The organism is Paraburkholderia tagetis, from assembly GCF_022213065.1.
GTDB classification, from domain to species: domain Bacteria; phylum Pseudomonadota; class Gammaproteobacteria; order Burkholderiales; family Burkholderiaceae; genus Paraburkholderia; species Paraburkholderia tagetis.
This window is the reverse complement of the sequence record NZ_JAKLJA010000003.1, coordinates 1-57,311: the sequence shown is the minus strand read 5'-3', so window position 1 is coordinate 57,311 and position 57,311 is coordinate 1. Positions and strand designations below refer to the sequence as shown.

The 57,311-nt window shown below is 64.5% G+C and carries 50 protein-coding genes, 1 tRNA gene and 3 pseudogenes (1 of these 54 running past the window's edge); 21 read left to right on the top strand and 33 right to left on the bottom strand.

The window, feature by feature from the left end:
• From L5014_RS05420 to L5014_RS05350, 15 genes are all read right to left on the bottom strand, one after another.
• A protein-coding gene (locus tag L5014_RS05420) for an acyl-CoA dehydrogenase C-terminal domain-containing protein (protein WP_238462563.1) crosses the window boundary here: on the bottom strand, positions 1–859 show its 5' portion. Its footprint begins 929 nt before the window's first position; the window shows 859 of its 1,788 coding nt (coding positions 1–859); it begins with the start codon at positions 857–859; its stop codon lies beyond the left edge, outside the window.
• Positions 860–928: 69 nt separating this feature from the next.
• Positions 929–1,528, bottom strand: a complete 600-nt coding sequence (locus tag L5014_RS05415; RefSeq protein ID WP_028206015.1) for a TetR/AcrR family transcriptional regulator — start codon at positions 1,526–1,528, stop codon at positions 929–931.
• 286 nt (positions 1,529–1,814) lie between these two features.
• The gene (locus tag L5014_RS05410; RefSeq protein ID WP_238462858.1) at positions 1,815–3,161 is read right to left on the bottom strand and encodes a phospholipase D-like domain-containing protein; all 1,347 of its coding nucleotides are present in this window, start codon (positions 3,159–3,161) and stop codon (positions 1,815–1,817) included.
• Positions 3,162–3,349: 188 nt separating this feature from the next.
• Complete coding sequence (gene nudB / locus L5014_RS05405) at positions 3,350–3,835, bottom strand: dihydroneopterin triphosphate diphosphatase (RefSeq protein WP_238462562.1); 486 nt, start codon at positions 3,833–3,835, stop codon at positions 3,350–3,352.
• A gap of 223 nt (positions 3,836–4,058) precedes the next feature.
• Positions 4,059–5,864 carry an aspartate--tRNA ligase gene (gene aspS, locus L5014_RS05400; protein WP_238462561.1) on the bottom strand — a complete coding sequence of 602 codons (1,806 nt, stop codon included), beginning with the start codon at positions 5,862–5,864 and terminating at the stop codon, positions 4,059–4,061.
• Positions 5,865–5,926: 62 nt separating this feature from the next.
• Entirely contained in the window at positions 5,927–6,559 is a 633-nt protein-coding gene (locus tag L5014_RS05395; protein WP_238462560.1) for a DUF502 domain-containing protein, read from the bottom strand.
• Positions 6,560–6,634: 75 nt separating this feature from the next.
• Positions 6,635–6,991, bottom strand: coding sequence for an FmdB family zinc ribbon protein (locus tag L5014_RS05390; protein WP_238462559.1), 357 nt, complete (start codon positions 6,989–6,991; stop codon positions 6,635–6,637).
• 213 nt (positions 6,992–7,204) lie between these two features.
• Positions 7,205–7,864: a methyltransferase domain-containing protein gene (locus L5014_RS05385; RefSeq protein WP_238462558.1), complete on the bottom strand. Its 660-nt coding sequence runs from the start codon at positions 7,862–7,864 to the stop codon at positions 7,205–7,207.
• Between the two features lie 81 nt (positions 7,865–7,945).
• Complete coding sequence (gene ubiB, locus L5014_RS05380) at positions 7,946–9,523, bottom strand: ubiquinone biosynthesis regulatory protein kinase UbiB (protein WP_238462557.1); 1,578 nt, start codon at positions 9,521–9,523, stop codon at positions 7,946–7,948.
• Positions 9,524–9,526: 3 nt separating this feature from the next.
• Positions 9,527–10,198, bottom strand: coding sequence for a ubiquinone biosynthesis accessory factor UbiJ (locus L5014_RS05375; protein ID WP_238462857.1), 672 nt, complete (start codon positions 10,196–10,198; stop codon positions 9,527–9,529).
• Between the two features lie 187 nt (positions 10,199–10,385).
• The gene (locus L5014_RS05370; protein ID WP_238462556.1) at positions 10,386–11,399 is read right to left on the bottom strand and encodes a Tim44 domain-containing protein; all 1,014 of its coding nucleotides are present in this window, start codon (positions 11,397–11,399) and stop codon (positions 10,386–10,388) included.
• Between the two features lie 36 nt (positions 11,400–11,435).
• Positions 11,436–12,167, bottom strand: a complete 732-nt coding sequence (gene ubiE / locus L5014_RS05365) for a bifunctional demethylmenaquinone methyltransferase/2-methoxy-6-polyprenyl-1,4-benzoquinol methylase UbiE (RefSeq protein ID WP_238462555.1) — start codon at positions 12,165–12,167, stop codon at positions 11,436–11,438.
• A gap of 101 nt (positions 12,168–12,268) precedes the next feature.
• Complete coding sequence (locus tag L5014_RS05360) at positions 12,269–12,682, bottom strand: gamma-butyrobetaine hydroxylase family protein (protein ID WP_238462554.1); 414 nt, start codon at positions 12,680–12,682, stop codon at positions 12,269–12,271.
• A gap of 72 nt (positions 12,683–12,754) precedes the next feature.
• Positions 12,755–13,186 carry an HIT family protein gene (locus tag L5014_RS05355; RefSeq protein ID WP_238462553.1) on the bottom strand — a complete coding sequence of 144 codons (432 nt, stop codon included), beginning with the start codon at positions 13,184–13,186 and terminating at the stop codon, positions 12,755–12,757.
• 42 nt (positions 13,187–13,228) lie between these two features.
• Entirely contained in the window at positions 13,229–17,296 is a 4,068-nt protein-coding gene (locus tag L5014_RS05350; RefSeq protein ID WP_238462552.1) for a DUF3683 domain-containing protein, read from the bottom strand.
• A 586-nt stretch (positions 17,297–17,882) separates the two neighbouring features.
• On the opposite strand from L5014_RS05350, the gene ilvA reads away from it, so the two are divergent.
• The 3 genes and pseudogenes from ilvA (at position 17,883) to queF (ending at position 21,262) form a co-directional block, all read left to right on the top strand.
• Complete coding sequence (ilvA, locus tag L5014_RS05345; RefSeq protein ID WP_238462551.1) at positions 17,883–19,409, top strand: threonine ammonia-lyase, biosynthetic; 1,527 nt, start codon at positions 17,883–17,885, stop codon at positions 19,407–19,409.
• Positions 19,410–19,421: 12 nt separating this feature from the next.
• Positions 19,422–20,327 (top strand): annotated as a pseudogene (locus L5014_RS05340) (5'-nucleotidase); the annotation flags it as partial.
• Between the two features lie 110 nt (positions 20,328–20,437).
• Positions 20,438–21,262, top strand: coding sequence for an NADPH-dependent 7-cyano-7-deazaguanine reductase QueF (gene queF, locus L5014_RS05335; protein WP_238462550.1), 825 nt, complete (start codon positions 20,438–20,440; stop codon positions 21,260–21,262).
• A gap of 91 nt (positions 21,263–21,353) precedes the next feature.
• On the opposite strand, the gene mtgA is transcribed toward queF, so the two are convergent.
• The 5 genes from mtgA to mpl form a co-directional block, all read right to left on the bottom strand.
• The gene (gene mtgA / locus L5014_RS05330; protein WP_238462549.1) at positions 21,354–22,160 is read right to left on the bottom strand and encodes a monofunctional biosynthetic peptidoglycan transglycosylase; all 807 of its coding nucleotides are present in this window, start codon (positions 22,158–22,160) and stop codon (positions 21,354–21,356) included.
• 60 nt (positions 22,161–22,220) lie between these two features.
• Positions 22,221–23,141 carry a shikimate dehydrogenase gene (gene aroE / locus L5014_RS05325; protein WP_238462548.1) on the bottom strand — a complete coding sequence of 307 codons (921 nt, stop codon included), beginning with the start codon at positions 23,139–23,141 and terminating at the stop codon, positions 22,221–22,223.
• Positions 23,138–25,303, bottom strand: a complete 2,166-nt coding sequence (locus L5014_RS05320; RefSeq protein WP_238462547.1) for a ribonuclease catalytic domain-containing protein — start codon at positions 25,301–25,303, stop codon at positions 23,138–23,140. The genes aroE and L5014_RS05320 overlap by 4 nt, the downstream gene beginning before the upstream one ends.
• Before the next feature lie 106 nt (positions 25,304–25,409).
• Positions 25,410–26,000: a YqiA/YcfP family alpha/beta fold hydrolase gene (locus tag L5014_RS05315; protein WP_238462546.1), complete on the bottom strand. Its 591-nt coding sequence runs from the start codon at positions 25,998–26,000 to the stop codon at positions 25,410–25,412.
• Positions 25,997–27,388 (bottom strand): UDP-N-acetylmuramate:L-alanyl-gamma-D-glutamyl-meso-diaminopimelate ligase, encoded by a 1,392-nt coding sequence (gene mpl / locus L5014_RS05310; protein ID WP_238462545.1) that lies wholly within the window; start codon positions 27,386–27,388, stop codon positions 25,997–25,999. The genes L5014_RS05315 and mpl overlap by 4 nt, the downstream gene beginning before the upstream one ends.
• Positions 27,389–27,664: 276 nt before the next feature.
• Here mpl and L5014_RS05305 point away from each other — a divergent pair, with 276 nt between their 5' ends.
• From L5014_RS05305 to L5014_RS05260, 10 genes are all read left to right on the top strand, one after another.
• Entirely contained in the window at positions 27,665–28,309 is a 645-nt protein-coding gene (locus L5014_RS05305) for a UDP-N-acetylmuramate--alanine ligase (protein WP_238462544.1), read from the top strand.
• 30 nt (positions 28,310–28,339) lie between these two features.
• Positions 28,340–28,885, top strand: a complete 546-nt coding sequence (locus L5014_RS05300) for a TlpA family protein disulfide reductase (RefSeq protein WP_420800019.1) — start codon at positions 28,340–28,342, stop codon at positions 28,883–28,885.
• Between the two features lie 205 nt (positions 28,886–29,090).
• Positions 29,091–29,543 (top strand): type II 3-dehydroquinate dehydratase, encoded by a 453-nt coding sequence (gene aroQ / locus L5014_RS05295; protein ID WP_238462542.1) that lies wholly within the window; start codon positions 29,091–29,093, stop codon positions 29,541–29,543.
• A 103-nt stretch (positions 29,544–29,646) separates the two neighbouring features.
• The gene (gene accB / locus L5014_RS05290) at positions 29,647–30,114 is read left to right on the top strand and encodes an acetyl-CoA carboxylase biotin carboxyl carrier protein (RefSeq protein ID WP_238462541.1); all 468 of its coding nucleotides are present in this window, start codon (positions 29,647–29,649) and stop codon (positions 30,112–30,114) included.
• A 22-nt stretch (positions 30,115–30,136) separates the two neighbouring features.
• Positions 30,137–31,504: an acetyl-CoA carboxylase biotin carboxylase subunit gene (gene accC, locus L5014_RS05285; protein ID WP_238462540.1), complete on the top strand. Its 1,368-nt coding sequence runs from the start codon at positions 30,137–30,139 to the stop codon at positions 31,502–31,504.
• 3 nt (positions 31,505–31,507) lie between these two features.
• Complete coding sequence (prmA, locus tag L5014_RS05280) at positions 31,508–32,404, top strand: 50S ribosomal protein L11 methyltransferase (RefSeq protein WP_238462539.1); 897 nt, start codon at positions 31,508–31,510, stop codon at positions 32,402–32,404.
• Between the two features lie 122 nt (positions 32,405–32,526).
• The gene (locus L5014_RS05275; protein ID WP_238462538.1) at positions 32,527–33,723 is read left to right on the top strand and encodes a DUF3426 domain-containing protein; all 1,197 of its coding nucleotides are present in this window, start codon (positions 32,527–32,529) and stop codon (positions 33,721–33,723) included.
• Positions 33,724–33,823: 100 nt separating this feature from the next.
• Positions 33,824–34,324, top strand: coding sequence for a thiol peroxidase (tpx, locus tag L5014_RS05270; RefSeq protein WP_238462537.1), 501 nt, complete (start codon positions 33,824–33,826; stop codon positions 34,322–34,324).
• A 106-nt stretch (positions 34,325–34,430) separates the two neighbouring features.
• A complete protein-coding gene (locus tag L5014_RS05265; protein WP_238462536.1) occupies positions 34,431–35,372 on the top strand; it encodes a carbohydrate kinase family protein in 942 nt (313 codons plus the stop codon).
• Between the two features lie 52 nt (positions 35,373–35,424).
• A complete protein-coding gene (locus tag L5014_RS05260) occupies positions 35,425–35,901 on the top strand; it encodes an outer membrane lipoprotein (RefSeq protein WP_238462535.1) in 477 nt (158 codons plus the stop codon).
• Positions 35,902–36,212: 311 nt separating this feature from the next.
• On the opposite strand, the gene L5014_RS05255 is transcribed toward L5014_RS05260, so the two are convergent.
• The 7 genes from L5014_RS05255 to L5014_RS05225 all read right to left on the bottom strand — a co-directional run bounded on the left by L5014_RS05255 (position 36,213) and on the right by L5014_RS05225 (position 44,665).
• The gene (locus tag L5014_RS05255; RefSeq protein WP_238462534.1) at positions 36,213–36,842 is read right to left on the bottom strand and encodes a histone H1-like DNA-binding protein; all 630 of its coding nucleotides are present in this window, start codon (positions 36,840–36,842) and stop codon (positions 36,213–36,215) included.
• A gap of 28 nt (positions 36,843–36,870) precedes the next feature.
• The gene (locus tag L5014_RS05250) at positions 36,871–37,197 is read right to left on the bottom strand and encodes a hypothetical protein (protein WP_238462533.1); all 327 of its coding nucleotides are present in this window, start codon (positions 37,195–37,197) and stop codon (positions 36,871–36,873) included.
• A 93-nt stretch (positions 37,198–37,290) separates the two neighbouring features.
• Positions 37,291–38,529, bottom strand: a complete 1,239-nt coding sequence (locus tag L5014_RS05245) for a ribonucleotide-diphosphate reductase subunit beta (protein WP_238462532.1) — start codon at positions 38,527–38,529, stop codon at positions 37,291–37,293.
• 540 nt (positions 38,530–39,069) lie between these two features.
• Complete coding sequence (locus L5014_RS05240) at positions 39,070–42,063, bottom strand: ribonucleoside-diphosphate reductase subunit alpha (protein WP_238462531.1); 2,994 nt, start codon at positions 42,061–42,063, stop codon at positions 39,070–39,072.
• A 534-nt stretch (positions 42,064–42,597) separates the two neighbouring features.
• Positions 42,598–43,227 carry a 1,6-anhydro-N-acetylmuramyl-L-alanine amidase AmpD gene (ampD, locus tag L5014_RS05235; RefSeq protein WP_238462530.1) on the bottom strand — a complete coding sequence of 210 codons (630 nt, stop codon included), beginning with the start codon at positions 43,225–43,227 and terminating at the stop codon, positions 42,598–42,600.
• Complete coding sequence (locus L5014_RS05230) at positions 43,224–43,625, bottom strand: PP0621 family protein (protein ID WP_238462529.1); 402 nt, start codon at positions 43,623–43,625, stop codon at positions 43,224–43,226. Before L5014_RS05230 ends, ampD begins: the two co-directional genes overlap by 4 nt.
• Positions 43,626–43,675: 50 nt before the next feature.
• The gene (locus L5014_RS05225) at positions 43,676–44,665 is read right to left on the bottom strand and encodes a cytochrome C assembly family protein (RefSeq protein WP_238462528.1); all 990 of its coding nucleotides are present in this window, start codon (positions 44,663–44,665) and stop codon (positions 43,676–43,678) included.
• A gap of 105 nt (positions 44,666–44,770) precedes the next feature.
• Between L5014_RS05225 and ffh the strand changes: the two genes are divergently transcribed.
• A complete protein-coding gene (gene ffh, locus L5014_RS05220; protein ID WP_238462527.1) occupies positions 44,771–46,138 on the top strand; it encodes a signal recognition particle protein in 1,368 nt (455 codons plus the stop codon).
• 35 nt (positions 46,139–46,173) lie between these two features.
• Positions 46,174–46,725, top strand: a complete 552-nt coding sequence (locus L5014_RS05215; protein ID WP_238462856.1) for a hypoxanthine-guanine phosphoribosyltransferase — start codon at positions 46,174–46,176, stop codon at positions 46,723–46,725.
• Between the two features lie 154 nt (positions 46,726–46,879).
• On the opposite strand, the gene L5014_RS05210 is transcribed toward L5014_RS05215, so the two are convergent.
• Together L5014_RS05210 and L5014_RS05205 are read right to left on the bottom strand one after the other, a co-directional pair.
• A complete protein-coding gene (locus L5014_RS05210; RefSeq protein ID WP_238462526.1) occupies positions 46,880–47,479 on the bottom strand; it encodes a MarC family protein in 600 nt (199 codons plus the stop codon).
• Between the two features lie 49 nt (positions 47,480–47,528).
• Positions 47,529–49,265, bottom strand: coding sequence for a proline--tRNA ligase (locus tag L5014_RS05205; RefSeq protein ID WP_238462525.1), 1,737 nt, complete (start codon positions 49,263–49,265; stop codon positions 47,529–47,531).
• 240 nt (positions 49,266–49,505) lie between these two features.
• Between L5014_RS05205 and L5014_RS05200 the strand changes: the two are divergent.
• Both L5014_RS05200 and L5014_RS05195 read left to right on the top strand, forming a co-directional pair.
• Positions 49,506–50,072: pseudogene (locus tag L5014_RS05200) on the top strand (RNA pyrophosphohydrolase); the annotation flags it as partial.
• A gap of 256 nt (positions 50,073–50,328) precedes the next feature.
• A complete protein-coding gene (locus L5014_RS05195) occupies positions 50,329–50,892 on the top strand; it encodes a CNP1-like family protein (RefSeq protein ID WP_238462524.1) in 564 nt (187 codons plus the stop codon).
• Positions 50,893–51,038: 146 nt separating this feature from the next.
• Here the strand turns inward: L5014_RS05195 and proB are convergent, their stop codons facing one another.
• From proB to rplU, 4 genes are all read right to left on the bottom strand, one after another.
• Entirely contained in the window at positions 51,039–52,157 is a 1,119-nt protein-coding gene (gene proB / locus L5014_RS05190) for a glutamate 5-kinase (RefSeq protein WP_238462523.1), read from the bottom strand.
• A gap of 85 nt (positions 52,158–52,242) precedes the next feature.
• Positions 52,243–53,358 carry an Obg family GTPase CgtA gene (gene cgtA, locus L5014_RS05185; protein WP_238462522.1) on the bottom strand — a complete coding sequence of 372 codons (1,116 nt, stop codon included), beginning with the start codon at positions 53,356–53,358 and terminating at the stop codon, positions 52,243–52,245.
• Between the two features lie 153 nt (positions 53,359–53,511).
• Complete coding sequence (rpmA, locus tag L5014_RS05180; protein ID WP_028220126.1) at positions 53,512–53,775, bottom strand: 50S ribosomal protein L27; 264 nt, start codon at positions 53,773–53,775, stop codon at positions 53,512–53,514.
• A 26-nt stretch (positions 53,776–53,801) separates the two neighbouring features.
• Positions 53,802–54,113 carry a 50S ribosomal protein L21 gene (rplU, locus tag L5014_RS05175; RefSeq protein ID WP_111484783.1) on the bottom strand — a complete coding sequence of 104 codons (312 nt, stop codon included), beginning with the start codon at positions 54,111–54,113 and terminating at the stop codon, positions 53,802–53,804.
• 298 nt (positions 54,114–54,411) lie between these two features.
• Between rplU and L5014_RS05170 the strand changes: the two genes are divergently transcribed.
• The 4 genes and pseudogenes from L5014_RS05170 to L5014_RS05155 all read left to right on the top strand — a co-directional run.
• Positions 54,412–55,404, top strand: coding sequence for a polyprenyl synthetase family protein (locus L5014_RS05170; RefSeq protein ID WP_238462521.1), 993 nt, complete (start codon positions 54,412–54,414; stop codon positions 55,402–55,404).
• Positions 55,405–55,441: 37 nt separating this feature from the next.
• Positions 55,442–55,518: transfer RNA gene (locus L5014_RS05165), tRNA-Pro, on the top strand.
• 215 nt (positions 55,519–55,733) lie between these two features.
• Entirely contained in the window at positions 55,734–57,059 is a 1,326-nt protein-coding gene (locus tag L5014_RS05160) for an HlyC/CorC family transporter (protein WP_238462520.1), read from the top strand.
• A gap of 125 nt (positions 57,060–57,184) precedes the next feature.
• A pseudogene (locus L5014_RS05155) lies at positions 57,185–57,311 on the top strand (IS110 family transposase); the annotation flags it as partial.

The following is a 57,311-nucleotide window of genomic DNA, read 5'->3' as shown; positions in this document are numbered from 1 at the left end:
TCAAGCCCTTGTTCGGCTCACCCACCAGCCAGCCCTTCGCGCCGTCGAGATTCATCACGCAGGTCGCGTTGCCGTGAATGCCCATCTTGTGCTCGATCGAGCCGCACTTGATGCCATTACGTGCGCCCGGCTCGCCCGCTTCGGTCGGCACGAACTTCGGCACGACGAAGAGCGAAATGCCCTTGGTTCCCGGAGGCGCGTCGGCCAGGCGTGCGAGCACAAGGTGGACGATGTTCTCGGCCATGTCGTGCTCACCGCTCGAGATGAAGATCTTCGTGCCGGTGATCGCGTACGAGCCGTCGCCCAGCGGTTCGGCTTTGGTGCGCAGGATGCCGAGGTCGGTGCCGCAGTGCGGCTCGGTCAGGCACATCGTGCCGGTCCAGATGCCTTCCACGAGCTTCGGCAGATAGGTCTTCTGCAACTCGGGCGTGCCGTGCGCGTGCAGGCACTCATAGGCGCCGTGCGAAAGACCCGGATACATGGTCCACGCCTGGTTTGCCGAGTTGAGCATCTCGTAGAGCGCGTTGTTCACGAACGCGGGCAGGCCCTGGCCGCCGTATTGGGGATCGCAGCCGAGCGCCGGCCAGCCGGCCTCGACATATTGCTTGTACGCTTCCTTGAAGCCCGTCGGCGTGGTCACGACGCCGTCACCGGTGTAGGTGCAGCCTTCGCGGTCGCCGACCTGGTTCAGCGGAAACAGCACCTCCGAGCAGAACTTGCCGGCTTCTTCGAGCACCTGGTTGATGGTGTCGGCATCGAGGTCGGCGTGCTTCGGCATCTGCTTGACTTCGCCTTCCACGTTCAGCAGTTCGTGCAGGACGAATTGCATGTCGCGCAGCGGCGCGGTGTACTGTCCCATGTCTTCTCTCCCAAGTTTGAGCTTCGGACCTTTCGCGCGCCGCCGCGACATCGATGTTGCGCTCGGGTGCTACTGGGTCTCGCTCTGATACGAAACAATCAATTTCTCGAACGCGGCCCACGTATGCTCGACCGCGTCCGGCAGGTGCAGGAAGCGGCCGTCATGATGCAGGCCGAGCGTCACGCTATACAGTTCGAAGAGCATCAGCGCGGGATCGGTCTCCTTGCGCAAATGGCCTTCTTCAATTGCCTGCGAAATGGCCCTCAAGAGCGCCGCGCGCCACATCGACACGCTCGCGACCAAGGTCTCGCGCACCTGGCTGTCCGCGCGGTCGTCGTACTCGACGGCCCCGCTGATGTAGATGCAGCCGGTCGTGACTTCGTGAATGCGCTTCTCGAACCAGCGCGACAGCATCGCACGCAGACGCGGCAAACCACGTGGTTCTCGCAGGCTCGGAAAGAAGACTTCTTCCTCGAATCTGCGGTGGTACTCGCGCACCACCTCGACCTGCAGGTCTTCGCGCGACCCGAAGTGCGCGAAGACGCCACTCTTGCTCATCTGCATGCGCTCGGCGAGCAGGCCGATGGTGAGTCCTTCCAGTCCATCGCGACCTGCCAGGTCGAGTGCTGCATCCAGAATGGCGGCTCGTGTCTGTTCGCCTTTTCGCATAGCTTTATTTACCGTAACGATGAAGCCGAGATGCTCGCATCCGTTCTTGGCGTCCGACTTTGGCATCTGACGTCGACAACCGCTGCGCACATCTGGGCCGGAATGAAATCGAACGGCCGTACTATTATTGAAGACGACCGCTCGCGAAAACAAGAACTTTATTAGAAACCGATTTCTAGCCGGCACTCTAATTCTCGGGCATCGGACGCCACGCACAAGCGAACATTTCTCGATTGCAAGCGTGACGATTCGTATGGCAGGCGCGCATGCCCGGGCAATGGCGGACCTAGTCGTAACCGCCCACGGTGAGGAGTTTCATGGTCGCGCGATAGAACGACCACGCCAGCCAGTTCAGCGCGCGCACGTGCCAGGGCCGCGCCTCGTAGCGGGCCCGGTCGATCTGCGGGGAGCCCTCGAACGCGCCAAGGATGGCGTCGCGCAGTTGCAGGATTTCCGGATGCCGCACGAGCAGCACGTTGGCCTCGTTGTTGAGCACGAGGGAGAGCGCATCGAGATTCGAAGAGCCGACGGTCGCCCAGCTCGAATCGACCACGGCGACCTTGCCGTGCAGCATGGTTCTCTCGTACTCGGCGATCTGCACGCCGGCGCTCAGCAACTGGTGGTAGAGGAACGGCACGCCGTAATCGAGCACCACGAACTCTTTTCGTCCGATCAAAAGCTTGACGGCCACGTCGCGCTCCGCCGCTTCGAGGAGTGCGCGGCGCAGCCGCCGGCCCGGCATGAAGTACGGGTTGGCGAGCAGCACTTCCTTGCGCGCCTCGCCAATGGCGTCGAGATAAGCCTTCTCGATCGCGCGCCGGTTCACGACGTTGTCGCGCGCGACGAACGCCACGCAGGGCACATGCGCCGCGCGCGGGTCGCGCACGCTCGCGCGCAGGCGCTCGCGCAAGCGCGCAAACAGACGCCCCGCAGGCCCCGAGCGCACGGTGGGTGCGAGCGCGCGCAACGCGTCGTCGACGATCTGGGTGGAGCGCGCGATCGTGTGCCCGGTCGGATGCGGCGCCATATAGCCCGCGCTCGCAGGCACACCGGGCGAAAATGTGCCCGGCGGCAGCGGCGGCTGATGGCCGAGCCGGATGCGCCGCCATTGCTGCTCGAACGCCACGCGCACGTCCACCACCACGGGCCCGTGCAGCCCGACGGCGAAATCCCAGCGCGGATACGGCAGCGTCCTGCCGTCCTGCTTGAGGTCGTCGACCACGTTGATGCCGCCGCACGACGCGTACTGGTCGTCGATCACGGCCAGCTTGCGATGCGTGCGCGAAAAGCCGAAGCGCCCGAAGATATGCGGGTTGTAGACGCGATGCTCGATGCCGGCGGCGGGCCAGGTATCGAAGAGCGCGAGATGGGGCGAGCCGATGCCATCGGTGATCACACGCACGCGCACGCCGCGCCGCGCCGCGCGCACGAGCGCCTCGGAGAGCGCCCGGCCGAGGTCGTCGTCGCAGAAGATATAGGTTTCGAGGACGACATCGCGCGTGGCGGCGTCGATGGACTCGATCATGGCCCCGAAGAGGTCCGCGCCCGAGCAGAACAGGCGCACCGCGTTGCCGCTCGTGAAGCGGTAGCGCGAACGATAGCGCCGGCCCAGCAGCGCATCGCGCAGGCGCATGACGTGCTGCGAGTCGGTGCCGGCGGTGCTGCTGTCGGTGCTGCTCCCGGCGCTGTTTTCGGCGCTGTTTTCGGCATGATTGCCTGCACGATTCCCGGCACCGCTGCCCGTGCTGTCGTCTGCACCGCTGCCGCGATCGTTGCCGCGATCGGTGCCGCGGTCGGTGCCAGATTCCGTGCCGGTGTCGCTCACGTGTGTGCTCCACGAAGCTTTTCGAGCCGCCCGGGCAGTTGCAGGATCGCCTCGCGGTTCGACCACGAGAAGCACTGCGCCGCCGCCTCTTCATAAGGCAGCCATCGATACGCGACATGCTCGCGCGGCGCGAGCGTGACGACCGTGCCCTCGGGCACCTCCAGACTGAACCAGTGCTCGGTATTGCGCGTAACGCCCGGCGCATAGCGGTGCCGCCACACTGGGTAAATTTCGTACTCGATCTCGTGCTGCCAGTCGCGCAGCGCACGCTCGGGTACGCCCGGCGCCCCGACGACGATGCCCGTTTCCTCGCCCACCTCGCGCACGGCCGTCTCGGCAAACGGCTCGTCGAGACTGTCCTTCGAACCCGTCACCGACTGCCAGAACCCCGGCCGGTCGGCGCGCTCGATGATCAGGACTTCGAGCCGCGGCGTATGAATGACGACGAGTACGGATTGAGGAATCTTCGGCGGCTTCTGCATGGCGATTAAGCGCGATGGTGCGTCTTGGGGATGCGCCGCGCGACGCGTGGACCAACACGTAAAAAAACGCGCGGCGCTTTAGCTTTAGTAATGAATTTAACGCAAAAAGCAAAAAAGGCGCACGATGCGCCTTTTCTGTGTTGCGTTGCGTGACACAAGAGCCGGCCCGCGGCTCATGCGTACACTGCGGCGCCCCGCCTTATTGCACCGCTTATTGCCTCGCTTACTGCGCCGTCTTCTGCTCGGGCTGACGCAGACGGATATGCAGTTCGCGAAGCTGGCGCTCGTCCACTTCGCTCGGCGCCTGCGTGAGCAGACACTGGGCGCGCTGCGTCTTCGGGAACGCGATCACGTCGCGGATCGAGTCGGCGCCGGCCATCATTGTGACGATGCGGTCCAGACCGAACGCGATACCGCCATGCGGAGGCGCACCGTACTGCAGCGCGTCGAGCAGGAAGCCGAACTTCGCACGCGCTTCTTCCGCACCGATCTTGAGCGCGCGGAACACCTTGCTCTGCACGTCTTCCTGATAGATACGCACCGAGCCGCCGCCGATTTCCCAGCCGTTCAGCACCATGTCGTAAGCCTTCGCGAGGCAGCGGCCCGGATCCGTTTCGAGGTATTCCAGGTGCTCGTCCTTCGGGCTCGTGAACGGGTGGTGCGCGGCCACGTAGCGGTTTTCTTCCTCGTCGTATTCGAACATCGGGAAGTCGATGACCCACAGCGGCTTCCAGCCCTTCTCGACGAGGCCGTTGGCCTTGCCGAACTCCGAATGGCCGATCTTCAGGCGCAGCGCGCCGAGGCTGTCGTTCACGACCTTCGCGCGGTCGGCCGCGAAGAAGATGATGTCGCCGTCTTGTGCGCCGGTGCGCTCGATGATCGCGGCGATCGCGGCGTCGTGCAGGTTCTTGACGATCGGGCTTTGCAGACCGTCACGGCCCTTCGCGGCTTCGTTGACCTTGATCCACGCGAGACCCTTCGCGCCGTAGATGCGCACGAATTCCGTGTAGCCGTCGATGTCGCCGCGCGAAAGCTCGGCGCCCTTCGGCACGCGCAGCGCCGCGACGCGGCCGTCCTTCGTGTTGGCCGGTGCGCTGAACACCTTGAAGTCGACGTCCTTCATGGCGTCGGTCAATTCGGTGAATTCGAGCTTCACGCGCAGGTCCGGCTTGTCCGAGCCGAAGCGGCTCATGGCTTCCGAGTACGGCATGATCGGGAACTTCGCGTCGAGTTCGACGCCGATCGTTTCCTTGAACACGTGACGCGCCATGTCTTCGAACAGGTCGCGGATTTCCTGCTCGCCGAGGAACGACGTTTCGCAGTCGATCTGCGTGAATTCGGGCTGACGGTCGGCGCGCAGGTCTTCGTCACGGAAGCACTTGACGATCTGGTAGTAGCGATCGAAGTTCGCCACCATCAGGAGCTGCTTGAAGAGCTGCGGCGACTGCGGCAGCGCGAAGAACTGGCCCGCGTTCACGCGCGACGGCACGAGATAGTCGCGCGCACCTTCCGGCGTGCTCTTCGTGAGCATTGGCGTTTCGATGTCGATGAAGCCGAGCGAGTCGAGATACTTGCGCACGGCCATCGTCACGCGGTAGCGCAGGCGCAGGTTGTGCTGCATCTGCGGACGGCGCAGGTCGAGCACGCGATGCGTAAGGCGCGTGGTTTCCGAGAGGTTGTCGTCGTCGAGCTGGAACGGCGGCGTGACCGACGCGTTCAGAACCACGAGTTCGTGGCACAGCACTTCGATCTTGCCGCTCGTGAGGTTGGCGTTGACCGTGCCTTCCGGACGGTTGCGCACGAGACCCTTGACCTGGACACAGAATTCGTTGCGCACGCCTTCGGCGGTCTTGAACATCTCGGCACGGTCGGGGTCGCAGACGACCTGGACGAGGCCCTCGCGATCGCGCAGATCGATGAAAATGACGCCGCCGTGGTCGCGGCGACGCTGCACCCATCCGCACAGCGAAACAGTTTGGCCCAGCAGCTGTTCGGTCACCAGACCGCAGTATTCAGATCTCATCGACATGATGTTCGTCTTTCGTTGTGCATGAATGAACGGAGGCGCCGTATGCGGCGCGGCGTCCGGTATTAAAGCGGGGGATCGATGGGGCGGCGAGCATTCGCGACCGGCGCGACGACGCCCATCGAAACAATATACTTGAGCGCGGCGTCGACGGTCATGTCGAGCTCGATCACCTCGCTCTTCGGCACCATCAGGAAAAAACCCGAAGTGGGATTGGGCGTGGTCGGCACGTAAACGCTCACGTGCTCATCTTGCAGATGGTTCACCACGTCGCCGCCCGGAATGCCGGTGAGGAACGCGATGGTCCAGGAGCCCTTGCGCGGGTACTCGATCAGGAGCGCCTTGCGAAAAGCATTGCCATTGCTGGAAAGCAGTGTATCGGAAACCTGCTGGATGCTTCCATACAGCGGACCGATGATCGGGATGCGGCGCACCAGCGCATTCCACCATTCGACCAGCTTCTGGCCGATGAAATTATGCGTGAGCAGCCCCACCACGAAGATGAACGCCAGCGTGAGCACCGCGCCGAGACCCGGCAGATGGAACGGCGGCCGCCACGACTCCGGCAGCAGCAGCAGCGTCTGGTCCATCGTGCCGATGACGAGATTCAGCACCCACAACGTGATGGCCAACGGCACCAGCACGAGAAGGCCGGTCAGGAATACCGATTTGAAAGTCGCTTTCTTGATCGTCGTCATGTACACGCCATCCGGGCCGCGCGCGACGCGCGGCGCTTGGCGCGGCCGGGCTCCGGAGAGCCGGGCCGCAAGGTTTCAGGAGGAGCCAGCGGTGCTGGGCGCCGAGCTAGCGGGAGCGGCGGCGGACGCCGCTGGCGCGGCTGCGCTCGTGCCCTCGCCCGCCGGCTTGCCGCCCTCGGACGACGATGCGCCCTCGGCGGACTTCGCGCCGGTTGCAGCAGCGCCCGTGCCAGCGGATTTGCCGCCGTTGCCGCCGCGGAAATCGGTGACGTACCAGCCCGAGCCCTTCAGCTGGAAGCCGGCCGCAGTGACCTGCTTGCGAAATGTGTCCGCGCCGCAGCTCGGGCACTGCGTCAGGGGCGCATCGCTGATCTTTTGCAGGACGTCCTTGTCGAAGCCGCACGACTCGCAGCGATAAGCGTAGATCGGCATGATCTCTTTCCTGATGAAACGGGTGAAATTCTGATAAAAGCTTGCAAAGCCTTGAATTATAGCCGGAAACGCGCCCCTGGCCCGGTAATTGCCGGTCAGGGGCGCAGAATGCGGCTCGGGCTTAGTTGGGGGCGGCTTGCGCCCGATCAAGTGCGCGTCTGTGCGCGTCTGTGTTTTCACGCGCGCGGCGCGGCGCGGCGGCGTTATCCGGCGTTATCCGGCGTTGTGCGGCGCGGCCGGTGTGCCGTTGCGCTGCCACGTGAGCCAGCGCTCGCGGCCGACGAACACCGGGAGCGAGCCTTCCACGGGTTGGTCGTCGAGCAGCGTGAAATACGGCATAAGGAGCGCGTCGAGCTCGCCGCGCGCGATGCCGAAAGGCGGTCCCTTGGGCGTGTCGCCGATAAAGAAGAAACCCGCCAGCAACGCACCAGGCGCGAGCAGCGCCGCCATGCGCTGCGCGTAGCGCGGCCGGTGCGCCTTGGGCAGCGCGCACAGAAACGCGCGCTCGAAGATCCAGTCCGGCGCAAAAGGCGGCGTGTACGTATAGAAGTCCGCTTCCTCGACCACATCGGCAAAGTTGCCAAGCGCCGCGCGCGCGCTCGCCACCGCCGACGGCGCGAAATCGATCGCGCGCACCGCACGGCCGCGCTCGGCCAGCCAGCGCGCTTCCCAGGCGTTGCCGCAACCGGGAATCAACACGGCGGCAGCGGGGTGTGCGACAGCGAAGGCTTCGAAGGCCGGCTGCACGCCAGCCTGGTCCCACGGCGTGAAGCCGCGCTCGAAACGCTCGTCCCAGAACTCGCGCGCGCCAGGGTCGCGCGTCTCGAATTCGGGCACCTCGCCCGACTGGCCTGGAAAGGTCGGCTCGCTCATCGTTTCACTCCTTGTCTGCTGTGCTTTCGGCCTGCTTTACGCCTGGCGGCCCACCTCAACCGCCTCACCGTATCCGCCGCCTCAGCCACCATAGGCCAACGCCAGCCACATATGCGCGGCGACCATGCCCACCCCCACCGCCACGCCGAACACTACGAGACCTTGCAGCAGGCGGTTGGTGCGGCGCTGCTCGGCAAGAATCTGGCGAATGGTGTCGTCGTTGGCGAGGTGCGTGGGGTCCTGGCGATGCAGCAGCATCTGGTGCACGAGACGCGGCAACTGCGGCAGCGTCTTGCTCCACTGCGGCACCTCGATCTTGAAACGCTCATACCAGCCGCGCAGGCCGATCTGCTCGGTCATCCAGCGCTCCAGATACGGCTTGGCGGTTTTCCAGAGATCCAGTTCCGGATCGAGCGAGCGCCCGAGGCCCTCGACATTGAGCATGGTCTTCTGCAGCAGCACGAGCTGCGGCTGAATCTCCACGTTAAAGCGCCGCGAGGTCTGGAAGAGGCGCAGCAGCACCTGGCCGAGCGAAATATCCTTGAGCGCGCGGTCGAAATAGGGTTCGCAAACAGCGCGGATGGCGCTCTCGAGCTCCTCGACGCGCGTAGTGGGCGGCACCCACCCCGACTCGATGTGCAGCGTGGCGACGCGGTGATAGTCGCGCTTGAAGAACGCGAGAAAGTTCTGCGCGAGATAGTTCTTGTCGAAATCCGAGAGCGCCCCGACGATGCCGAAATCGAGCGCGATATAGCGCCCGAAATGCGCGGGGTCGAGGCTCACCTGGATGTTGCCGGGGTGCATGTCGGCGTGGAAGAAACCGTCGCGAAACACCTGCGTGAAGAAAATTTCCACGCCTTCGCGCGCGAGCTTCGGAATGTCGACGCCCGCCGCGCGCAACTTGTCGACCTGGCTGATCGGCACGCCCACCATGCGCTCCATCACGAGCACGTTGGGGGTGCTGAACTCCCAGTACATCTCCGGCACGAGCAGCAAATCGAGTCCCACGAAGTTGCGGCGCAACTGACTGCCATTGGCGGCCTCGCGCATGAGGTCGAGCTCGTCGTGCAGGTACTTGTCGAATTCGGCCACCACCTCGCGCGGCTTGAGGCGCTTGCCGTCGGCCCACAGGCGCTCGGCCCATACGGCGAGATCGCGCAGCAGCAGCAGGTCTGAATCGATCACGGGCCGCATGTTCGGGCGCAGCACCTTCACCGCCACCGCCTTGCCCGCGTGCTGGCCGGACTTCACCTTCGCGAAGTGCACCTGTGCGATTGAGGCGCTCGCCACGGGCACCCGCTCGAACTCGTCGAACAGCACGTCAACGGGCGCGCCCAGCGATTTTTCGATGATGTCGATCGCCACCTGCGATTCGAACGGCGGCACCTGGTCCTGCAGCTTCGCGAGCTCGTTTGCGATGTCGAGCGGCAGCAGGTCGCGGCGCGTGGAGAGCACCTGGCCGAACTTCACGAAAATGGGCCCGAGGCTTTCGAGCGCCAGGCGCAGCCGCACGCCGGGCGGTTGATCGAACTTGCGGCCGATGGTAGTGATACGCAGCAACAGCCTGACGCGCCGGTCATTGATCCGGCTCAACATCATTTCGTCGAGACCGAAGCGGATGACTGTAAAAAAGATCTTCAGGAAACGCAGAAAACGCATGTCTTAGTGGCCTGTTGTCTGGCTCGGGCCGCGCGGTGCGGCGCCCGACGGCACCGCCTGGGTACCGTGCGGTACGCCACGCGCTTGTGATTTTTGTTCAATGCGCTCGATGCGCTTCTCCACGCGCGCCAGTGCGTCGCGCGCGCGTGACAGCTCCGCGTTGAAGCCGTCGAGTTCGGCGCGCCGCACGAGCTGCGGATTTTCGTCGAGCAGATATTCGGTGACGGAGCCGAGCACGTTGCGCCCCGTGCGCAGCGCCTGCTCATGCACGGCGCGCGCAAGCGTCGCGACGCGCGAAGCCGGCGCGTCGCCGATCAGCTTCGCAAGATCCTCTTCGGGCTCCCAACGCAGGTGTTCCGCCAGCTTGCCGATGATCTGCGCGAATTCCGCGTCGCCCTCGATCTTCACGTGCTTCATGACGGTGGACTGGCCGCCCTGCACATACGAAGAAAGCGCGCCGGCCGGCAGCGAGAGCGCGACGTCGGCGCACCGCGCGTCGTGCTCGTCGACCGCGGCAAGGTAGCCATCGGGCTCCACGAGCAGCGTGAGCACGACCGGCGGACACGACAGCTGCGCCGTCTTGCCGGCATAAGGAGCGAGGCGGTCGCGAGCCCACGATTCGCGGGCGAGCAGGTGATTGACGGCGGCGGCGAAGGGCTTGGCGGCGAGAGTCATCGGCGTGGAATAAAGAAACCCGCGCAAGCTCCAGCTCGCGCGGGTTCCTATTGTAGCGTTCGCGCCGTCCGATCGCGCCGCGCAGCGGCCTTGTTCAAATGGCCTGGGCCATCCGACTAACGTGTGCAAGCGCGTGCAGCCGGGCGGCGCAGGATCAACGCCGCATCAATGCCGGCTCATTGGCGTATCAATGAGCCTCGACCTGCTGGATGCCGGCCAGCAGCCAGCCCTCGCCCGACGTGCGCGACTTCGAGAGATTCCAGATCTCGACGAACGGCGCGGCGGTAGCGCCTGCCTCTTCGCGGATCAGACCGGAGAAGCGCACGCTTGCGAGATATTCGTTGCCACGCTCTTCCACCGCGAGCACGTCGGCGTTGAGCTGAACGACGTCGGTCTGATTGGGCTGCGTGCCGCGAGCCGAAAGGTCCACACGGATCTCGGCGAACATTTCGGGCGTGGTGAACTCGCGAATGTCCTCGACGTTGCCCACGTCCCACGCGGCCTGCAGGCGCACGAAATAGACCTTTGCGTTGCGCAGGAACGCCTCGGTGTCGAAGCCGGCCGGAACGGCCGGCGCCGTGTCGATCTGCGGCGTGGTGAGCGGATTGGCTTCAGGCGCGAGGTATTGGCCCGTGGGCGGCGCCGTATAGCGCGGCTCCGGCTGCTGGTAACCGCCCGTCTGGTTCATGCCGCCCGAAGGCGGCAAACCTGCGCTACCCGTTTGATATGCGGGCTGCGGCCCACGACGACGATTGGTGAACTTGCGGATCAGCCAGATCGCGACGAACGCGAGCAGCGCGATCACAATCGCATTCGCCATCATGCTGGCAAACGCCCCGCCGAGACCGAAGTGCGACAGCAGGGCCGCGATGCCGAGGCCAGCGGCGAGGCCTGCGATGGGCCCGAGCCAACGGTTGCGCGCCGGAGCGGGCGTGGGCGCCGGCGTGCCAGGCGCGCGCTGGGCGCCGGCCTGCTGCGCGGGATTTGTTGGGCTGGGTTGGGCCGGCGGCGGCGTGGTGCTGCGCTGCGAGGCCACCGACGACTGCTGGCCGAAACTGCGGCCGCCACCCATGCGGCGCGCCTCGGCGTCGAGTGATGCGACACTGCCCGCGACGATCACGCCAATCACGGCCAAGGTTCCGATCCGCCTGGCCCACGATACTGAAAGCTTTTTGGAAGCAATGGTTCGGGACTCAGACATGGCGGAATTTCCTTTAAAGACAGAGAGTTGGGAACACTAATACTTTGTGCCGACGTGTAAGGCTACCACGCCAGCTGACAAATTGTAATATTTGACGGCATCGAGGCCGGCTTGTTCCATCATCGTCTTCAATGTTTCCTGATCCGGATGCATGCGGATCGATTCGGCGAGATACCGGTAGCTTTCAGCATCTTGTGCAAAACGCGCGCCCAGCCACGGCAGCACCTTGAACGAGTACACGTCGTAAGCTTTCTTGAGCGGATCCCAGACCTTGGAGAATTCGAGCACGAGCAGGCGCCCGCCCGGCTTGAGCACGCGGCGCATCTCGGCAAGCGCGGCGTCCTTGTGCGTCATGTTGCGCAGGCCGAAAGCCACCGTCACCACGTCGAAGTAGTTGTCCGGAAAGGGAATTTTCTCCGCGTCGCAGAGCAGCGCGGGCGTGATCACGCCACGGTCGATGAGCCGGTCGCGGCCCACGCGCAGCATCGACTCGTTGATGTCGGTGTGCCAGACCTGGCCGGTCGGGCCAGCCTTCTTCGCGAACGCCATCGAGAGATCGCCCGTGCCGCCCGCGATATCGAGCACTCTCGCGCCCGGCCGCACATTGGCCTCTCCGATCGTGAACGCCTTCCAGGCGCGATGCAGCCCGCCCGACATCAAGTCGTTCATCAGGTCGTAGTTCGAGGCGACCGAATGGAACACGCCGGCCACCTTCTTCGCCTTGTCCTGTTCGTCGACTGTTTCGTAGCCGAAGTGGGTTTTGCTCATCGCGCTCGTCCTTTCGCGGGTCTGACCGGATCGTGTCCAGGTCTTATTGGATGAAGTGCGGCGCGTGGGCGCCGCGGCGGGCAGGATCGTAACAGGAAGCGTCAGTGGCAGTGGCCGTGCGCAGCAGGCGCTGGCGCCATGGGGGTGTCGCGCTCGACGCCCGCGGCCTCGAGCTTCGCGAAATACTCCGCCCAGAGTGCGTCCTGGCGCGTCGCCAGTTCGTAGAGCTGGTCCCAGGAGTAGATGCCGGTATTGTGGCCATCGGAGAAGGTGGGCTGCAGCGCGTAGTTGCCGACGGCCTCGAGCGCCGTGATCGTCACTTCGCGCTTGCCCGTTTGCAGCGTTTCCTGGCCGGGTCCGTGGCCGCGCGCTTCCGCCGATGGCGTATAGACGCGCATCAACTCGAACGGAACGCGGTAACTCTCGCCATTCCCGTACTGGAGTTCGAGCACGCGCGACAGCGCATGCACCACGATGCCAGTCGGCACCGGCGTATCGGAATTCAGTCCACTCATGATTATTTCTGTCCCTCCCTCTGTGTCGCCAGCACGAACAGGCATTGCACCCGCACGCGCATTGCGGCCTGCTCAGGCGAGCGCCTGCTCGATTTCCTGACGCACCGCGTCGCGCAAGAGCGTGGCCTGTGCGCGGCGCTGCCCGAGCATGGCCTCCGAGACCGTGCGCTGGCGCGGCGACCACACCGACATTGGAAAATGCGCGTCGTTCGTGAAGCGCGGAATGATGTGCCAATGCACGTGCGGCACCTGGTTGCCGAGGCTCGCGAGATTCACCTTCGATGGCTGCATCACGCGGCGCAGCGCACGCTCGACCGCGTAGACCGCGCGCATCAGATGTTCCCGGTCTTCGGCGCCCAGATCCGAGAACTCGGCGACATGCGTATTCCAGATGACCCGGCAAAAGCCGGGATACTCGGCCTCGGCGCTCGCGAGCACGACACGCATACGCTCGTCTTGCCACAGCACATCGCCGCCTTCCTCATTGCAGAATACGCATCCCATCGTCGTCCTCGAACCCGTGTTACGGAAAAATTTGCGCTGCCATTAAACCAGCACGCGCTCGATTCCGCCATTGTTGGCCTTCTGAACGTAGTCCGCCATCCAGTTTTCGCCAAGCACGTGTCGGGCGATTTCCACCACGATGTAGTCGGCTTCGATGTTGGCGTCCTCGTTGTACCGCGACAGACCCTGGAGGCACGACGGGCAGCTCGTCAGAATCTTCACATCCTGCGTGCTGCCCTGCCCGCCCGCTTCCTGCTGCGTGGCCGGCTGCACGCCGTTCTCACCGCTTACACCACTCGCGACGATTGGAATGCCGCGCAATTTCGCGGCGCCCTTGCGGATTTCCTCTTCCTTGCGGAAACGCACCTGCGTCGAAACGTCCGGACGCGTCACCGCGAGCGTGCCCGATTCGCCGCAGCAGCGCTCGTTCTTCTCGATTTTGTACCCGTCCTTTTCGGAACCCATGAGCTCATTGACGAGCTTGACCGGATCGATCGTCTTGATCGGCGTGTGGCACGGGTCGTGGTACATGTAGCGCGTGCCCGACACGCCATCGAGCTTGATGTCCTTCTCGAGCAGGAACTCGTGAATGTCGATGATGCGGCAGCCCGGGAAGATCTTGTCGAATTCATAACCGGCGAGCTGGTCGTAACACGTGCCGCACGACACCACCACCGTCTTGATATCGAGGTAGTTGAGCGTGTTCGCGACGCGGTGGAACAGCACGCGGTTGTCCGTGACGATCTTCTCGGCCTTGTCGAACTGGCCCGAGCCGCGCTGCGGATAGCCGCAGCACAAGTACCCCGGCGGCAGCACGGTCTGCACGCCGGCCTCCCAGAGCATCGCCTGGGTGGCGAGGCCCACTTGCGAGAACAGGCGCTCCGAGCCGCAGCCCGGGAAATAGAACACCGCCTCCGAATCCACGTTCGTGGTCTTCGGATTGCGGATGATCGGCACGATCTTGTTGTCTTCGATGTCGAGCAGCGCCCGCGCCGTCTTCTTCGGCAAGTTGCCCGGCATCTTCTTGTTGACGAAGTGGATCACCTGCTCGACCACGGCCGGCTTGCCCGTGGTGGCGGGCGGATGCGCCGTCTGCTTCTTCACGACCTTCTTGAGCAGGTCGTTGCCGAGGCGCTGCGCCTTGTAGCCCACGCCCATCATCGCTTCGCGCGCGAGGTTGATGGTCCGCGGGTTGGTCGCGTTCAGGAAGAACATGCCCGCCGCGTTGCCCGCGTTGAACTTCTTCTTGCCCATCTTGCGCAGCAGGTTGCGCATGTTCATGGTGACGTCGCCGAAGTCGATCTTGACCGGGCACGGCGTCACGCACTTGTGGCAGACCGTGCAGTGGTCGGCCACGTCGTTGAACTCGTCCCAGTGCTTGATCGACACACCGCGACGCGTCTGCTCTTCGTACAGGAACGCCTCGACCAGCAGCGAGGTCGCGAGAATCTTGTTGCGCGGGCTATAGAGCAGGTTCGCGCGCGGCACGTGCGTGGCGCACACGGGCTTGCACTTGCCGCAGCGCAGGCAGTCCTTCACCGACTCGGCAATCGCGCCAATGTCGGACTGCTGCATGATCAGTGACTCGTAGCCCATCAGGCCGAACGACGGCGTATAGGCGTTGCGCAGGTCGGCGCCGTCGAGCAGCTTGCCCTTGTTGAAGCGCCCTTCCGGATCGACGCGCTGCTTGTAGGCGCGGAACTCGGCGATCTCCTCGTCGGTGAGGAATTCGAGCTTGGTGATGCCGATGCCGTGCTCGCCCGAAATCACGCCGTCGAGCGAACGCGCGAGCTTCATGATGCGCGCGACCGAGTGGTGCGCGTCCTGCAGCATCTCGTAGTTGTCCGAGTTGACCGGAATGTTGGTGTGCACGTTGCCGTCGCCGGCGTGCATATGCAGCGCCACGAACACGCGGCCACGCAGCACCTTCTTGTGGATCGCCTGGGCTTCCTCAAGGATCGGCTTGAACGCGCCGCCATTGAAGATCTGGCGCAGCTCCGCGCGAATCTCCTGCTTCCACGAGATGCGCACCGTGCGGTCCTGCGTGACGTGGAACACGGTCGCGTCGGGCTGCACGTCGGTGCGATCGGCGAACTTCTCCGCCAGCGCCTCGTAGCCCAGTTGCACGAGATAGTGCTGCGCCTCGCGCAGCGGCATGTCGAGCTTCTCGCCCACGAAGGTCCAGCGCTCGCGCACGCGCTTGAGCAGGTCGAGCGCCTGCTGCACGCGGTCTTCGAGCAGTTCCGCCGACGGAATCTCGTTGGCGTCGTCGGTCTTGCCCGCATCGACAAATGAGGGCAGCTTGCCTTCCTTGAAGAACGCCTCGAGCGCGTCGATCAGTTGCAGCTTGTTCTTGATCGACAGCTCGATATTGATGCGCTCGATGCCGTCCGTGTACTCGCCCATGCGGTCGAGCGGGATCACGACGTCTTCGTTGATCTTGAACGCGTTGGTGTGCTTGGCAATCGCGGCCGTGCGGCTGCGGTCGAGCCAGAAGCGTTTGCGCGCCTCGGCGGAGACCGCGACGAAGCCTTCGCCGCTCTTGCCATTGGCCATGCGGATGACTTCCGAGGTGGCGGCGGCCACGGCATCGGCGTCGTCGCCGACGATGTCGCCGATCAGCACCATCTTCGGAAACGCGTTGCGCTTGCTCTTGGTCGCGTAGCCCACGGCGCGCAGATAGCGCTCGTCGAGGTGCTCCAGACCGGCCAGGATCGCGCCGCCCTTCTTCGACGTCTCGAACAGATAGTCCTTGATCTCGACGATGCTCGGAATCGCCTCGCGCGCCTGGCCGAAGAACTCGAGACAAACGGTGCGCGTGTGCGCGGGCATCTTGTGCAGCACCCAGCGCGCCGACGTAATGAGCCCGTCGCAGCCTTCCTTCTGCACGCCCGGCAGGCCTGCGAGGAATTTATCGGTGACGTCCTTGCCGAGCCCTTCCTTGCGAAAGCGCTTGCCTTCGATGTCGAGCCATTCGGTGCGCAGCAGCTTTTCGCCGGGCGCGTGCTCGCCGTCGAACCACTTGAGCTCGAAGCGCGCCACGGGAATGTCGTGGATCTTGCCAAGGTTGTGATCGAGTCGCGTGACTTCGAGCCAGTTGCCCTGCGGATCCACCATGCGCCACCAGGCGAGGTTGTCGAGCGCCGTGCCCCAGAGCACGGCTTTTTTGCCGCCCGCGTTCATCGCGACATTGCCGCCGATGCACGAGGCGTCGAGCGAGGTCGGGTCGACGGCGAACACGAAGCCCGCCGCGTCGGCGGCCTCGGTCACGCGGCGCGTGACGACGCCCGCGCCCGAGAAGATCGTCGCGACCTTGCGGTCCACGCCTGGCAGGTCGGTCATCTCGACAGGACCGAGCTGCTCGAGCTTTTCCGTATTGATGACGGCCGAGAACGGCGTGAGCGGCACCGCACCGCCCGTGTAGCCCGTGCCGCCGCCACGCGGGATCACCGTGAGGCCCAGCTCGAAGCAGGCCTTGATGAGGCCGGCAATCTCGGCTTCGGTGTCGGGCGTGAGAACCACAAATGGGTATTCGACACGCCAGTCGGTCGCATCGGTCACGTGCGAGACGCGCGCGATTCCGTCGAAGCGGATGTTGTCCTTCTGCGTGCGGCGGCCGAGCACCTTGGTGGCGCGGCGGCGCAGATCGGCCATCTTCTCGAATTCGGCGGCGAAGTCGTCGATGGCGCGGCGCGTGGCGCCGACCAGCGTTTCCACGCGCGCGGCGCGGTCCACGCCTTCTTTGTCGGCGTGCTCCTGGAGGTCGGCGCGGCGGCGCTTCTCGATTTCGGCGAGGCGGTGGTTCAGCGCCTCGATCAGGAGCGCGCGGCGCTTCGGATTGTCGAGCAGGTCGTCCTGCAGATACGGATTGCGGCGCACGACCCAGATGTCGCCGAGCACCTCGTAGAGCATGCGGGCCGAGCGGCCGGTACGGCGTTCGGCGCGCAGCTCGGCGAGCGCGTTCCATGCGTCCTCGCCCAGCAGTCGGATGACAATTTCGCGATCCGAAAAGGAGGTGTAGTTATACGGAATCTCGCGCAGGCGCGGTTCGACGTCGGCGGCCACGGCGGCGGCAGCGCCGTGAGGATCGAAAACTTGAGGTGCGTTCATGGTTGGACGACTCGTAGTGTCAGCTCCGCACATGTGGCTGGCTGGCCGGCATGGCAGACGCTGACGGGGCGCGTGGGGCGCTATTCTGAAATCGTGTCCGCCGGTGGCTCGCGGCTAGCGCGCGCTGTTGGCTGAAAGCGGACTTTAAGGGTGGGGAAGCATGGCGGCTGCACTCACGCCGATGGTTCCCCGGCGCTCGGACTTAGCGGCACGATCGTGCGTGCCGGACGTGCCGCTGCGCTGCGGGGCGGGTCTCGCGCCGCGCGGGCATCAAATGGGCTGTCCGAGTCTGCCAGTGCATCTTCCGATCCTTGTTTCAAAAAGCGATTTTAACGCATGATCCGCGCCCGCGCTGACGGTGCCGGGAACTTTGCCATCTTGCAAACGCCAGTCTCTTTCATTCGCGCGACAGGCGGGTGAACCGGGCCTGACATCTCCATGAAGCGCCATGCCTCAATGGATTCGCCGTCCGGATAGTCGGGAATTGACCCGCTGTTGGCACGGTCATTGGCACGGTCATTGGCACGGTCATTGGCGCTATCATTTGCGCTTTCCCGTCCAATCCCGCGCCCGACGCGGCCCTCGCATGGCCTCCCACGACGATTATCTGAAGAAAGTCCTCACCGCCCGCGTCTACGACGTGGCCCGCGAGACCGAGCTTGAGCGCGCGCCGAACCTCTCGGTGCGCCTGCGCAACACGGTCCTGCTCAAGCGCGAGGACAACCAGCCCGTGTTCTCCTTCAAGCTGCGCGGCGCCTATAACAAGATGGCGCACCTCACGCCCGAGCAGCTCGAGCGTGGCGTCATCACCGCCTCGGCCGGCAACCACGCCCAGGGCGTGGCGCTTTCCGCAGCGAAACTCGGCGTGAAGGCCGTGATCTGCGTGCCCATCACCACGCCCCAGGTCAAGGTCGATGCGGTGCGCGCACACGGCGGCCCCACCGTCGAGGTCGTGCAGGCCGGCGAATCGTACAGCGACGCCTACGCGCACGCCGTGCGCCTGCAGAACGAACGCGGCCTGACCTTCGTGCATCCGTTCGACGATCCGCACGTGATCGCCGGCCAGGGCACCGTGGCGATGGAGGTCCTCAGCAAGCATCAGGCCCCGATACACGCGATCTTCGTGCCGATCGGCGGTGGCGGACTCGCGGCGGGCGTGGCCGCCTACGTGAAGGCGGTGCGTCCCGAAATCCGCGTGATCGGCGTGCAGACCGACGACTCGTGCGCGATGGCGCAGTCGGTGAAGGCGGGCAAGCGTGTCGAGCTGACGGAAGTCGGTCTGTTTTCGGACGGCACGGCGGTCAAGCTCGTGGGCGAGGAAACTTTCCGCTTGTGCCAGCAGTATCTGGATGAAGTGCTCACGGTCGACACCGACGCCCTGTGCGCCGCGATCAAGGACGTCTTCCAGGACACGCGCAGCGTGCTCGAGCCGGCGGGCGCGCTGGCCGTGGCGGGTGCGAAGCAGTACGCGGAGCGTGAAGGCATCGAAGGCAAGACGCTGGTGGCGGTCACCTCGGGCGCGAACATGAACTTCGACCGCATGCGCTTCGTGGCCGAGCGCGCGGAGGTGGGCGAAGCGCGCGAGGCGGTGTTCGCGGTGACGATCCCCGAAGAGCGCGGCAGCTTCAAGCGCTTCTGCGAACTGGTGGGCACGCGCAGCGTGACCGAGTTCAACTACCGCATCGACGACGCCGAGCGCGCGCACATCTTCGTGGGCGTGCAGATCCGCAACCGCGGCGAGTCGCAGACCATCGCTCAGACTTTCGTCGATCACGGTTTTCCGTGCGTCGATCTCACCGGCGACGAACTCTCGAAGCAGCACATCCGCTACATGGTGGGCGGGCGCTCGCCGCTCGCGCATGACGAGCGCCTGTTCCGCTTCGAGTTTCCGGAGCGTCCGGGCGCGCTGATGCGCTTCCTTTCGTCGATGGCGCCGAACTGGAACATCAGCCTGTTCCACTACCGCAACCAGGGCGCCGATTACAGCTCGATTCTCGTGGGCATCCAGGTGCCGGCGGCCGAGGACGCGGAGTTCCGGCGCTTTCTCGCCACGCTCGGCTACCCGCAATGGGAAGAGACGCAGAATCCCGCTTATCGGTTGTTCCTCGCATAAAGCACGACGATCATGCCCGTTTCGCTCTCCGACAAGCTCGTCGTCGCCATCTCGTCGCGCGCGCTCTTCGACTTTGAGGAAGAGAACCGCGTCTACGAGACCGGCGATCTGCGCGACTACGAGGCGCTGCAGCGCGAACGCCTGAACGTGCCCGCGCGGCCCGGCGTTGCATTTGCGTTGATCCGCAAGCTGCTCGCGCTCAATTCATGTGGAAACAGCCGCGCACATCACGTGGAAGTCGTGATCCTCTCGCGCAGCGACCCCATCAGCGGGCTGCGCGCGTTCAGCTCGTGCCGCGAGCATCAGCTCGACATCCAGCGCGGCGTGTTCACGCGTGGGCGCGAGCCGTGGCGTTATCTCAAGCCGCTCAACGCGTCGCTGTTTCTTTCGGCAAACCCCGAGGACGTGCGCGGCGCGCTCGACGCAGGCTTTCCCGCCGCACGCGTGTTCCCAGAATCGGCGACAATGTCGGAACGCAACGCGCACGAGATTCGCATCGCGTTCGACGGCGATGCGGTGCTGTTTTCCGACGAAGCCGAGCAAATCTTCCAGCGCGAGGGTCTGGGCGCCTTCGTGAGCCACGAGCGCGACAACCGCGAACTGCCGCTCGCGCAAGGGCCGCTCAAGCCGCTGCTCGAAGCACTCGACCGGCTGCAGAAGCTCGCGGATGCCAACGCGACCATGCGCATCCGCACCGCGCTCGTGACGGCGCGCTCGGCACCCGCGCACGAACGCGCTATCCGCACGTTGATGGCCTGGAACATCGAAATCGACGAAGCGATGTTCCTCGGCGGACTCGACAAAGGCCCGTTCCTGCGCGAGTTCGAACCCGACTTTTTCTTCGACGACCAGATCCGCCATTGCGAATCGGCCCGCTCGGTCACGGCGACCGGTCATGTGGCAAGCGGCGTGGCGAATCCCGCGAACCTCGCGAATCCGGTGGACGCAAACCGCACGGCGCGCGCGAGCGCAACGAGCGACGCATCGAAAGACGCACCGAAAGACGCACCAACTGAAACCAGCGCATCATGACTCCCGAACAATCCCCGCTCGGCAAAGCTGCCAAATACACCGAGCAGTACGACGCCTCGCTGCTGTTTCCGATCCCGCGCGCGGCTGCGCGCGAAGCGATCGGCATTGGCGCGCAACTGCCCTTCTTCGGCACCGATATCTGGAACGCGTACGAACTTTCGTGGCTCAACGCGCGCGGCAAGCCGCAGATAGCCATCGCAACGTTCTTCATTTCCGCCGATTCGCCCAACATCGTCGAATCGAAGTCGTTCAAGCTCTATCTGGGTTCGTTCGCGCAAACGTCGTTCGAGTCGGCCGAGGTGGTGCGCGACACCATCAAGCGCGACGTGTCCGCGGCCTGCGGCGCGCCGGTTTCGGTGCGGCTCGACCAGCCGGGCGCGTTCGGCAAGATTCCGTTCGAGGAATTCGACGGCCTTTCGCTCGACCGGCTCGATCTGGACACCGAGATCTATCACCCGGACCCGACGCTGCTCAAGGCAGCCCACGACGAGTCGCCCGTGGAAGAGACGCTGTTCTCCAACCTGCTGAAGTCGAACTGCCCCGTGACGGGCCAGCCCGACTGGGGCAGCGTGCAGATCCACTACGTAGGGCCGCAGATCGATCAGGCGGGGCTCCTGCGCTACATCATTTCGTACCGCAATCACACCGGTTTTCATGAGCAATGCGCCGAGCGCATCTTCATGGACATCCTGCGCGAGTGCAAGCCGGACCGGCTTGCGGTGTACGCACGCTACACGCGGCGCGGCGGCCTCGACATCAATCCGTTTCGCACCAACTTCAATATGCCGATGCCCGACAACGCGCGGCTTGCGCGCCAGTAAGCCGCAATAGACGGAAGTTCATGAAAAAAGCGCCGGTTCGTCCGGCGCTTTTTCGTTTGAGCGGAAATCGCTGCCTATGCCCACAGCGAGGCTATTGCGACGACGGCGGAAGTTCCGCGGCGCCCATGCGGCGCGCGATCACCCTGGCGCGCTGGGCGAGATACGGCGAGTTGCGGTGCTCGTCGAAATATTTCGGCTGCGGCAGCATGACCGCCAGCCGCGCCGCCTGCCAGGGCGAGAGCTTCGCGGCCGTCGTGCGGTAGTAGTAACGCGCGGCGGCCTGCGCGCCGTAGACCCCATTACCCCACTCCACCGAATTCAGATAGATCTCGAAGATGCGCTCCTTGTCGAGCAGCGTCTCCAGCATCCACGTGATGATGAGCTCCTGGCCCTTGCGGATATAGCTTTTCTGCCGCGATAGGAACAGGTTGCGGGCAAGTTGCTGCGTGATCGTCGATCCGCCGCGCACGATGCGGCCGCGCTTCTTGTTCCGCTCCCACGCCTGCAGGATGGCATCGGTTTCGTAGCCGTTGTTGTTGGCGAAGTTGGCGTCCTCGGACGCGATGATCGCGCGCTTGAGGTTGCGCGAGATCTGGTCGTAGGGCACCCACTGGTGCTGGACGTCGAGATCGGGACGGTCGGCGGAAAGGCGCGCCTCGTCGGTGCGCATGAAGGCCGTGGATTGCGGATCGGCAACATTCCAGACGGCGATCTGCGCGAAATAGAAGAGTTGCGTCGCGACCCAGGCGACGCCGAACACCAGCACCGCATAGACGAGCCAGCGCAAAACACCGGGGCGCTTCGCGCTCAGCGCGGCGACACTGTGGGCGAATGGCCCATCGTGGCGTCCGTTGCGCTGCAGCCCTGCTGCATGCGGCCCCGAGGCTTCTCTACGCATGGCGTCGCGACTCCCTTGTTGTTGTGGTTCTATGTCGACGTCAGGCAGCGGTGGCGTGCGTCAGGCTTGCGCCGCCAGTTGCTTGCGCAGCGCGGCCAGCACGGGCGCGCCGTCGGGACGCACGCCGCGCCACACGAAAAACGACTCGGCGGCCTGCTCGACCAGCATCCCGAGCCCGTCCGATGCGCGCGCACCGAGCGATTCGGCATGGCGCATGAACACGGTGGGTTCAGCGCCGTACATCATGTCATAGGCGAGCGTCCCCGCGCCGAACGCACGTGCGTCGCACTCGGGCAGCGCGGCGTCGAGACTGCCGGCCGTCGCATTGACGATCACGTCGTAGGGCTTCGGATCGATCGGGTCGCGATAGACCGGGTCGCGATAGACCGGGTCGCGATAGACCGGGTCGCGAAAGACCGCATCCGGTCCGCCGCCGTTGATGAGGCAAGCGGCCTCGCGCGCAGCGGCTTCGAATTGCTCGACGAGCGCATGCGCCTTTTGCGCGGTGCGGTTCACGATGGTGATCTCGCGCGGTTGGCGCTCGAGCATCGGCAGCACGACGCCGCGCGCCGCGCCCCCCGCGCCCAGCAGCAGCACGCGCGCGCCCTTGAGCGAGACGCCCAGATTCACCTCGATGTCGCGAACGAGCCCGAAACCGTCGGTGTTGTCGCCGAAAATGCCGTCTTCGTCGAAGCGCAGCGTGTTCACAGCGCCCGCCGCCGCCGCACGCGGCGACAGTCTGCTTGCAAGCGCATGCGCCTCCAGCTTGAACGGCACGGTCACGTTCAGGCCACGGCCGCCCGCCGCGCGAAACGCCTGCACGTGCTCGACGAAGCCGTCGAGCGGCGCGAGCAGGCGGTCGTATTCGACGGGCTCGCCGGTCGCGGCGGCAAACTGCGCGTGAATGTACGGCGACTTGCTATGCGCGACCGGATTGCCGACCACGGCATAGCGGTCACGCTGGATTGGGTCGGCGCTCATGCGCGTGGCTCCGTGGCGCGCGTTTCGGACACATGCGCGGATTGCTGCTCTTCCTCGCCTGCCTGCGTATCGCCCTCACCTTCGCCCTCACCTTCGCCTTCAGCCGCATCGCCAGGCGTCCCGGCTTCGGCCTGCGCTTCCGCTTCGCTTTCGGCGGAGTCGTCGGCGGCTTCGATAAGCTCTTCGTCGTCGCCCGCGTCTTCTTCGGCTTGCTCGCCGCTCGTCACGACTGGCGCGTCGAGCACACGCAGCATGCGCACCGACGCCTCGATCGTCAACTCGTCAATCGACATCACTTCCATCATCAGGCGCGTGCCGCGCGCGTGCACACCGAGCGCGGGCACATGCATGAGCAGCGGCACTTCCTCGAAGCGCACGAGGTCGTCCTTCACCACCGTTGCGGGGAATTCCCGACGAGGTTCACAGCCGCCGTCGCCGCGCATCTCCTGCTGGAGCCAGCGCAGGCACCAGAAGTACTCCATGCGGCGCTGGTGGTCGGCGTAGGCGGTGTAAGTCTCGTCGAAGCCCTGCACGACGGCGAACAGATCAGCGTCCTTGGGCTTGAACGGCGCGACCAGCTTGGCCGCCACGCCGTGCTCGACGCACGCGAGCAACTGCCACTGGTTCACGAGGTCGACATAGCGGCGCAGCGGCGAGGTGCTCCACGCGTACTGCGCGACACCAAGGCCTTCGTGCGGCGCGGCGTTGGTCTGCATGCGCGTGCGCTTCGGGCCCGTGGGCGCGCCGAACGCGCGCTGCGAGCGATAGATGCCCGGCACGCCGTGATCGTTGAGGAACGCGCCCCACGTGGAGTTCGCGAGAATCGCCAGTTCCGCGACGATCATGTCGAGCGGCGAGCCGCGGCGGCGCGGCGTGATGCTGACGTGCTCGCCTTCCACGTAGAAGTTGTAGTCGGTGTTGCGCTGCACTTCGCGGCGCAGGCCGTAGCCCGCGCGCGCCTGCTGGCGCTTCTCGAAGAGCGCCTGTGCGAACGGCCACAGCACGGCGATATCTTCTTTGTGCGGATAGTCGCCCGTGCCCGCCGCGAGCGTTTCTTCGGTGACGACTTCGTCGAGCGTGTTGTGGCGCAGGTTGTTCTTCACGAACACGCGCTCGGCGCGCGTTTCCGTGGCGACGATCTCCTGCGTCTCGCGGTTCACGATGCTGTAGAGCGAGAGCGCCGGGCGCATGCCGCCCTCCTTCAGCGTGAAGGCGTCGACGAAATCGTCCGGCAGCATGGTGATCTTGTCGCCGGGCATGTACACCGTCGACAGACGTGTGCGCGCGACCGTGTCGGCCGTGTCGCCGCGCTTGATGCCCAGCGCCGGCGCCGCGATGTGAATGCCGATGCGCACGCGGCCGTCGGCGAGATGCTCGATCGAGAACGCATCATCGATTTCGGTTGTGGTGACGTCGTCGATCGAGAACGCTTGCACGTGCTCGGCTGCATCGGGCAGATCGTCGGGCAGCGCGCCCACTTCCACGCCCGGAAAGCCAGTGCCATGCGGGAAGAATTCAGCGAGGAAGCGCGCCTCGTGCAGCGCGCGCGGCGAGGCAATGCCGCCGCATTCGAGCATCAGGCGCGGCATCGAAATGCCGCGTGCGGCCGCCGCCGCTTCGAGCGCCTTGTATTCGATCGTGTTCTTGTCGGGCTTGGTGAGCAGACCCAGCGCCTTGTCCTTGAGCGCCTCGGGCAGCTTGCCCGCCTTGAGCTCCTCTTCGTAGCCCGCCTGCACGAGCGCCTGCTGACGCTTGCGTTCGAGCGACGCGAGCGCCATCTTCAGTTGCTCTTCCGGCGCGCGCTGATACTGCCCGCGGCCCTTGCGGCGGAAGTACACGGGCGAGCCATGCAGACGCAGCACGAGCGCAGCGCGCTCGACCGGGCCGTAGGTTTCGCCGAAGTACTCGCTCGCGAGCGCCGTATAGGCGAATTCCTCGGCGGGCGCGCATTCCCACAGGAAATCGAGATCGATATCCTGCGCGGCGGCGTCCGCCTGCTCCAGCAGATCGCCGGCAGCGGGCTTCTCGAATTCGATCAGCACATCTTTCGCGCGCACCTTGGCGCGCCGCCCACCCGGCAACTCGACCTGAAACGCATCGCCCTGGCGCGACAGCACGCTGCCCGCCTTGAAACTGCCCGATTCCTCAAAGAAGACGTTCACTCAACACTCTCGTTCAGACTTGCTTGAACCGCAGGGGCGGTGCGCCCTGGCGGTGCTGCTGTATACATATAGGCGTTCGCGCGCGCGACGCGAACGGGGCGACGCATCAAGGTGCGTCGCCGGGCGGCGCTCCGCAAAACCGGATCACGTCGTCGACGTAATCGGCGAATTCGCTGATGCCGTGGTCGCTGCCATCGATCAGGCGCGTCTTCGCGCCCGGATAATGCGCGAGCATCTCGCGATAATCGAGCACCTCGTCGCCGGTTGCGGCGATCAGATAGTAGCGCTGCGGCTCGGTCACCTTGATAACGGCCAGCGCGCGCAACTCTTCCAGATGATGCGGCTCCACGACGATGCTGCCACCGCCATGCCAGAGCGGCTGCTCGCCCAGATACTTCGACAGATCGCGGTCCGGCACCACGGCCGGATTGAGCAGCACCGCGCGCCAGCCGTGCTTTTCGGCCAGATGCGTGGCGAAGAAACCGCCAAGCGAGCTGCCGATCAGTGTGATGCACTCGCCCGCTTTCGCCCGTGCGGCGATCTCGCGCTCGACGATGGCCACCGTCTCGAACGGCGAAACCGGCAGCGTCGGGCACAGCCACTCGTCGCCGCGCCCGAGCGCCGTGAGGCGTGCGTCCAGCAAACGCGCCTTGAACGACTGCGGCGACGAGCGGAATCCGTGCAGATAGACGATCACGCCGCGCTCCGCGCCGAAAGCGCATCGAGCAGCTTCTGATGCACGCCGCCGAACCCGCCGTTGCTCATCACAAGCACCTGGTCGCCAGGACGCGCCGCCGCGACCACAGCCTTCACTAACGCGTCGAGATCGTGATACGCGCGTGCTTTCTCGCCCAGCGGCGCGAGCGCACCCGCGAGATCCCAGCCGAGCGCATCCTTGCCGCCCGGTGCGCCGTAGCCGAACACGAGGTCGGCATCGGCGAGGCTGGCAGGCAGTTGCGCCTTCATCACGCCAAGCTTCATCGTGTTCGAGCGCGGCTCGAGCACGGCGAGAATGCGCGTATTGTCGCTACCCACGCGCGTGCGCAACCCGGCGATAGTCGTTTCGATCGCCGTGGGATGGTGCGCGAAGTCGTCATAAACCGTCACGCCGTCCACGCTGCCACGCACTTCCATGCGGCGCTTGACGTTGTGGAACGTCGAAAGCGAGGCCGCCGCCTGCGCGGGTGGCACGCCCACGCTGCGTGCGGCGGCGATGGCCGCGAGCGCGTTCATGCGGTTGTGATCGCCCTGGATCTGCCAGTCGACCACGCCCACGCGCTCGCTGTTGTGATAGACCGCGAAGCGCTCGTCAAGCGGCGCGCCTTGCTCGGCGGGCAGCGCCTGCCAGCCGCCATCCACGCCGAAGCGCTCGACATCGCTCCACACGCCGCGCGCAAGCACGCGTTCGAGCGCATCGCTGCGCCCGTTCGAGACCACGCGGCCCACGCCCGGAATAGTGCGCACGAGGTGGTGGAACTGCGTCTCGATGGCGGCGAGATCGGGGAAGATGTCGGCGTGATCGAATTCGAGGTTATTCAGCACCGCGGTACGCGGACGGTAATGGACGAACTTCGAGCGCTTGTCGAAGAACGCCGTGTCGTACTCGTCGGCCTCGATCACGAAGAAGCTCGAATCGGTAAGGCGCGCCGAGATGCCGAAGTTCAGCGGCACGCCGCCGATCAGAAAGCCGGGATTCAGGCCTGCGTCTTCGAGCAGCCACGCGAGCATCGAACTCGTGGTGGTCTTGCCGTGCGTGCCCGCCACGGCGAGCACCCACTTGTCGCGCAACACATGCTCGCCGAGCCACTGCGGCCCCGACGTGTACGGCAGGCCGCGATTGAGGATCTCCTCCATCAGCGGATTGCCGCGCGAGACCACGTTGCCGATCACATAGAGATCGGGATTGAGCTCGGTCTGGCTCGCGTCGTAACCCTCGATCAGGCGAATACCCTGCGCTTCGAGCTGGGTGCTCATCGGCGGATACACGCCTGCGTCGCAGCCGGTCACCGTGTGGCCCGCGCTGCGCGCGAGCACGGCGAGACCGCCCATGAACGTGCCGCAGATGCCGAGGATATGGATGTGCATAAGCCTGTCGCGCCGCGCGGGCGTCGTGAACGGGTTAAATGGGTTAACGCGGGTTAAACGCGCGGAGTTAAACGGTTTATCGGGATGGGTGCAGCAGAACGGCGACGCCTGGTCGCCGGAGCAAAGAACGGTATTGTACCCGAGGCCCTGCGGCTTTTTCGCCGCCGCGGGCCGACGAGCGGCCGGTGTGGACCGGCCAGGCCCCGATGCGCGCCGCACCGGACGCCAACCAGGGCACCACCCAGAACGCCATGCGATCTCTAGTATGATGGACGCATGGTTCGCAGATCACATTTCGATCCCCAGCGCGTGCGCGAGGAAATCGCCATTGCGGCAGCAAGGATGATCGCCGAGGATGGCCTCGACTACGCCACCGCCAAACGCAAGGCCGCGCGGCAGGTGGTGGGGGATACGCGTATCGAAGGCGCCTGGCTGCCCGATAACGACCAGATCGAAGACGAAATCCGCGAATATCAGGCCCTCTTTCAGGGCGAGCACCAGCCAGCAATACTCCGGCGCCTGCGCGAGATCGCGCTCGAATGGATGCGGCGGCTCGAGCCGTTCAATCCGTTCCTCACCGGCGCGGTACTCAACGGCACGGCCGGCGAGCACTCGGATATCCATCTGCAGATTTTCTGCGACAACGCGAAGGACGTCGCGATCTGGCTCCTGAACGCGAACGTGCAGTATGACGTCTCGGAAACGCGCCATTTCGCGGCGCGCGGCTACGTGGAGACGTTCAGTTTCATGTGGCAGCCGGCGCGCGACGAGGAGCCGGTGGGCATACACGTTGCGCTCTACAATACCGACGACCTGCGCGGCGCCGTGCGCGCCGATGCGCGCGGGCGTCTGCCGCGCGCGAATGCGCAGGCGCTCCAGGCGCTGATCGACGAAAGCGGCGCCACCTCCTCCACCACCTGACTCCTATAGAGCTTAAGCGCAGCAATGAACATGAAGCGGATTCTGGCCGGCGTCGCAGTGGCGGCGGTGGCAGCCGGCGGCGGCATCCTGGCCGGGCATTATGCAAACAGCGGCAACTCCGGCGTAGCCGATGCAGCATCGGTCGCAAACAAGCAAGGTGCAACAGGCCAGCTCTGGGCCGCCGCCGTAACCACCCCCGACGGCAAACCCCAATCGCTCTCTATCTATAAAGGCCGCCCGATCGTGGTCAACTTCTGGGCGTCGTGGTGCGGGCCTTGTGTCGAAGAGATGCCCGAGCTCTCCGCGCTGCAGCGCGAGTACGCGAAAAAAGGCATCCAGTTCGTTGGCCTCGGCGTCGATTCGGCCGCGAACATCCAGAACTTTCTCAAGAAAGTGCCGGTCGACTATCCGATCTACATTGCCGGATTCGGCGGCGCCGATGTCGCGCGCGCGTTCGGCAACGCCGCTGGTGGCTTGCCCTATACCGTCGTAATCGACGCGAACGGCGCGGTACGCGCGACAAAATTAGGCCAAATCAAGATGGACGAGCTGCGCCACACGCTGGATACGCTCTGACGCAGTCCAAATGCGCTGGAACAATTGACCGGGGCTTAACGGCCGTACGGCACTTTTTGCCGCGGAATTTAGGGAAGTTACCAGAAGATCGGCCCGAGCGCGCCGCTCAGCACGTGCTCGGGGCCATATCCTTCGTATGGAAAACTAGACAAATTTCTCTAATCGGCGCTAAAGTTCGCGCAATTCCACGGAAAAAGAAGCCACCATGACGCGACTGCTGGTTCTGCACGGCCCCAACCTCAATCTTCTCGGCACCCGGGAACCCGAGGTCTATGGGCGCGTGACGCTGCCACAGATCGATCAAGCGCTTGTCGACCGTGCCGCCGACGCGGGCGTGGAGCTGGCAACGTTCCAGAGCAACCACGAAGGCGCGCTGGTGGACCGCATTCAGGCGGCCCGCAGCGAGCAAACGGATTTCATCCTGATCAACCCGGCTGCGTACACGCACACGAGCGTGGCGATCCGGGACGCGCTGGCGGGCGTCGGCATTCCGTTCGTCGAGATTCATCTCTCGAACGTGCATCGCCGCGAGGCCTTCCGGCATCACTCGTATTTTTCCGACCAGGCCGAGGGTGTCATCTGCGGCCTCGGCTGGAAGGGTTATCTCTACGCGCTCGAATACGCGCTCGACCGGCTCGCGGCTGGTTCGGCCGCGTGACTTCGGCGGCAAGAGACCGACGCATTCTGCAAGACAACACCAATCCCGTGCCGGGGCGCGCGCGCCACGGCACCTCACGTATGCAAAGCAAGGGGGCTGCACCATGGATCTACGTAAGCTGAAGACTCTGATCGACCTCGTCTCCGAATCGGGCATCTCGGAGCTCGAAGTCACCGAGGGCGAAGGCAAGGTGCGCATCGTCAAGAATGCGCCCCCGGTTTACGTGCAGCCGGCCGCGGCGCAATACGCCGCACCGGTCATGGGCGCACCCGCCGCTGCGCCGGGCCACGTTGGCGAAGCCGCAGCGCCCGCCGCTGCCGCGCCGGCCGTGCCGCAAGGCCATATCGTGACCTCGCCGATGGTCGGCACGTTCTACCGCGCACCGTCGCCGGGCGCAGACCCGTTCGTGCAAGTGGGCGACACGGTCAAGGAAGGCCAGACGCTGTGCATCATCGAAGCGATGAAGCTGCTCAACGAGATCGAAGCGGACGCAGCCGGCGTCATCAAGGAAATCCTCGTCGACAACGGCCAGGCGGTCGAATACGGCCAGCCGCTTTTCGTGATCGCCTAAGGCCCGAGGGCGAATACCCACCATGTTTGAAAAAATTCTCATTGCCAACCGTGGCGAAATCGCGCTGCGCATCCAGCGCGCGTGCCGCGAGCTTGGCGTCAAGACGGTCGTCGTCTATTCGGAAGCCGACAAGGAAGCCAAGTACGTAAAGCTCGCCGACGAAGCGGTCTGTATCGGCCCGGCGCCTTCGAACCTGAGCTATCTGAACATGCCGGCGCTCATCAGCGCGGCCGAAGTCACCGACGCCGAAGCGATCCACCCCGGCTACGGCTTCCTCTCCGAGAACGCGGACTTCGCCGAGCGCGTCGAGCAATCGGGCTTCACGTTCATCGGCCCGCGCCCGGAAACGATCCGCATGATGGGCGACAAGGTCACGGCCAAGCAGACCATGATCAAGACCGGCGTGCCCTGCGTGCCGGGATCGGAAGGCGCGCTGCCCGACGATCCGAAGGAAATCGTGAAGATCGCGCGTGCGATCGGCTACCCCGTCATCATCAAGGCGGCGGGCGGCGGCGGCGGGCGCGGCATGCGCGTGGTGCACACGGAAGCGGCGCTCGTGAACGCGGTCAACATGACGCGTGAGGAAGCCGGCCGTGCGTTCGGCAACCCGCAGGTCTACATGGAGAAGTACCTCGAGAATCCGCGTCACATCGAAATCCAGATTCTCGCGGACTCGTTCAAGAACGCAGTGTGGCTAGGCGAGCGCGACTGCTCCATGCAGCGCCGCCACCAGAAGGTGATCGAGGAAGCGCCGGCGCCGGGCATCGCGCGCCGCCTGCTCGACCGCATCGGCGACCGCTGCGCCGACGCCTGCAAGAAGATGGGCTACCTCGGCGCGGGCACGTTCGAGTTCCTGTACGAAAACGGCGAGTTCTATTTCATCGAAATGAACACGCGCGTGCAGGTCGAGCACCCGGTCACTGAGTTGATCACGGGCATCGACATCGTCCAGGAGCAGATCCGCATCGCTGCGGGCGAAAAGCTCTCGTTCCGCCAGCGCGACATCCAGCTGAAGGGCCATTCGATCGAGTGCCGTATCAACGCCGAAGATCCGTTCAAGTTCACGCCGTCGCCGGGACGTCTCACGTCGTGGCACATGCCGGGCGGCCCCGGCGTGCGCGTGGATTCGCATGCCTACAATGGCTATTTCGTGCCGCCGAACTATGATTCGATGATCGGCAAGCTGATCACCTACGGCGCCACGCGCGAGCAGGCCATTCAGCGTATGCGTATCGCGCTCTCGGAAATGGTGGTCGAAGGCATCCTGACCAACATCCCGCTGCACCGCGAGCTGATGCTCGATGCGAAGTTCGTCGAAGGCGGCACGAGCATTCACTACCTCGAAAGCCGTCTGGCCGAACGCCAGGCTGTGAAGAAGGACGAAGCGTAATTCATGAGCTACCGGGAACTGATCGTCGAGCTTGAGCGCGAGCGCGCGGAAGAACTCTCCGACGCGCTGATCGAGCTTGGCGCCCTCTCGGTGTCGGTGGAAGACGCCGACGCCGACACGCCCGACGAGCAGCCGCTCTTCGGCGAGCCGGGCCTCACGCCCGAGCGCACTGCGTGGCAGCATTCGCGCGTGATCGCGCTGGTCGGCGACGATCAGGATCCCGCCGTGCTGCTCGCGGCTGCGGCGAACGAGCTCGGCCTCGCTGAAGCGCCGAAGTTCTCGCTGCGCGAAGTCGAGGAGCAGGACTGGGTGCGGCTCACGCAGTCGCAGTTCGATCCGATCCAGATCGGCGAGCGCATCTGGGTCGTGCCCTCGTGGCACGACGCACCCGACCCGAGCGCGCTCGTGCTCGAGCTCGATCCGGGCCTTGCGTTCGGCACCGGCAGCCACCCCACCACGCGGTTGTGCATGGAGTGGCTCGAGCAGCATGTGCAGGCGGGCAATTCGCTGCTCGACTACGGCTGCGGCTCGGGCATCCTCGCGATCCTCGCGAAGAAGTGCGGCGCGAATCCGGTGATCGGCATCGACATCGACCCGCAGGCGGTCGAGTCGGCGCGCCACAACAGCGAGCGCAATCACGCCGACGTCACTTACGGCCTGCCCGACGACTGCCCCGCTGGCGAGTTCGACATCGTCGTCGCCAACATTCTTTCGAATCCGCTCAAGCTGATGGCGTCGATGCTTTCGTCGCGCGTGAAGCCGGGCGGACGGCTCGCGCTCTCCGGCATCCTCGCGCGTCAGGCAGAGGAAGTGGCGCAGGTCTACGAGCGCTGGATCGACATCTCGGTCTGGCGCGAGCACGAAGGCTGGGTCTGCCTCACCGGCACGCGGCGCGCGTAGACACGCAGGCACGGCGCGCGCTGGACCTGTTCGCGCCCCAAGCGCGACAGGGCGAAGTCGTAGACCGCCGCGGATTGCCAGTAGAATGCGGGTATCGCCAACCCTCCGGTTCCACGGCACACATGCTTCTGGCAACGCGCTGTCCCTTCTGCGAAACCGTTTTCCGTATCCAGCCGGCGCACCTCGCCGCGCGCCGCGGCCTCGTGCGCTGCGGGCATTGTCAGGAAGCGTTCGACGCGTCGGGTAGCTTGTACGAGCTGCCCGAAAGCGGCGATTTCGCTCAGGCCACGCCCGTCGCGGCCGATATTGCCGCAAGCCTGACCACACCGACCGCACAGCAGGCTGCGCCTGCTCATGCCCCCGAGCCGACGGCCGATCAGCCGCCCCGTGGCGAGCCTGCGGCGGCACCCGAGGGATCCGCACCGGCGAGCGCACCGAACTTCTCGGGCCGCGCCTGGGATCCGTGGGCCCCGCGTCCCGACAGCAACCTCGACCCCGAGCTGCAGTACAACGCCAGCCATCTGCCGCGTCCGAGCCTTGCTGCAACGCGCGGCGCCGAGATGCGCATCGTCCAGGACGACGAGCCCACGCTCTCGCGCCCCCTCTCGCAACCCATTGGGCAGGGTACGACGCCCCAGCAACAAGCGGGGATGTCCGGCCCCGTCGAGCCGACCCTTTCTGCGAACGAAACAATTCGCAGGCCCCATGCCGACCCCGAGCCCGTGCTGCGCCGCGCGCCAGCCGACTCGTCCGCCGCCCCACCGTTCACCGCGCTCGAGCCCAACGCCGGCGGCGCGCCCTTCGCGGTCACGCGTGAAGCGCCCGCTCACGTGAAGCGCCGCACGGGCTGGCGCATCGTGGGCGTGCTGATCGTCCTCGCGCTTCTCGCCACGCTGGCCGCACAGCTCGCATGGTGGTTGCGCGAAACCGTCATGGTCCACTGGCCCGCTTCGCAGCCCTACTATCAACAGGCTTGTGCGCAGCTCGGGTGCCACGTAGGCCCGCCGCGCGACATCAACGGGCTTCAGATCCAGCCGTCCGATCTGCGCCAGGTGGACGATCCGCATCATCTGGAGTTGAAGGTGCCGCTGCGTAACCGCTTCGACGTGGCGCTCGCCTGGCCGGCCATGGAACTCACGCTGCTCGACAGCCAGAACAACGTCGTGCTGCGCCGCGTTTTGTGGCCGCAGGATTATGTGCCGCCCGGCACGCGCATCGAGGCCGGCATGGCCGCGCAGAGCACGCAGACGATGATCGTGCGGCTCGATACCGGCAACGTCGTCGCATCGAACTTCCGCATCGAAATCTTCTACCCCTGAATTACCGCGCCGGCGCCCACTTCGCACCGGTGCGCGTTTCCTGCGCCCGGCCACGGCGGGCGCCATTCACCACAACAGCATTGCATTCGGAGAGCACATCATGAGTCAAGTCACGCTAGGCGGTAACCCGATCGACGTCGCCGGCACCTTCCCGACGGCCGGTCAGAAGGCCCCCGCGTTCTCGCTCGTCGGCCGCGACCTCAAGCCCGTTTCGCTCGCCGACTTCGCCGGCAAGCGCAAGGTGCTGAACATCGTGCCGAGTCTCGACACGCCGGTCTGCGCCACCTCCACGCGCAAGTTCAACGAAGCGGCGGCCAAGCTCGACAACACGGCCGTCGTCGTGATCTCGGGCGATCTGCCGTTCGCCGCCGCGCGCTTCTGCACGACCGAAGGCATCGAGAACGTCGTCACGGCGTCGACCTTCCGCGGCCATGAGTTCGCGCAAGCCTACGGCGTTGACGTCACGAGCGGCCCGCTGACGGGCCTCACGGCGCGCGCCGTGGTGGTCATCGACGCGAACGACAATGTCGTCTACGCCGAGCGCGTCGGCGAAATCAAGAACGAGCCGAACTACGACGCCGCGCTCGCCGCCCTGAAGTAATACCCGGCGCGGCGCGCGTGAATCGAACACAGTTCTGGCGCAATACGGCTCCATACCCCTCGCGCCGCGCCGCCCTTCCACCACACGCATTACAGGAATCCCCGCCTTGGCTACGCTGATCTGCGGCTCGCTCGCCTACGACAACATCATGACCTTCGAAGGCCGCTTTCGGGAACACATCCTGCCCGAGCAGGTGCATATCCTGAACGTGAGCTTTCTCGTGCCGACGATGCGCCGCGAATTCGGCGGCTGCGCGGGCAATATCGCTTACTCGCTGCATCTGCTGGGCGGCGACGCGCGCATCATGGCGACACTCGGTGGCGCCGATGGCCAACTCTATCTCGATCGGCTCGACACGCTCGCGCTCTCGAAGGCGCACGTGCGCGTGCTGCCCGACACGTGGTCCGCGCAGGCGATGATCACGACCGATCTCGAAAACAATCAGATCACGGCTTTCCACCCGGGCGCGATGATGCAATCGCACCTGAACCGCGCCGACGAAGCGCCCGGCATCCAGCTCGGCATCGTCGCCCCGGACGGTTTCGACGGCATGGTCCAGCACGTGGAGCAGTTCGCGAATGCGGGCGTCCCGTTTGTCTTCGATCCGGGTCAAGGATTGCCGCTTTTCGACGGTGCGTCGCTTCGACGCGCCATTGAACTTGCGACCTATGTGACGGTCAACGACTACGAAGCCAGTCTGGTCAGCCATCGCACCGGCTGGTCGCTCGAAGAAATCGCGAGCCGCGTCGATGCGCTCATCGTCACGCGTGGCGAGCACGGTTCGCAGATCTACCACGGCGGCGGCATCGAAGAAATTCCGCCGGTGAAGGCCGAACGGGTGCTCGATCCCACCGGTTGCGGCGACGCCTTCCGCGGCGGGCTGCTCTACGGTATCGAGAACGGCCTCGGCTGGGCCACCACAGGACGTCTCGCGAGCCTGATGGGCGCGCTGAAGATCGAGCATCTCGGGCCGCAAAACTACGCGCCCACGCGAGCGCAAATCAAGGAACGATTCAAGGCGGCGTTCGGCGACGAACTGCCCCTCTGAATCCGGGTGCCGCCTCCTTTGTCACAGGTGGCGCTCATTGGAGTTACGGGAAATGAAAACAACAAGTCGTCTGATCGTTGCCGTCATGATCGCGGGCTCGCTCGCCATGACCGGCTGCGCCTATAACAGCAGTTCCGCCGATGTCTACACCGCCTCGCAGGCGCAGCGCGAAGCCACTGTGCGCATGGCCACGGTCGAAAGCGTACGTGCGGTGAAGATCAGCTCCAACAACGGCCAGCCGAGCGGGATCGGCGCAGTGGGCGGCGGCGCGCTCGGCGCAGTGGCGGGCAGCCAGATCGGTGGCGGCACGGGCTCGATCATCACTGGCATCATCGGCGGCATCGCGGGTGCCGTGGCCGGCAATGCGGTCGAGAACGGCGTGGCAATGCACAACGGCCTCGAGATCACGGTGCGTCTCGACAACGGCGACTACCGCGCCATCACGCAAGCCGCCACCGGCGAGGTCTTCCAGGCCGGCGAGCGTGTGCGCCTGGTCTCGAGCGGAGGCGTCACGCGCGTGACGCACTGATAACCAGTTTCCCCTGTACCGCAGCGGCGCCTCGCGCCTTCCTGCGGAACCTCAGGCGCATGTGCTCCCCTGTGCATGCGCCTTTTTTCATGTCCGCGCCAAACCTCGCTGCTGACGCAGGTAGCCCCCGGACGCGGCACGTGAACGGAAAAGCGTGAACGAAAAAAAAATCCCGTCGCGGATTAACCCGGCGACGGGATTCGGAGCGGGCCCGGCGTTCGTGCCTGCAGACGCATCCGCGGACACAGCGCCCAACCCTGCCACCGAAGCGCGCGTTTGGACTGACTCTCGTGCGCTTCGGCTCGTACTGCTTACGGACGGCTGCCGGTCGGGAACGGCCATGCTGCGGCCGGGTTCAGGGCAGTCTTGACCGTTGCTGCGGGCGCGGCCGGTTGCGCAGCAGCGGCAGCAGGCGCGGCAGCAGCAGCCTTTTTCGCAGGCGCCTTCTTGGCAGCCTTCTTCGCGGCAGCCTTCTTCGCAGGCGCAGCCTTCTTGGCAGCAGCCTTCTTCGCAGGCGCCTTCTTGGCGGCAGCCTTCTTCACCGCGACTTTCTTGGCGGCGACCTTCTTCGCTGCGGCCTTCTTCGCCGGTGCTGCCTTCTTCGCGGCAACCTTCTTCACCGCGACTTTCTTGGCGGCAACCTTCTTCGCTGCGGCCTTCTTCGCCGGTGCTGCCTTCTTCGCGGCAACCTTCTTCACCGCGACTTTCTTGGCGGCGACCTTCTTCGTTGCGACCTTCTTGGCTGCAACCTTCTTCGCAGCGGCCTTCTTCGCCGGTGCTGCCTTCTTCGCAGCAACCTTCTTCACAGCGACTTTCTTCGCTGCAACCTTCTTCACCGCGACCTTCTTCGCAGCGGCCTTCTTGGCCGGCGCGGCCTTCTTCGCTGCAACCTTCTTCACCGCGGCTTTCTTGGCCGCCGGCTTTTTCTTGGCAGTTGCCATTTTTTTCTCCTTCAGGTTCAGATGAGAGTCAGTTCAAACTACACCCTTCGTCAAAACCCGCTTCCCGCGAACGCTTCTCACGGCGCACACTACGAAGCGGGCTATTCATCGGCGTACGCTGATCCCGCGCGCTTACGCTAATGAATGCGGTAAGGCGCGCCGTGCCACGAGGCACCGCGCGCCAGATCGATCCGGCGTCGGATACCGACGCCGGCCAACGTTCGTTGAAAGCGCAGGCCGCGCAACTAGCGAGACCTACGCCCTTTTCCGGGGGGAAGTTTGCCCATCCCACTGAAGGGCTCGCAAAGTGCCTGTCATATCGGTGAGCCGCCAAGGCTCCGGGCACGCTTTGCATCAGGCGTTCCTGCTCCTAATCATCATGCCGGCCGAGGCGCGCGCATGGCGCCTCGCGGCAACCCCAAAAGACTTGGCTCCGGGTGCGCCCGGGTTATTCCCAGGACAGCGCACCGCCCGTCTGATATTCGATCACGCGCGTCTCGAAGAAGTTGCGTTCCTTCTTCAAGTCGATCATCTCGCTCATCCACGGGAACGGGTTCTCTTCGTTCGGAAACAGCGTATCGAGACCGATCTGCTGGCAACGACGGTTGCAGATGAAGCGCAGATAGCTCTTGAACATCGATGCGTTCAGGCCCAGCACGCCGCGCGGCATGGTGTCTTCCGCGTAGCGGTATTCGAGGTCGACCGCATGCTTGAACAGTTCGGTAATCTCCGCGCGGAACGCCGGGGTCCACAGCTGCGGGTTCTCGAGCTTGATCTGGTTGATCAGGTCGATGCCGAAGTTGCAGTGCATCGACTCGTCGCGCAGGATGTACTGGTACTGCTCCGCGGCGCCGGTCATCTTGTTCTGGCGGCCGAGCGCGAGAATCTGCGTGAAGCCCACATAGAAGAACAGGCCTTCCATGATGCAGGCGAACACGATCAGCGACCTGAGCAGTTTCTGGTCCGCTTCGAGCGTGCCGGTCTTGAACGACGGATCAGTCAGCGTCTGGATGAACGGGATCAGGAATTCGTCCTTGTCGCGGATCGACTTGACCTCGTGGTACGCATTGAAGATCTCGCTCTCGTCCAGGCCGAGCGACTCGACGATGTACTGATACGCGTGCGTATGGATCGCCTCTTCGAACGCCTGGCGCAGCAGGAACTGGCGGCATTCGGGCGCCGTGATGTGGCGGTAGGTGCCCAGCACGATGTTGTTGGCGGCGAGGGAGTCGGCGGTGACGAAGAAGCCGAGGTTACGCTTGACGATGCGGCGCTCGTCCTCGGTCAGACCATTCGGGTCCTTCCACAGGGCGATGTCGCGCGACATGTTGATTTCCTGCGGCATCCAGTGGTTCGCGCAGCCGGACAGGTACTTCTCCCAGGCCCACTTGTACTTGAACGGGACCAACTGGTTCACGTCGGTCTGGCCGTTGATGATGCGCTTGTCGGCGACATTCACGCGGGCTTCTGCCGAGACCGGCGCTTGCGGCGGCGGTGCGACTGCGAAGTCGGCGGCGAAGATGTTTTGCGCCGAAGAAGACTGAGGAGCAGCTTGCTGACCGAACTGCGGCAGATTGCGCTGCGTTTGCGGAACAGAGACAGCCACTCCCGCGAGGTTGCGCATTGCGTTTTGCTGCGCACCGCTCGACGGAGTTACGGCCGTGTTCTCGTCATCCCAGTTGAGCATAAATGTCACCATCAATTTAGATCGGTTTGTACCATCTTTTCATGCGCGATAAAAGGGCTCGCACACGAAAAATCCTGTTTTCGATTCGCGTTGCGACCTCGATACAACACTTTGTTATCGCATCGTGTCGTTCGCATCGCGTGAACGGTGCTCGAGCATCGCGTGTTCGTCGCAACGACCGCGCACATGCAAGGCTGATCAAAGGTCTTCGCGACATCATGAGCGCGTGTGAAAGTCGGTTCGCCACGCGCCGTTCGCTCGCGCGCGAAACTCCAGGGATTCCTTCCTGTTGCCCGCTTCGTGCACCGCTCTTGCACATCGCATGCGGCTACTTGCACTTGCGTCTACCTCGCGTGCCGCAACGCGCGTGCCGCGCGCGGCCGGTGGAGTCAGGCGACGCGCGTTGCGCGCGCCGCCCTTGCATCGACTACCTACTGTTTACTACTTACTACTGATGCTGCGGTGCTGCTGTCGGTCCTGCTTCAAGTCCTGCTTCAAGTCCTGCTTCATGCGCGCGACGTTGCATCGCGCGCTGCCGCTTTACTGGCAAGCCTCGCACTCTTCGAAGCCAGCATCGCCCGGACGCATCATGCACACCGGACCTTCTGCTTCGGGCGCCGCTTGCGCTGCCGGCGCTGCCTGCATCACGCTCGAACCCGCGCCGTTTGCACCACCCGCTGCACCGAAGCCTGCGCCACCTGCGCTGCCCGCACCGCCGCCGTTACCACCGTTACCACCCGTCGGCACTGCGTTGAGCGCGCCGTGCGCAACCGTCGACTTCTCGACGTGCGTGGCCGCCATCGTGCGCAGGTAGTACGTGGTCTTCAGACCGCGGATCCAGGCGAGCTTGTAGATCTCGTCGAGCTTCTTGCCCGATGCGCCCGCCATGAAGATGTTCAGCGACTGCGCCTGGTCGATCCACTTCTGGCGACGCGATGCGGCTTCGACGAGCCACGTCGGGTCGACTTCGAACGCCGTCGCGTACACCGCGCGCAGATCGGCCGGCACGCGGTCGATACGCGAGAGCATGCCGTCGAAGTACTTCAGGTCGGCGACCATGACTTCGTCCCACAAGCCGCGCGCCTTCAGGTCGCGCACGAGGTAGTCGTTCACCACCGTGAATTCGCCCGAGAGGTTCGACTTCACGTAGAGGTTCTGGAACGTCGGCTCGATGCAAGGCGAGACGCCGATGATGTTCGAGATGGTCGCGGTCGGCGCGATCGCGATGCAGTTCGAGTTACGCATGCCGTGCGTGGCGATGCGCTCGCGCAGCGAGGTCCAGTCCATCGACTCGCTCGAGTCGACTTCCACATAGCCGCCGCGTTGCTCGGCGAGCAGCTTGAGCGTGTCTTGCGGGAGGATGCCGCGATCCCACAGCGAGCCGCGATAGGTCGAGTAGCGGCCGCGCTCCGCCGCCAGCTCCGTCGACGCCCAGTACGCGTAGTAGCAGACCGCTTCCATCGAGCGGTCGGCGAACTCCACGGCCTCTTGCGAAGCAAACGGCGTGCGCAGCACATGCAGGCAGTCCTGGAAGCCCATGATGCCCATGCCCACCGGGCGGTGCTTCAGGTTCGAGTTGCGCGCCTTCGACACCGCGTAGTAGTTGATGTCGATGACGTTGTCGAGCATGCGCATCGCCACGCTGATGGTGCGCTTGAGCTTCTCGTGGTCGAGCGCGAACGTGCCGTCGGCCTGTTCGACCATGTGCGCGACCAGGTTCACCGAGCCCAGATTACACACGGCGATTTCGCTGTCGCTGGTGTTCAGCGTGATTTCCGTGCACAGGTTCGACGAGTGGACGACGCCCACGTGCTGCTGCGGCGAACGGATGTTGCACGGATCCTTGAACGTGATCCACGGGTGACCCGTTTCGAACAGCATGCCGAGCATCTTGCGCCACATTTGCGCTGCCGGGATCTTCTTGAACAGTTTGATCTCGCCGCGCGCGACCTTCTCTTCGTAAGCCGTGTAAGCCTGCTCGAATTCGGCGCCGAACTTGTCGTGCAGATCCGGGCAGGTCGAGGGCGAGAAGAGCGTCCAGTCGCCGCCTTCCATCACGCGCTTCATGAACAGGTCGGGAATCCAGTTCGCCGTGTTCATGTCGTGGGTGCGTCGACGGTCGTCGCCGGTATTCTTGCGCAGCTCGAGGAACTCTTCGATGTCGAGGTGCCACGACTCCAGGTACGCGCACACCGCGCCCTTGCGCTTGCCGCCCTGGTTCACGGCGACTGCCGTGTCGTTGACCACCTTCAGGAACGGCACGACGCCTTGCGACTTGCCGTTGGTGCCCTTGATATGCGAGCCGAGCGCGCGCACGCGCGTCCAGTCGTTGCCGAGGCCGCCGGCAAACTTCGAGAGCAGCGCGTTGTCCTTGAGCGCTTCGTAGATACCATCGAGGTCGTCGGCAACCGTCGTGAGGTAGCACGACGAGAGCTGCGAGCGGTGCGTGCCCGAGTTGAACAGCGTGGGCGTCGACGACATGAAGTCGAACGACGAGAGCACGTTGTAGAACTCGATTGCGCGCGCTTCGCGGTCGATCTCGTTGAGCGAGAGGCCCATCGCGACACGCATGAAGAATGCCTGCGGCATCTCGATGCGCGTGCCGTGCACGTGCAGGAAGTAGCGGTCGTAGAGCGTTTGCAGGCCGAGGTAGCCGAACTGCAGATCGCGGCTCGCGTCGAGCGCGTTACCGAGACGCTTCAGGTCGAACTGCTGGAGCTTGTCGTCGAGCAGGCCCGCTTCCACGCCGCGCTTGATGAACTGCGGGAAGTACTCGGCGTAGCGCCAGCTCATGTCGGCTTGCGTCACTTCCTCTTCGAGAATTTCGCGACGGATCGTGTGCAGCAGAATGCGCGAGGTGGCCTGGCTGTACGCCGGATCCTTTTCGATCATCGTGCGCGCTGCGAGGATGGCCGAGTCGTAAACCTGCGACATCGGCACGCCGTCGTAGAGGTTCTTCACCGTTTCCGCGACGATCGGGTCTGCGATCACGGCATCGCCAAGACCCTCGCAGGCCGAGACGATCAGCGCGCGCAGTGCGTGCATGTCGAGCGGACGCGTCACGCCGTTGTCGGTGACGTTGATGCCAGGCGCTGCCGACGCTGCCGCTTCCGGTGCGTGCGCGCGCTCCTGGTTGCGCTTCTCGCGATACAGCACGTAGGCGCGCGCGACATTGTGCTCGCCGCCGCGCATGAGCGCGAGCTCGACCTGATCCTGGATGTCTTCGATGTGGAACGTGCCGCCGTTCGGGCGGCTGCGCACGAGTGCGCGCACGACGTTCTGCGTGAGCTGCTCGACGAGTTCGCGAACGCGCGCCGACGCCGCACCCTGCCCGCCATTGACGGCCAGGAATGCCTTGGTCATCGCGAGGGCGATCTTCGACGGCTCGAAGCCCACGACGCTGCCATTACGGCGAATCACCTTGTGGTCGGCGAACTGCGTCGCGCCGGCCTGGCCGTCCTGCGGCTGGCCACCCAGCGTGCGCGCGGCAGGCGCGCCTTCGTACTGGGTCGAGACGTTATCGGTCGTTTGCATGTGCAAAGCTCCTGGTCCTGGAAATGTGCGAAGGGATTTCGCGAATTAAAACGGGCGCCGCGCCCCCGTGTGCGCGAACGATTGGGCGGAGAAGAAAAGCCAGCCTGGCGAGGCTGCCGGATGCGGCAAGGCAGATGAATCACGGAATGCTTTGGTCTTCATCGTGGATGCCGCGATCATTGGCTGTACCTTTTTTCTCGATTGCAGCCGGTAGGCCGGTTTCCCGGCTAGCCGCACTGCACAAGTTTTTCTATGCCGCTAATGCGCGCGGCGCCATGCTCGCCAGAGCGGGGCGCCGCAGAACAACACAACATATGGTGTAAAGCCGTGCTTCGGGTACGAAGTATAGTGGAAGTTGCCGGACGGTCAACGGCTAAATTTCGTGGCCAAAGTATTGACAAGCGAGGCTGCGGCGCGAAGCCCAGACGGCGCGGGCATTCGCGCGAAACGTCGATTTGCTTGCGTCAGAAAGTCCATGCGCAACGCTACGGTTCGCGCGCGGCCAGGAGGCTTGTTTAGTTGCGCTTCGAGGCGTCACGACGACGTTGACGATGCATCGCGGACGTGAAGATAGGGAAAGAACGCGTCGCCGAGTTGTGTCTCACGCTGCAAGCGAGCCCAGTCGAAATGCGGGCCCGGATCGGTCTTGCGGCCAGGCGCGATATCCGAATGCCCCGCGAGCGCGTCGATCGGATAGTGCGCCGCCAGCGCCTTCACGAGCGGCACGAGAGTCGCATATTGCGCGGGTTCGAACGCGCGCGTGTCGCTGCCCTCGAGCTCGATGCCGATCGAGAAGTCATTGCAGCGCTCGCGCCCGAAGAAGCTCGACAGGCCCGCGTGCCACGCACGCTCGGCGCACGAGACGAACTGCTCGAGCTTGCCGTCGCGATGGATCACGAAGTGCGCGGAGACACGCACGCCGCGCAGATGCGCATCGAAGTACGGATGCGCATCGCAGTCGAGGCGATTGAGGAACAGGTCGGCGATCTCGGGGCCGCCGAAGGTGTCGGGCGGCAGGCTGATGTTGTGCACGACGATCAGCGTGGGAATCGCACCCGCAGGACGCGCCTCGAAATTGGGCGTTGGCAGGCGAAGCGCACCAGCGACCCAGCCCTGCGCATCGACTTCGAACGCGGTCGACCCGGACGACGGGGCCGCACTCATCGCGCGGGACGATCCTGGCCGGTCCTGTGCGCGTCGTATGCGCGCGCGTGCTCGGCGCAGCAGAAGGTTTGTGTGCCCACGCTCACCGACTCGCTGCGCGGCGCGTGAACCCCGCACTCGACGCAGCGGACCATCGGCTCGGGCAACGCGCCGCTTCTGCCCGCATTGCCGGTCGCGTTGCCGGCCGAATTCCCAGCCGAATTGCCAGCCGCGCGACCGCCCGAAGTGTCTGCGCCATTCGTACCGAAAGGACCGCCGGCCCCGCTGCCCGTGCGCCACGCGCCTGCGCCGCCCTGCTTCGGATCGGCGCCGGGACGCGAATGCTGCGAGCTGCGCAGCGACTTGAAGAACCACTGTCCGACGACGAACAGCAGGATCAGGAGAAGAATCTGTCTCATGGAATCAGCGTATGAATCTGTACGCCACTGGCGAGGCAACGTGCCTCGCGTCAGACGATGGGGCGGTGCAACAGCACCTCGAACACGAAGCGGCTGCCCACATAGGCGAGCAGGAGCGCGACGAACGACGCGATCACCCAGCGCAGCGCTGCGCGGCCGCGCCAGCCGGAAATCTTGCGCGCGGTGAGCAGCGAGCCGAACATCAGCCACGAGAGAATCGCGAACACGGTCTTGTGATCGAGAGCGAGCGGGCGGTCAATCAATTGCTCGCTGAACACGATGCCCGAGATCAGGGTGGCCGTGAGCAGCACAAAGCCCGCGCCGATCAGACGGAACAGCAGCTTCTCCATCGTGAGCAGCGGCGGCAGCGTCTCGATCCAGTTCGAGAGCCAACCGCCTCCGCGATGACCGCCCGAATTACCGCCACGATTGCCGCGATCGCCACCGTTGCGCTGGACACCGGCGCCCTTGAGCGCATGCAGACGACGCTCGACCGCGAGCATCAGCACGGCGTGCAGCGCGGCGATCGCGAACAGCCCGTAAGCGACATTGGCGATGACGAAATGCAGCTTGAACATGGGCGCGGCCGCGTACGGCAGCACGCGCACACCGCCGAACACGAGCGGCAGGATCGACGCCACCGCGGCCAGCGGCAACAGCAGCAAACGCAGCCCGTCGAGCGCGAAGAAAAAGCTCTCGATCCAGTAGATCACCGCGCCGAGCCAGAACATGGCCGACAACGCAAACGCGAAGCCGAACACCATCTCGTGGGCGGGGAAGATCGTCATGTGCAGCAGCAGGCCATGCGCCGCGAGCGCGACGAACAGCAGCGCGCGAGAAAGCAGGCCGAAACCGCGCGCACGCGGCGCGCCATCGTGCGAGCCACCGGAAACACCCGGCGCACCCACGGCAACCGTCACCGGAACTGGCGGCATGCTGCCGAAAAGCGGCGCGCCGCTCGCGCGACGCAATGCCCGCCAGTCGGCGGCACACAAACCGCCGTACAGGAGCACGGTGAGGGCATACAGTACAATATCCATGTTCGAAGTTTACTATAGGCCCCCGCTCCGCGACGGATCGCGGCGAATCGCCCTCGATTCCCCCTTCCGCGCGCGTGCACCGGGCCGCACTGCTCACCGCTCCCCATGCTCGACAATCTCACTCAACGGATGGCGCGCGTCGTCAAGACGCTGCGCGGCGAGGCCCGGCTGACCGAGGCCAACACGCAGGAAATGCTGCGCGAAGTGCGCCTCGCACTGCTGGAAGCGGACGTGGCGCTGCCCGTCGTGCGCGAATTCATCGCCAAGGTAAAGGAAAAGGCGCTCGGCGAAGAAGTGATCGGCAGCCTCTCGCCCGGCCAGGCACTGGTTGGCGTGGTGCAGCGCGAGCTGACCGCCGTGATCGGCGGCGACTACGAAGGCAAGGCCGCCGAACTCGATCTCGCCGTCACGCCGCCCGCGGTCATCCTGATGGCGGGCCTGCAAGGCGCCGGTAAAACCACCACGGTCGGCAAGCTCGCCAAGCTCCTGCGCGAGAAGTACAAGAAGAAGGTCCTCACCGTTTCCTGCGACGTCTACCGCCCTGCCGCTATCGCGCAGTTGAAGACGGTAACGGAACAGGTCGGCGCCGACTTCTTCCCCTCGCTGCCCGATCAAAAGCCCGTCGACATCGCCGCCGCGGCCGTGGACTGGGCCAAGCGCCACTACCACGACGTGCTGCTCGTCGACACGGCCGGCCGCCTCGGTATCGACGAGGCGATGATGAACGAGATCACCGCGCTGCACGCGTCGCTCAAGCCCGCGGAAACGCTCTTCGTCGTGGACGCCATGCTCGGCCAGGACGCGGTCAACACCGCCAAGGCGTTCAACGACGCCCTGCCGCTCACCGGCGTCGTGCTCACCAAGCTCGACGGCGACTCGCGCGGCGGCGCGGCGCTTTCCGTGCGCCACATCACGGGCAAGCCGATCAAGTTCGTCGGCGTCGCGGAAAAGCTCGACGGCCTCGAAGTGTTCTATCCGGAGCGCATGGCGAACCGGATCCTCGGCATGGGCGACATTCTCGCGCTCGTCGAGGAAGCGCAGCGCGGCGTGGACGTGCAGGCCGCGCAGAAGCTCGCCGACAAGGTCAAGAAAGGCGGCGACTTCGACCTCAACGACTTCCGCGCGCAGCTCTCGCAAATGAAGAACATGGGTGGCCTGTCGTCGCTCATGGACAAGCTGCCCGCGCAGTTCCAGCAGGCCGCCTCGGGCGCCGACATGGGCCAGGCCGAAAAGCAGTTGCGCCGCATGGAAGGCATCATCAACTCGATGACGCCCACCGAGCGCGCCAAGCCGGATCTCATCAAGGCCACGCGCAAGCGCCGCATTGCGGCGGGTGCGGGCGTGCAGGTTCAGGAAGTGAACCGCATGCTCAATCAGTACGACCAGATGCGCACCATGATGAAGAAGCTCAAGGGCGGCAATCTGCAGAAGATGATGCGCGGCATGAAGGGCATGATGCCCGGCATGCGTTGATGGAAAATAGCTACAGTTACCGCTACACCACAGTCATGAATCGCGAAGAAGCCCTTCACATTTTCCGCCACTCCGAAGAAATCGTTTCGAAGGGCGAGGTCAATGCGTCGATCGGCCGAATGGCCGAAGCCATCCGCGCCGAGGTCAGCGAGGACTTTCCGCTCGTGCTGTCGGTGATGGGCGGAGCCGCCGTGTTCACCGGCATGCTGTTGCCGCACCTCGACTTCCCGCTCGAATTCGACTACATCCACCTCACGCGCTATCGCAACGCCATCAAGGGCAGCGCGGAAATGCAGTGGCGCGTGGCGCCGCGCGAGTCGGTGAAGGACCGTGTCGTCCTCGTGCTCGACGACATCCTCGACGAAGGCGAGACCATGGCCGCGATCCGCGACCGCATCATGGACATGGGCGCGAAGCGTTTCCTCTCGGCCGTGCTGTGCGAGAAGATCCTCACGAAAGCCAAACCGCTGCATCCCGACTACTGCGGCTTTTCGGTGCCGGACCGCTACGTATTCGGCTGCGGCATGGATGCGAAGGGCTACTGGCGCAATCTGCCGACCATCCGGGCGCTGACCGAAGGCGCTTGATGCCCACCCCTGATGCACCTGATGCGGCAACGGCTTCTCACAGCCTTTCGTGCCGGCACCATGAAAAAAGCAGCCCGCGGGCTGCTTTTTTTGTGCCTCCGAATCAGCAATAACCGCAGGCAATGACCTCAGGCGATAGCGTCAGTCAACAGCGTCAGAGATGACGCACGAACGCACTGACGCCCGCGAGGATCATCTCCACCGAGATCGCCACGAGCACGAGGCCCATCAACCGCTCGAAAGCCGTCACCACGCGCTCGCCGAGCCATTGCTGGATGCGCTCCGCGAGCACCAGCACGATCGCGCAGATCGCCATCGTCACGACTAGCGCGCCGATCCACTCGAACAGCTTGCCAGGCGCCTGCGAGGTGAGCAGCATGACCGTTGCGAGCGCCGAAGGCCCTGCGAGTGCGGGGATCGCGAGCGGCACGATGAGCGGCTCGCTGGTCTTGTCGCCGCCGCCGAACGGACCGCCCGGATGCGGAAAGATCATGCGCAGCGCGATCAGGAACAGCACGATGCCGCCGCCGATGCGCAGCGACGTGTCCGTGAGTCCCATCATCCTCAGGAAGGCGTTGCCGGCCACCATGAAGATAAGCAGGATCACGAACGCGATCGCCACTTCGCGCAGGATCACGATCGCCCGGCGCTCCCGCGCCACGTGATGCAGGCACCCGATGAAAAGCGGGATGTTGCCGAGCGGATCGGTAATGAGCAGCAGAAGAACGGTCGCTGACAGAAAGCTGTATTCCACGCTTGTTCGACGCTCGCGGCGCTCCTTTAGCTCAATCTGGCCATCGACCTCAGATCGCGAGCGCGGCCTGGATCTTCTGCGCCACGGACTGCGCGGCCTCTTCGGCCGGCAGCAGCGTCGCCTCGGCGTCGCGGCGGCCCTGGTACTCGATCTTGCCTTCCTTCAAGCCGCGCTCGCCGATCACGAGACGATGCGGCACGCCGATCAGCTCCCAGTCGGCGAACATCACGCCCGGACGCTCGCCGCGGTCGTCGAGGATCACGTCCACGCCGGCCTTCAGCAGCTCGTCGTAGACGCGCTCGGCGTGCTCGCGCACGAGTTCGCTGCGGTCCATGCCCATCGGGCACACGACGACCTGGAACGGCGCAATCGATTCCGGCCAGATGATGCCCTTCTCGTCGAAGTTCTGCTCGATCGCCGCGCCCAGGATACGCGTGATGCCGATGCCGTAGCAGCCCATCTGCATCGGCGCGGGCTTGCCGTTCTCGGCGAGGAAGGTCGAGCCCATTGCCTCGGAGTACTTGGTGCCGAGCTGGAACACGTGGCCCACTTCGATGCCGCGGCAGATGTCGAGCACGCCCTTGCCGTCCGGCGAGGGATCGCCCTTCTTCACGTTGCGGATGTCGGCGACGACCGGCTCCGGCAGGTCGCGGCCCCAGTTCACGCCCGTGGTGTGGAAGTCCACTTCGTTCGAGCCCACCACGAAGTCGCTCATGTTCGCGACCGTACGGTCGGCGATTACCTTCACGGGCTTCTTCGTGTTCAGCGGCCCGAGGTAGCCCGGCGGCGTGCCGAACCACTCGACGATCTCGGCTTCGGTCGCGAAGCGAAAGCCCGCGAGGCCTTCGATCTTGCTCGCCTTGATCTCGTTCAGGTCGTGGTCGCCGCGCAGCATCAGCATCCAGATCGTCGGCTCGGCGCCCTCGTTTTCCGTCGCGAGCACGATGGACTTGATCGTGCTCTGGAGCTCGAGACCGAGCAGGTCGGCCACCGCCTCGCACTTGGCCGCGCCAGGCGTGGACGTTTTCGTGAGCGCCTGTTTGGGCGCAGCACGCTCCGCGATGAGCGGCAGCGCTTCGGCCGCTTCAACGTTGGCCGCGAATTCCGAGGTCGGGCAGTAAGCGATGTCGTCTTCGCCGGTTTCCGCGATCACGTGGAACTCGTGCGAGCCGCTGCCGCCGATCGAGCCGTTGTCAGCCGCGACCGCGCGAAAATGCAGGCCCAGGCGCGTGAAAATGCGCACGTACGCGTCGTACATCTTCTGATACGAGAGCTTCAGGCCTTCGACGTCCTTATCGAACGAATACGAGTCCTTCATGATGAACTCGCGGCCGCGCATCACGCCGAAACGGGGACGGATTTCATCGCGAAACTTCGTCTGGACCTGGTAGAAGTTCACCGGCATCTGACGGTAGCTCTTGATCTGGTTGCGCGCGATGTCGGTGACGACCTCCTCGTGCGTCGGCCCCATCACGAAATCGCTCTGCTTGCGGTCCTTGAAGCGCAGCAGTTCCGGCCCGTATTGTTCCCAGCGACCCGATTCCTGCCAGAGCTCGGCCGGCTGCACGGCCGGCATGAGCAGCTCGATCGCGCCGGCGCGGTTCATTTCCTCGCGCACGATCTGCTCGACCTTGCGGATCGAGCGCAGGCCGACCGGCAGATAGTTGTAAATGCCGCCTGCAACACGGCGGATCATGCCCGCGCGGACCATCAACTTGTGGCTGACGATTTCGGCGTCAGCCGGCGCTTCCTTCAGGGTGCCGATAAAGAAACGGGAGGCTTTCATTCAGAGTTTTCCAAAGGCGGCGGCCCGACGATAGGCCGCCCGAAAGAGTCCAACGGTGGAGTTCACAGACCCGACATTATGACAACGCCCCGTGCGCCGCGCGAATGACACCGGACGGCCTTGCAGCCAACGCAATTTGCGCACGTTCGGCAAATCGGTCCAATGTTCCGGCGCTCGGGTGCGGAAGGGCCGTTATCTGTTTATAATCAAAGCAATTTTAAAGGATTCGAAGGTGGTTGTATGCTGGATCGTGAGGGGTTTCGCCCGAACGTCGGCATCATCCTCTTGAACGCGCGAAACGAGGTGTTTTGGGGCAAACGGGTTCGCGAACATTCCTGGCAGTTTCCGCAAGGGGGCATCAAATATGGTGAGACCCCCATGCAGGCAATGTATCGGGAGTTGCACGAAGAAACCGGTCTGCATCCGGAGCACGTCAAGATCGTCGGTCGCACGCGCGACTGGTTGCGTTATGAGGTGCCGGACAAGTTCATCAAGCGCGAAGTGCGCGGCCATTATCGCGGACAGAAACAGATCTGGTTTCTGCTGCGCATGGTCGGGCGCGACTGCGATATCTGCCTGCGGGCGACGGAGCATCCCGAGTTCGATGCGTGGCGCTGGAACGAATACTGGGTGCCGCTCGAAGCGGTCATCGAGTTCAAGCGCGATGTCTATCAGCTTGCGCTGACCGAGCTTTCGCGCTTCCTGCGGCGCCCGGCCATGCCGCGCACCGCGCGTACTGTCGTGCACGGCCATGAGGTGCGCTACCCGCGCATCGTCACGTCGGCACACGCCGAGGCGGTGCAAGTGCAGTTCGAGCCATCGCTTGCCGATGCCGCCAGCGACACAGCGCTGGAAAGCGATTGCGGCGCGGCGGAGAGTATGATCGAGCCTGCGCCGGGCGAGCAAGGGTAGCGCAAGCAAGGCTCGCGACGTCGCACTGAACGCCCCGAACCGGCAACGCCGGCGCCGTGCATATCGATGCGCGGCGTCGCGTGCTGCGGTTCGCATCCGCGGCGCCGCGCATTCCCGCGCGCGAGCGCCTGTGCATCGAAGGAATATCAATTTGAAACGATTGGCTCTTGCCGCGGTGTGCGCCGCGGCCGCAAGTAGCGTCCTGCTGGCCGGTTGCGGCGGTTCTGCCCCCACCAACAAGGACGACAGCGCTTTCGTCTACCTGCTCGATCGCAAAGGCAGCTGGCAGGAAAACAAGCTCGAAGGACTGCCGGCGCTGCCGCAGGCCAATACGCAGCTACTCGGCTTCGATGTCTCGAACAATACGCCGCTCAAGTTCTCAGTCGATCCGGCGTCGCTCAGCGTGGGCACCGACGGCGTCGTGCGCTACACCATCGTCATCACAAGCCCGACCGGCGCGCGCAACATCAACTACGAAGGGATCCGCTGCGACACCTACGAGTGGCGCCTGTATGCGAGCCTGAACGCCGAACACGACGGCTGGGACCAGACCGTGGCGAACGACTGGTCGCGCATCGAGAACGGCACGCTCAATGCCTACCACTCGACGCTTTATCAGGACTACTTCTGCGCGAACAAGATGCCGATCGCGAAGGCGTCGGCGATCGTCGAGAACATTCGCTACGGGCGCACGCAGTCGACGCTCGTGCGCTGACAATAAGCACGCGCTTGCACAGCCACGCGCCCCGTGCGGGTCCCGCGCGAATCCAGAGTTGCCAGAAAAAAGCCGCAGCGGTCGATGACCGCTGCGGCTTTTTGTCATCTCCAGTCCGCCCCGGCCATGCACCAGAGCGAGTGCGCTCAGATCAGCACGAGATTGTCGCGATGAATGAGCTCGGGCTCGAGCATGTAGCCGAGAATGCTCTCGATCTCGCCACTCGGACGCCGCTGGATGAGCTTCGTTTCGGCGCTGCTGTAGTTGGTGAGGCCGCGTGCGACTTCGCGGCCCTCGCCGTTCAGGCACGCGATGACTTCGCCGCGCGCGAAGGCGCCCTGCACGCCGACCACGCCGATGGGCAAGAGGCTCTTGCCATCCGCCTTGAGCTTTTGCACCGCGCCGTCGTCGATCACGACGTGACCGCGCACCTGCAGGTGATCGGCCATCCATTGCTTGCGCGCGGCCATGCGCGCGGTGCGTGCGATGAGCTGCGTGCCGATGGCCTCGCCCGTGGCAAGCCGCACCAGCACATCAGGCTCGCGCCCGCTTGCAATCACGGTGTTCGCGCCGCTATGCGCCGCGCGCTTGGCCGCGAGAATCTTCGTGAGCATGCCGCCGCGACCGATGCTCGAGCCCGCGCCGCCAGCCATCGCCTCGAGCTCCGGCTTGCCCGCGTCGGCTTCCTGCACGAGCGTGGCGGACGGATCCTTGCGCGGGTCGGCGGTATAGAGACCGGTCTGGTCGGTGAGAATGACGAGCGCGTCGCCTTCGATCAGGTTCGCCACCAGCGCGCCGAGCGTGTCGTTGTCGCCGAACTTGATTTCGTCGGTGACCACGGTGTCGTTCTCGTTGATGATCGGCACCACGCCGAGGCGCAGCAGTGTGAGCAGCGTGGAACGCGCGTTCAGGTAGCGTTCGCGGTCCGCGAGGTCGGCATGCGTGAGCAGAATCTGCGCGGTGCGAATGTCATGTTCGGCAAAGCGGCTCTCGTAGACTTGTGCGAGCCCCATCTGGCCGACCGCGGCGGCGGCCTGCAGCTCGTCGATTTCGCGCGGGCGCTTCGTCCAGCCCAGGCGCTGCATGCCTTCGGCGATCGCGCCCGAACTCACGAGCACGACCTCCTTGCCTTGAGCGCGCAGTGCCGCGATCTGCGCGGCCCAGCGGCCGATGGCCGCGTGATCGAGCCCACGACCATCGTTCGTGACGAGGCTCGAACCGACTTTCACTACCAGACGCCGGGAATCGGCGATGACGGAACGCATGCTGCGCTGTCTCCCCAAATGACTAATGACGCGTGAAGCTTCCTTGGCGCTGCCGGCGCGCTCCGCGCACCGGCGCGTACAGCGTTTATTCCGGCGATTGCGCGGCGTCCTGATCACCCTGGCCTTGGCCACCCTCGCGAAAGCGCACGTCGGAGGCGAGATCTTCGGCCTCGGTAGCGCGGCGCGCGTCCGAATGCTCGGCGACGTAGTCGTACACCGCGTAGCAAAGATTCTCACAACCCTGACCGGTGAGCGCTGAAATCTCGAAAACGGGGCCGTCCCATTCGAAGCGCTTCACGAAGTCGGCGATACGCGCCGCGCGCTCCTCCTCGGGCACCATGTCGAGCTTGTTCAGCACGAGCCAGCGCGGCTTTTCATAGAGCGTCTCGTCATACTTGCGCAGTTCCTCGACGATCGCCTTCGCTTCTGCGACCGGATCGATGCTTTCGTCGAACGGTGCGAGATCGACCAGATGCAGCAGCAGGTTGGTGCGCTGCAGATGGCGCAAGAACTGATGGCCGAGGCCCGCGCCTTCGGCGGCGCCTTCGATCAGGCCCGGAATGTCGGCGATCACGAAGCTCTTGCTCGGACCCACGCGCACCACGCCCAGGTTCGGAGCGAGCGTGGTGAACGGGTAATCGGCGATCTTCGGCTTGGCGTTGGACACCGAGGAAATGAACGTGGACTTGCCCGCATTCGGCATGCCGAGCAAGCCGACGTCGGCCAGCACCTTCAGCTCGAGCTTGAGCATGCGGCGCTCGCCGGGCTTGCCATCGGTCTTCTGGCGCGGCGCGCGGTTGGTGGACGACTTGAAATGCAGGTTGCCGAGGCCGCCCGCACCACCCTTCGCGACGATCACGCGCTGATCGTGCTCGGTCAAGTCGGCGATCAGCTCGCCCGTGTCGAGGTCCGAGATTGCCGTGCCCACCGGCATGCGCAGCGTGACGTCGTCGCCACCCTTGCCATAACAGTCCGAACCGCGGCCGTTTTCGCCGTTGCGCGCGAGGTGCTTCTTCGTATAGCGATAGTCGATCAGCGTATTAATGTTGCGGTCGGCGATGGCGTAGACGCTGCCGCCTCGCCCGCCATCACCACCGTCCGGCCCGCCGAACGGGACGAACTTCTCGCGCCGCATCGACGCGCTGCCATCGCCCCCATCGCCGGCGATGACTTCGATCTTCGCTTCGTCAATGAACTTCATGAGTTACTCCGTCCCGTGAATATCGGTATTTTGCCCGCAGCGGCCTCACCGGCCAACCTGGCCGAACGGCCAGCCCGCCGAGGCAAGCGCATAAACAAAAAGCCCCGCAAACTTCGCGGGGCCTTCCTTGCGTCGATTGCGAGCGGCTAGTACTTAGGCCGCTGCCGGGACGACGTTGACCGTGTGCTTGTTCGCTGCGCCCTTGGTCGTGAACGAGACGTGGCCGTCGACCAGCGCGAAGAGCGTGTGGTCCTTGCCGATGCCGACGTTCAGGCCCGGGTGCATGCGCGTGCCGCGCTGGCGAACGATGATGCCGCCGGCGAGGATTGCCTGGCCGCCGAACACCTTAACGCCAAGTCGTTTCGACTCGGAATCGCGGCCGTTCCGTGACGACCCGCCTGCCTTTTTGTGTGCCATGTGTTTGCTCCTTTACCTTCGTGCGCTTACGCGTTGATCGCGTCGATGCGCAGTTCGGTGTAGTTCTGGCGGTGGCCAGCGTGCTTCTGGTAGTGCTTACGGCGACGCATCTTGAAGATGGTCACTTTGGCGTGACGACCGTGCGACACAACGGTGGCCTTGACGGAAGCCCCACTGACCAGCGGCGTACCGAACTTAATCGATTCGCCTTCGCCCACTGCGAGAACCTGGTCGAGCGTGATTTCTGCGTCAATGTCAGCCGGTATCTGTTCTACTTTAAGTTTTTCGCCAACGGCAACCTTGTACTGCTTGCCGCCGGTTTTTATGACCGCGTACATTGAGAACCTCACTCTTTCAATAATTCGGGACGCACTGCGCGCCCAGAAACCCTCGATTATACATAGAGTTAGCTGCACGGTCAAAAGGTATTGACAACAGCGTCCCAACGGCCGCGCCTTCTTCGGGCCGGCCCGACGCAAAGTCCACCTGGCGGGGCGCGGACACACGTCTGACCGTGCTGCGCGGCCTGCGCCGAATAGAGGAAAGCGCCGAGGAAACCTCGGCCAAACGACAGGGCAGCGTCCGGCGCACCGTCGATTCGCCTTATAATCCGCGGCACTACCTATATTTGCCATCATGTCGTCCACCGCCACCCATTCCCCCAGCGCAGCCACCCTGCTCGCGCCCATCGCCAGCGACATGGAGCAGGTCAACCGTGTCATCCGGCAGAGTCTGGCGTCCGAGGTGATGCTGATCAACCAGATCTCCGAGTACATCATTGGCGCGGGTGGCAAGCGGCTGCGCCCGGCCCTGCTGCTACTCGTGGCCGGCGCGCTAGGCGACCGCAGTACGCATCGCCATGTGCTCGCGGCCGTCGTCGAGTTCATCCATACGGCCACGCTGCTGCACGACGATGTCGTCGACGAATCCGACCTGCGGCGCGGCCGCCAGACGGCCAATGCCCTCTTCGGCAACGCCGCGAGCGTGCTGGTGGGCGACTACCTGTACTCGCGCTCGTTCGAGATGATGGTGGGCGTGGGCAAGATGCGCGTGATGGAGATCCTCTCGGCGGCCACGACGATCATCTCCGAAGGCGAGGTGCTCCAGCTCCTGAACATGCACGACGCCGACGTCGACACCGGCCGCTACATGCAGGTGATCCGCTACAAGACGGCCAAGCTCTTCGAGGCGGCGGCGCAGCTGGGCGCGGTGCTTTCGGGGGCGGATGCGCGCACGGAAGAAGCGGCGGCGGAATATGGCCGACGCATCGGCACCGCATTCCAGATCATGGACGACTGGCTCGATTACACCGGCACGCCGGAGTCGATGGGCAAGAATGCCGGCGACGATCTGCGCGAAGGCAAGCCCACGTTGCCGCTCATCTGGCTGATCGAGCACGGCACGGCTGCTGAAGCGGCCCTCGCACGCGAAGCGATCGAGCAAGGCGGCACGACGCGCTTCGACGAAATCTTTGCAGCCATCACGCGCTCGGGCGCGCTCGACCATACGCTGCAATGCGCGAAGGCCGAGGCCCAGGCAGCCGCCGCAGCAATTTCGTCATTTCCCTCTTCCATTTATAAAGAGAGCCTGCTAGAATTATGTTCTTACTCGACGACGCGCCAGTCTTGAACAAGGCGAAGCGGGTTTAAGAGTCCAGCAGTAAATTCGGGGTGTAGCTTAGCCTGGTAGAGCGCTACGTTCGGGACGTAGAGGCCGGAGGTTCGAATCCTCTCACCCCGACCAGAATTTCGGAAAAGCCGCGCATTGATTGCGCGGCTTTTTTTCGTCCGCATTCTCCGTTCGCTGCTCGAAAACCGGTCGGCGCTTGCGCGAAAGCCGGTCGCCCAAGACCCGCCGCGCGGCCTTATCCATACGGCCAGCGTCCATGCCAGATGCGCCGGTGCCGCAGCACCCCTCTGTTATAGTTTCCTCATCCGCTCCCCTCTCTTTCTCGACGCGTGGACCACATTCCCTTATGGGCGCAGATTTGCGCCGTCTTCGTCCTGCTCATCTGCTCCAGTTTCTTCTCTATCTCCGAAACGGCGATGATGGCGCTCAACCGCCATCGGCTGAAATATCTCGCGAACCATGGCTCGCTCGGCGCGAAGACCACCCAGAAGCTGCTCGCGCGCACCGACCTGTTGCTCTCTGTCATCCTGATCGGCAATAACCTCTTCAACACTATCATCCCGGTCCTGACCACCTCGATCGCGCTGCATACGTTCGGCCACGACAACCTGGTGCTCTCGATTGCGACCGGTATCGTCGCGTTTCTCATCATCGTATTCGCGGAAATCACGCCGAAAATCGTCGGCGCCACCTTCCCCGAGAAGATCGCACTGCCGGCCAGCCTTCTGATCGCGCCGCTCATGCGCGTGACCAAGCCGCTCATCTGGTTCGTGAACATGTTCGCGAACGGTATCCTGCGCGTGCTGCACATCAACACGAGCAAGGCCCATGAGCATCGGCTCTCGACCGAGGAGTTGCGCACTATCGTTCTGGAGTCGGGCAGCTTCATGCCCACGAAGCACCGCAGCATCCTGCTAAACCTGTTCGATCTCGAAAACATCACCGTCGATGACGTGATGATTCCGCGCCGGCGCATCGAGGCGCTCGACTATGACGCGCCGCTCGAAGACATCCTGCATCAGCTCGAGACCTGCTATCACAACAAGCTCGTCGTCTATCAGGGCGACATCGACCGCGTGCTCGGCGTGCTGCATGTCCGCAAGACGCTGGCCGCGCTGCACAACCAGGACTTCGAGCGCGAGACGCTGCGCGAACTGCTCGCCGATCCGTATTTCGTCCCCACCGGCACGCCCGTCTTCCAGCAACTTCAGTATTTCCAGGAAAGCCGTCATCGCATCGCACTCGTCGTGAACGAGTACGGCGAGATGGAAGGGCTCGTCACGCCCGAAGACATCATCGAAGAACTGATTGGCGAATTCACGACCACCATGCCGCGCAGCGGCACCGGGCGGGGCGGCTGGAACGATCAGGGCGAGCTGATCGTGGCGGGCAGCATGCCCTTGCGCGAGCTCAATCGCTGGCTGCATATCACGCTGCCGACAGACGGTCCGAAAACACTCAACGGCCTCATCCTGGAAGTGCTCGAAGAGATTCCCGAAGGCGATGTGTGCGTGCAGATCGGCGACGTGAAGCTCGAGGTACTGCGCAGCGACGATCAGGCTGTGCGCACGGTCAAGCTCTTCAAACCGGGCACGAAGCCGAATAAGAGCACGGGTGCGCTGAAAAAAGCGAAGAAGCTGCTGCCGGGGCGCTAGACACTATGACTCCCGTGAGGCAAAGGCTGGCCTGCCGTGAGGGATCAGACGCGGGTTAGCATTGCTGCCAGAGCCGCACGGTGCGGACAGGGCCGCACCCGGCGATTTCCGGCACGGAGGCCAGCATGGCACACGATAGCACTACGCTGTACGTCGGTCTCGATGTACACAAGGAATCGATCACGGTCGCGTATGCGCGCGGTTCGGGTGAAGTCGAGCTGCTGGGCAAGGCTGGCACGACGCAGGCGGATG

Excerpts from the sequence above, each read along its gene's own strand:
- aroE (WP_238462548.1), bottom strand. The coding sequence starts at position 23,141 with ATGAGCGCCGACCCAATCCAGCGTGACCGCTATGCCGTGGTCGGCAAT.
- tpx (WP_238462537.1), top strand. The coding sequence starts at position 33,824 with ATGAGTCAAGTCACGCTAGGCGGTAACCCGATCGACGTCGCCGGCACC.
- L5014_RS05230 (WP_238462529.1), bottom strand. The coding sequence starts at position 43,625 with ATGAGACAGATTCTTCTCCTGATCCTGCTGTTCGTCGTCGGACAGTGG.
- L5014_RS05260 (WP_238462535.1), top strand. The coding sequence starts at position 35,425 with ATGAAAACAACAAGTCGTCTGATCGTTGCCGTCATGATCGCGGGCTCG.
- L5014_RS05375 (WP_238462857.1), bottom strand. The coding sequence starts at position 10,198 with ATGACTCTCGCCGCCAAGCCCTTCGCCGCCGCCGTCAATCACCTGCTC.
- L5014_RS05250 (WP_238462533.1), bottom strand. The coding sequence starts at position 37,197 with ATGCAAAGCGTGCCCGGAGCCTTGGCGGCTCACCGATATGACAGGCAC.
- L5014_RS05350 (WP_238462552.1), bottom strand. The coding sequence starts at position 17,296 with ATGAACGCACCTCAAGTTTTCGATCCTCACGGCGCTGCCGCCGCCGTG.
- accB (WP_238462541.1), top strand. The coding sequence starts at position 29,647 with ATGGATCTACGTAAGCTGAAGACTCTGATCGACCTCGTCTCCGAATCG.
- mtgA (WP_238462549.1), bottom strand. The coding sequence starts at position 22,160 with ATGCGTAGAGAAGCCTCGGGGCCGCATGCAGCAGGGCTGCAGCGCAAC.
- L5014_RS05395 (WP_238462560.1), bottom strand. The coding sequence starts at position 6,559 with ATGACGACGATCAAGAAAGCGACTTTCAAATCGGTATTCCTGACCGGC.
- L5014_RS05275 (WP_238462538.1), top strand. The coding sequence starts at position 32,527 with ATGCTTCTGGCAACGCGCTGTCCCTTCTGCGAAACCGTTTTCCGTATC.
- rplU (WP_111484783.1), bottom strand. The coding sequence starts at position 54,113 with ATGTACGCGGTCATAAAAACCGGCGGCAAGCAGTACAAGGTTGCCGTT.
- ampD (WP_238462530.1), bottom strand. The coding sequence starts at position 43,227 with ATGAGTGCGGCCCCGTCGTCCGGGTCGACCGCGTTCGAAGTCGATGCG.
- L5014_RS05300 (WP_420800019.1), top strand. The coding sequence starts at position 28,340 with ATGAAGCGGATTCTGGCCGGCGTCGCAGTGGCGGCGGTGGCAGCCGGC.
- L5014_RS05245 (WP_238462532.1), bottom strand. The coding sequence starts at position 38,529 with ATGCTCAACTGGGATGACGAGAACACGGCCGTAACTCCGTCGAGCGGT.
- L5014_RS05170 (WP_238462521.1), top strand. The coding sequence starts at position 54,412 with ATGTCGTCCACCGCCACCCATTCCCCCAGCGCAGCCACCCTGCTCGCG.
- L5014_RS05415 (WP_028206015.1), bottom strand. The coding sequence starts at position 1,528 with ATGCGAAAAGGCGAACAGACACGAGCCGCCATTCTGGATGCAGCACTC.
- L5014_RS05410 (WP_238462858.1), bottom strand. The coding sequence starts at position 3,161 with ATGCGCCTGCGCGATGCGCTGCTGGGCCGGCGCTATCGTTCGCGCTAC.
- L5014_RS05205 (WP_238462525.1), bottom strand. The coding sequence starts at position 49,265 with ATGAAAGCCTCCCGTTTCTTTATCGGCACCCTGAAGGAAGCGCCGGCT.
- L5014_RS05355 (WP_238462553.1), bottom strand. The coding sequence starts at position 13,186 with ATGGGATGCGTATTCTGCAATGAGGAAGGCGGCGATGTGCTGTGGCAA.
- L5014_RS05255 (WP_238462534.1), bottom strand. The coding sequence starts at position 36,842 with ATGGCAACTGCCAAGAAAAAGCCGGCGGCCAAGAAAGCCGCGGTGAAG.
- L5014_RS05225 (WP_238462528.1), bottom strand. The coding sequence starts at position 44,665 with ATGGATATTGTACTGTATGCCCTCACCGTGCTCCTGTACGGCGGTTTG.
- aspS (WP_238462561.1), bottom strand. The coding sequence starts at position 5,864 with ATGTCGATGAGATCTGAATACTGCGGTCTGGTGACCGAACAGCTGCTG.
- proB (WP_238462523.1), bottom strand. The coding sequence starts at position 52,157 with ATGCGTTCCGTCATCGCCGATTCCCGGCGTCTGGTAGTGAAAGTCGGT.
- L5014_RS05360 (WP_238462554.1), bottom strand. The coding sequence starts at position 12,682 with ATGAGTGGACTGAATTCCGATACGCCGGTGCCGACTGGCATCGTGGTG.
- nudB (WP_238462562.1), bottom strand. The coding sequence starts at position 3,835 with ATGCAGAAGCCGCCGAAGATTCCTCAATCCGTACTCGTCGTCATTCAT.
- L5014_RS05370 (WP_238462556.1), bottom strand. The coding sequence starts at position 11,399 with ATGTCTGAGTCCCGAACCATTGCTTCCAAAAAGCTTTCAGTATCGTGG.
- queF (WP_238462550.1), top strand. The coding sequence starts at position 20,438 with ATGACTCCCGAACAATCCCCGCTCGGCAAAGCTGCCAAATACACCGAG.
- mpl (WP_238462545.1), bottom strand. The coding sequence starts at position 27,388 with ATGCACATCCATATCCTCGGCATCTGCGGCACGTTCATGGGCGGTCTC.
- rpmA (WP_028220126.1), bottom strand. The coding sequence starts at position 53,775 with ATGGCACACAAAAAGGCAGGCGGGTCGTCACGGAACGGCCGCGATTCC.
- ffh (WP_238462527.1), top strand. The coding sequence starts at position 44,771 with ATGCTCGACAATCTCACTCAACGGATGGCGCGCGTCGTCAAGACGCTG.
- ubiB (WP_238462557.1), bottom strand. The coding sequence starts at position 9,523 with ATGCGTTTTCTGCGTTTCCTGAAGATCTTTTTTACAGTCATCCGCTTC.
- L5014_RS05385 (WP_238462558.1), bottom strand. The coding sequence starts at position 7,864 with ATGAGCGAGCCGACCTTTCCAGGCCAGTCGGGCGAGGTGCCCGAATTC.
- prmA (WP_238462539.1), top strand. The coding sequence starts at position 31,508 with ATGAGCTACCGGGAACTGATCGTCGAGCTTGAGCGCGAGCGCGCGGAA.
- L5014_RS05215 (WP_238462856.1), top strand. The coding sequence starts at position 46,174 with ATGAATCGCGAAGAAGCCCTTCACATTTTCCGCCACTCCGAAGAAATC.
- L5014_RS05240 (WP_238462531.1), bottom strand. The coding sequence starts at position 42,063 with ATGCAAACGACCGATAACGTCTCGACCCAGTACGAAGGCGCGCCTGCC.
- aroQ (WP_238462542.1), top strand. The coding sequence starts at position 29,091 with ATGACGCGACTGCTGGTTCTGCACGGCCCCAACCTCAATCTTCTCGGC.
- ubiE (WP_238462555.1), bottom strand. The coding sequence starts at position 12,167 with ATGAGCAAAACCCACTTCGGCTACGAAACAGTCGACGAACAGGACAAG.
- cgtA (WP_238462522.1), bottom strand. The coding sequence starts at position 53,358 with ATGAAGTTCATTGACGAAGCGAAGATCGAAGTCATCGCCGGCGATGGG.
- L5014_RS05390 (WP_238462559.1), bottom strand. The coding sequence starts at position 6,991 with ATGCCGATCTACGCTTATCGCTGCGAGTCGTGCGGCTTCGACAAGGAC.
- accC (WP_238462540.1), top strand. The coding sequence starts at position 30,137 with ATGTTTGAAAAAATTCTCATTGCCAACCGTGGCGAAATCGCGCTGCGC.
- L5014_RS05305 (WP_238462544.1), top strand. The coding sequence starts at position 27,665 with ATGGTTCGCAGATCACATTTCGATCCCCAGCGCGTGCGCGAGGAAATC.
- ilvA (WP_238462551.1), top strand. The coding sequence starts at position 17,883 with ATGGCCTCCCACGACGATTATCTGAAGAAAGTCCTCACCGCCCGCGTC.